At 71.6% G+C, this 57,671-nt stretch carries 35 protein-coding genes and 4 pseudogenes (1 of these 39 running past the window's edge); 18 read left to right on the top strand and 21 right to left on the bottom strand.

The window, feature by feature from the left end; all coding sequences use genetic code 11:
* The 6 genes and pseudogenes from ABFX51_RS01710 to ABFX51_RS01685 all read left to right on the top strand — a co-directional run.
* A protein-coding gene (locus ABFX51_RS01710; protein ID WP_017985065.1) for an amidohydrolase family protein crosses the window boundary here: on the top strand, positions 1–618 show its 3' portion. 186 nt of this gene lie to the left of the window's left edge; only the last 618 of its 804 coding nucleotides appear in the window; its start codon lies off the left edge, out of view; the stop codon is at positions 616–618.
* A complete protein-coding gene (locus tag ABFX51_RS01705; protein ID WP_346051609.1) occupies positions 615–1,508 on the top strand; it encodes a fumarylacetoacetate hydrolase family protein in 894 nt (297 codons plus the stop codon). The genes ABFX51_RS01710 and ABFX51_RS01705 overlap by 4 nt, the downstream gene beginning before the upstream one ends.
* A complete protein-coding gene (locus ABFX51_RS01700) occupies positions 1,505–2,773 on the top strand; it encodes a DegT/DnrJ/EryC1/StrS family aminotransferase (RefSeq protein WP_017985067.1) in 1,269 nt (422 codons plus the stop codon). Before ABFX51_RS01705 ends, ABFX51_RS01700 begins: the two co-directional genes overlap by 4 nt.
* Before the next feature lie 102 nt (positions 2,774–2,875).
* Entirely contained in the window at positions 2,876–4,201 is a 1,326-nt protein-coding gene (locus ABFX51_RS01695; RefSeq protein ID WP_346051607.1) for a helix-turn-helix domain-containing protein, read from the top strand.
* 291 nt (positions 4,202–4,492) lie between these two features.
* Positions 4,493–5,261, top strand: a pseudogene (locus ABFX51_RS01690) (NAD(P)/FAD-dependent oxidoreductase); the annotation flags it as partial.
* A gap of 11 nt (positions 5,262–5,272) precedes the next feature.
* Positions 5,273–5,581: a hypothetical protein gene (locus tag ABFX51_RS01685; protein WP_346051605.1), complete on the top strand. Its 309-nt coding sequence runs from the start codon at positions 5,273–5,275 to the stop codon at positions 5,579–5,581.
* On the opposite strand, the pseudogene ABFX51_RS01680 reads toward ABFX51_RS01685, so the two are convergent.
* Together ABFX51_RS01680 and ABFX51_RS01675 are read right to left on the bottom strand one after the other, a co-directional pair.
* A pseudogene (locus tag ABFX51_RS01680) lies at positions 5,571–5,952 on the bottom strand (ionic transporter y4hA); the annotation flags it as partial. The gene ABFX51_RS01685 and the pseudogene ABFX51_RS01680 overlap by 11 nt on opposite strands.
* Positions 5,953–6,569: 617 nt before the next feature.
* Positions 6,570–7,037: a hypothetical protein gene (locus ABFX51_RS01675; protein ID WP_346051604.1), complete on the bottom strand. Its 468-nt coding sequence runs from the start codon at positions 7,035–7,037 to the stop codon at positions 6,570–6,572.
* A 167-nt stretch (positions 7,038–7,204) separates the two neighbouring features.
* Here ABFX51_RS01675 and ABFX51_RS01670 point away from each other — a divergent pair, with 167 nt between their 5' ends.
* The 4 genes from ABFX51_RS01670 (at position 7,205) to ABFX51_RS01655 (ending at position 9,657) form a co-directional block, all read left to right on the top strand.
* On the top strand, positions 7,205–7,603 hold the full coding sequence (locus ABFX51_RS01670) for a hypothetical protein (RefSeq protein ID WP_346051602.1): 399 nt from the start codon (positions 7,205–7,207) through the stop codon (positions 7,601–7,603).
* A 176-nt stretch (positions 7,604–7,779) separates the two neighbouring features.
* Positions 7,780–8,106, top strand: a complete 327-nt coding sequence (locus ABFX51_RS01665) for a hypothetical protein (RefSeq protein WP_346051600.1) — start codon at positions 7,780–7,782, stop codon at positions 8,104–8,106.
* Entirely contained in the window at positions 8,099–9,286 is a 1,188-nt protein-coding gene (locus ABFX51_RS01660) for a putative T7SS-secreted protein (protein ID WP_346051598.1), read from the top strand. Before ABFX51_RS01665 ends, ABFX51_RS01660 begins: the two co-directional genes overlap by 8 nt.
* On the top strand, positions 9,283–9,657 hold the full coding sequence (locus ABFX51_RS01655) for a hypothetical protein (RefSeq protein WP_346051596.1): 375 nt from the start codon (positions 9,283–9,285) through the stop codon (positions 9,655–9,657). The genes ABFX51_RS01660 and ABFX51_RS01655 overlap by 4 nt, the downstream gene beginning before the upstream one ends.
* A gap of 38 nt (positions 9,658–9,695) precedes the next feature.
* On the opposite strand, the gene ABFX51_RS01650 is transcribed toward ABFX51_RS01655, so the two are convergent.
* Genes ABFX51_RS01650 through ABFX51_RS01640 form a run of 3 tightly spaced genes read right to left on the bottom strand, consistent with a single transcriptional unit; the run spans position 9,696 to position 15,230 of the window.
* On the bottom strand, positions 9,696–10,172 hold the full coding sequence (locus ABFX51_RS01650) for a hypothetical protein (RefSeq protein ID WP_346051594.1): 477 nt from the start codon (positions 10,170–10,172) through the stop codon (positions 9,696–9,698).
* A gap of 38 nt (positions 10,173–10,210) precedes the next feature.
* A complete protein-coding gene (locus ABFX51_RS01645) occupies positions 10,211–12,595 on the bottom strand; it encodes a right-handed parallel beta-helix repeat-containing protein (RefSeq protein ID WP_346051592.1) in 2,385 nt (794 codons plus the stop codon).
* A 13-nt stretch (positions 12,596–12,608) separates the two neighbouring features.
* Positions 12,609–15,230: a helix-turn-helix transcriptional regulator gene (locus ABFX51_RS01640; protein ID WP_346051590.1), complete on the bottom strand. Its 2,622-nt coding sequence runs from the start codon at positions 15,228–15,230 to the stop codon at positions 12,609–12,611.
* A gap of 337 nt (positions 15,231–15,567) precedes the next feature.
* Here ABFX51_RS01640 and ABFX51_RS01635 point away from each other — a divergent pair, with 337 nt between their 5' ends.
* Positions 15,568–18,318 (top strand): AAA family ATPase, encoded by a 2,751-nt coding sequence (locus tag ABFX51_RS01635; RefSeq protein WP_346051588.1) that lies wholly within the window; start codon positions 15,568–15,570, stop codon positions 18,316–18,318.
* 64 nt (positions 18,319–18,382) lie between these two features.
* On the opposite strand, the gene ABFX51_RS01630 is transcribed toward ABFX51_RS01635, so the two are convergent.
* Entirely contained in the window at positions 18,383–18,658 is a 276-nt protein-coding gene (locus tag ABFX51_RS01630) for a hypothetical protein (RefSeq protein WP_346051586.1), read from the bottom strand.
* 368 nt (positions 18,659–19,026) lie between these two features.
* On the opposite strand from ABFX51_RS01630, the gene ABFX51_RS01625 reads away from it, so the two are divergent.
* Together ABFX51_RS01625 and ABFX51_RS01620 are read left to right on the top strand one after the other, a co-directional pair.
* Entirely contained in the window at positions 19,027–19,323 is a 297-nt protein-coding gene (locus tag ABFX51_RS01625; protein ID WP_091510905.1) for a hypothetical protein, read from the top strand.
* A gap of 25 nt (positions 19,324–19,348) precedes the next feature.
* Positions 19,349–19,847, top strand: a pseudogene (locus ABFX51_RS01620) (helix-turn-helix domain-containing protein); the annotation flags it as partial.
* 51 nt (positions 19,848–19,898) lie between these two features.
* Here the strand turns inward: ABFX51_RS01620 and ABFX51_RS01615 are convergent.
* From ABFX51_RS01615 to eccD, 11 genes are all read right to left on the bottom strand, one after another.
* Positions 19,899–20,273 (bottom strand): type VII secretion system-associated protein, encoded by a 375-nt coding sequence (locus tag ABFX51_RS01615; RefSeq protein WP_091510899.1) that lies wholly within the window; start codon positions 20,271–20,273, stop codon positions 19,899–19,901.
* Between the two features lie 8 nt (positions 20,274–20,281).
* Positions 20,282–34,408, bottom strand: coding sequence for a DUF6531 domain-containing protein (locus ABFX51_RS01610; RefSeq protein WP_346051584.1), 14,127 nt, complete (start codon positions 34,406–34,408; stop codon positions 20,282–20,284).
* A 19-nt stretch (positions 34,409–34,427) separates the two neighbouring features.
* The gene (locus tag ABFX51_RS01605; RefSeq protein WP_091510894.1) at positions 34,428–34,745 is read right to left on the bottom strand and encodes a hypothetical protein; all 318 of its coding nucleotides are present in this window, start codon (positions 34,743–34,745) and stop codon (positions 34,428–34,430) included.
* Positions 34,738–35,190 carry a YbaB/EbfC family nucleoid-associated protein gene (locus ABFX51_RS01600; protein WP_091510893.1) on the bottom strand — a complete coding sequence of 151 codons (453 nt, stop codon included), beginning with the start codon at positions 35,188–35,190 and terminating at the stop codon, positions 34,738–34,740. Before ABFX51_RS01600 ends, ABFX51_RS01605 begins: the two co-directional genes overlap by 8 nt.
* 18 nt (positions 35,191–35,208) lie before the next feature.
* Entirely contained in the window at positions 35,209–36,963 is a 1,755-nt protein-coding gene (locus ABFX51_RS01595; RefSeq protein WP_091510890.1) for a WXG100 family type VII secretion target, read from the bottom strand.
* Positions 36,964–36,966: 3 nt separating this feature from the next.
* On the bottom strand, positions 36,967–40,044 hold the full coding sequence (locus ABFX51_RS01590) for a hypothetical protein (protein WP_346051582.1): 3,078 nt from the start codon (positions 40,042–40,044) through the stop codon (positions 36,967–36,969).
* A gap of 24 nt (positions 40,045–40,068) precedes the next feature.
* A complete protein-coding gene (locus tag ABFX51_RS01585) occupies positions 40,069–40,515 on the bottom strand; it encodes a hypothetical protein (protein ID WP_091510886.1) in 447 nt (148 codons plus the stop codon).
* Between the two features lie 69 nt (positions 40,516–40,584).
* A complete protein-coding gene (locus tag ABFX51_RS01580) occupies positions 40,585–40,881 on the bottom strand; it encodes a WXG100 family type VII secretion target (RefSeq protein ID WP_091510884.1) in 297 nt (98 codons plus the stop codon).
* A gap of 45 nt (positions 40,882–40,926) precedes the next feature.
* Positions 40,927–41,259, bottom strand: a complete 333-nt coding sequence (locus ABFX51_RS01575; protein WP_091510881.1) for a hypothetical protein — start codon at positions 41,257–41,259, stop codon at positions 40,927–40,929.
* 112 nt (positions 41,260–41,371) lie between these two features.
* Entirely contained in the window at positions 41,372–42,778 is a 1,407-nt protein-coding gene (eccB, locus tag ABFX51_RS01570; RefSeq protein WP_091510878.1) for a type VII secretion protein EccB, read from the bottom strand.
* Positions 42,778–44,202: a type VII secretion integral membrane protein EccD gene (gene eccD / locus ABFX51_RS01565; RefSeq protein WP_346051579.1), complete on the bottom strand. Its 1,425-nt coding sequence runs from the start codon at positions 44,200–44,202 to the stop codon at positions 42,778–42,780. The genes eccB and eccD overlap by 1 nt, the downstream gene beginning before the upstream one ends.
* 136 nt (positions 44,203–44,338) lie before the next feature.
* Between eccD and eccCa the strand changes: the two genes are divergently transcribed.
* Positions 44,339–48,301, top strand: coding sequence for a type VII secretion protein EccCa (gene eccCa, locus ABFX51_RS01560; RefSeq protein WP_091510874.1), 3,963 nt, complete (start codon positions 44,339–44,341; stop codon positions 48,299–48,301).
* Here eccCa and mycP read toward each other — a convergent pair whose 3' ends face one another.
* Together mycP and ABFX51_RS01550 are read right to left on the bottom strand one after the other, a co-directional pair.
* Positions 48,302–49,483 (bottom strand): type VII secretion-associated serine protease mycosin, encoded by a 1,182-nt coding sequence (mycP, locus tag ABFX51_RS01555; protein WP_091510871.1) that lies wholly within the window; start codon positions 49,481–49,483, stop codon positions 48,302–48,304.
* 575 nt (positions 49,484–50,058) lie between these two features.
* Positions 50,059–52,977, bottom strand: a complete 2,919-nt coding sequence (locus ABFX51_RS01550) for a hypothetical protein (protein ID WP_143249921.1) — start codon at positions 52,975–52,977, stop codon at positions 50,059–50,061.
* 250 nt (positions 52,978–53,227) lie between these two features.
* On the opposite strand from ABFX51_RS01550, the gene ABFX51_RS01545 reads away from it, so the two are divergent.
* Both ABFX51_RS01545 and ABFX51_RS01540 read left to right on the top strand, forming a co-directional pair.
* Positions 53,228–54,175: an ATP-binding cassette domain-containing protein gene (locus ABFX51_RS01545; protein ID WP_091510866.1), complete on the top strand. Its 948-nt coding sequence runs from the start codon at positions 53,228–53,230 to the stop codon at positions 54,173–54,175.
* Positions 54,172–54,951, top strand: coding sequence for an ABC transporter permease (locus ABFX51_RS01540; protein WP_091510863.1), 780 nt, complete (start codon positions 54,172–54,174; stop codon positions 54,949–54,951). Before ABFX51_RS01545 ends, ABFX51_RS01540 begins: the two co-directional genes overlap by 4 nt.
* Here the strand turns inward: ABFX51_RS01540 and ABFX51_RS01535 are convergent.
* Complete coding sequence (locus ABFX51_RS01535) at positions 54,948–55,178, bottom strand: hypothetical protein (RefSeq protein WP_091510860.1); 231 nt, start codon at positions 55,176–55,178, stop codon at positions 54,948–54,950. The two genes, ABFX51_RS01540 and ABFX51_RS01535, sit on opposite strands and share 4 nt — an antisense overlap.
* Before the next feature lie 31 nt (positions 55,179–55,209).
* Here ABFX51_RS01535 and ABFX51_RS01530 point away from each other — a divergent pair, with 31 nt between their 5' ends.
* Both ABFX51_RS01530 and ABFX51_RS01525 read left to right on the top strand, forming a co-directional pair.
* Positions 55,210–55,866: a hypothetical protein gene (locus tag ABFX51_RS01530; RefSeq protein ID WP_091510859.1), complete on the top strand. Its 657-nt coding sequence runs from the start codon at positions 55,210–55,212 to the stop codon at positions 55,864–55,866.
* 1 nt (position 55,867) lies between these two features.
* The gene (locus ABFX51_RS01525) at positions 55,868–56,065 is read left to right on the top strand and encodes a hypothetical protein (RefSeq protein ID WP_143249919.1); all 198 of its coding nucleotides are present in this window, start codon (positions 55,868–55,870) and stop codon (positions 56,063–56,065) included.
* Between the two features lie 350 nt (positions 56,066–56,415).
* On the opposite strand, the pseudogene ABFX51_RS39795 reads toward ABFX51_RS01525, so the two are convergent.
* A pseudogene (locus ABFX51_RS39795) lies at positions 56,416–57,504 on the bottom strand (ATP-binding protein); the annotation flags it as partial.
* Between the last annotated feature and the right edge of the window lie 167 nt (positions 57,505–57,671).

The following is a 57,671-nucleotide window of genomic DNA, read 5'->3' as shown; positions in this document are numbered from 1 at the left end:
GCCATCGAGCTGGACGCCAGGCGGGGCAACGAGCAAACCGCCGAGGCGACCGAACGCCACCCGGGCCGGCTCTGCGGCTACGTGGTGGTCAACCCGCACCAGGACCCGGCGGCCGAGTTGTCGCGCTGGGCCACGCATCCGGGCATGGTCGGGCTCAAGCTGCACCCGAGCCTGCACCACTACCCGGTGACCGGCCCCCGCTACGCCGACGCCTGGGCCTACGCCGAGGAAACCGGGCGCCCGGTGCTCGTGCACACCTGGACGGGGTCCGATGTGGACGATCCGGAGCAGGTGGCCGAGGTGGCGCGGCGATACCCGAAGGCCAAGGTGCTGCTGGGACACAGCGGTGCCCGCCCGGACGGCTTCGCGCGCGCGATCGAGCTCGCCGCCACGCACCCGAACCTCTACCTGGAGATCTGCGGCTCGCATTTCACCGGGCGGTGGCTGACCAGGATGGTCGCCGCGCTCGGCGCGCACCGCGTGATCTATGGATCCGACTTCCCGTTCATCGACCTGCGTTACTCGATCGGTCGGGTGGTGTTCGCCGAACTGGACCTGGCCGACCGGGCCACCGTGCTCGGTGGCGCCATTCGCACGCTGTTGGAGGAGAAATCATGAGACTGGCCAGTATCCGTACCGAGGCGGGGCCGGCGCTCGGCGTCGGCTCCCGTGCCGGCGACACGGTCGTGCGGGTGGACGTCATCGACCCGGACGCGCCGACGGACATCCTCGAACTGCTCGCGCTACCGCCGGACCGGCTGCGCCGGCTCAGCGATCGGGCGGACGAGCTCGCCGGGCGCGGCGGGCCAGGGGTGCTCTCGGTGGACGAGGCCCCGCTCAGCCCGCCGGTGCCACGACCGTCCAAAGTGGTCTGCCTTGCGCTGAACTACCGTGCGCACGCCGAGGAGGGCGGCTTCACCCCGCCGGAACGTCCGGTGCTGTTCCTCAAGGGCCCCCACACGCTGACCGGGCACGGCGCGGACATCGTGGTGCCCCCGCTCAGCCGCAGGATCGACCACGAGGGCGAGCTGGCCGTGGTGATCGGCCGCCGCTGCAAAGACTTCGACGGCGAGGACTGGCAGGGTGCCGTCGCCGGCTACACGATGATGAACGACCTGACCGCGCGCGACCTTCAGCTGGCCGACATCGCCGCACAGCACCCGTGGGACCTCAGCAAGAACTTCGACGGGTTCGGCCCGGTCGGCCCGTGGCTGGTCACCCCGGACGAGGTGCCCGATCCGCAGGCGCTGGACCTGGAAGTGCGGGTGGACGGCCTGCTCCGGCAGCGCGGCAGCACCGCGCAGATGATCTTCGGCGTGCGCGAGCTGCTGGTCAGGCTGTCCGCGGTGATGACCCTGGAACCGGGCGACCTGATCGCCACCGGCACCCCGGACGGCATCGGCGAGGTACCGGACGGCTCGGTGGTCGAAGTCCGCATCGGTGATCTCGGCGTGCTGCGCAACCGCGTGACGCACACCCCCATCCTGGAAAGGAAGCAGAACCAGTGAACCAGCTCGCGATGCACGGCGGCACTCCCGTGCGCAGCACCCCGTTCCTCTCCGCCATGGACCCGGCGGGCCGCACCCTCGGCGAGGCAGAGGCGGCCGCGCTCGCGGAGGTGATCGCCTCCGGGCGGCTCGGCGCGACCGGCGGCACCCAGGTGCCCGCGTTCGAGCGGGAGTTCGCCGACTACTACGCGGTGCCGCACGCGGTGGCCTGCACCTCCGGCACCGCCGCACTGCACCTGGCGGTCGGCGCGCTCGACCCGGCGCCGGGCGACGAGATCATCACCACCCCGATCACCGACTTCGGCACGGTGATCCCGATCCTGGCGCACAACGCCGTCCCGGTCTTCGCCGACGTCGACCCGCGCACCGGCCTGCTCGACCCGGCCGCGGTGGCGGCGCTGGTGACCGAGCGCACCAAGGCGATCATCGCGGTGCACCTCGCCGGTGCGCCGGCGCCGATCGCGGAGCTGGCCGAGATCGCGCGCAAGCACGACCTGATGCTCATCGAGGACTGCGCGCAGGCCTACCTCACCGAGTTGCCGGACGGGCGGCTCGCCGGAACCGCCGGCCACGTCGGCTGCTTCAGCCTCCAGCAGTACAAGCACATCACCTGCGGGGACGGCGGCATGGCGATCACCTCCGACCAGGAACTGGCGACCAGGATGCGGCTGTTCGCGGACAAGGGCTGGCCACGGCACACCGGCGAGCGCACCCACCTCTCGCTCGGCATGAACTACCGGATGACCGAGCTGCAGGCGGCGGTCGCCAGGGTGCAGCTCGGCAAGCTCGCCGGCGTGGTGGCCAGCAGGCGGGAGAACGCGAGGCGGCTCGCGGACGCGCTGACCGGGCTGCCCGGCGTGCACCCGCCGACCGGGATCGACCGGCACGCGGTGTGGCTGTTCCCGGTGGTGCTCGACCCGGCCATCGCCGGCGGTACGAACGCGGAATGGGCGGGCGCGCTGGAAGCGGAAGGGATCCCGGTCTCGGCCGGGTACCTGAGCCGGCCGGTGTACGGCTACCCGGTGCTGGCCGAGCGGAACCTCTACGGCGGCTCGGGTTTCCCGCTCACCAGCCCGCCGGCGAGCCGCGACCGGCACTACCCCGATGGCCTGTGCCCGAACGCCGAGGAGCTGATCCGGCGCACCCTGCTGGTGGTGCACTGGAACGAGGCGTACACCGAATCGGACGTGGACGACATCGCAGCGGCCTTCCGCAAGGTGCATGCGGCGCTCACGGCGACCGTGGGGACACCGTCTGGTGTGTAAGATCGCGTGCCGGGGCAAGCGCAGGCCAGGCCGGGCGGATCGCGCACGTCCCGCCCGTAAGCCGGCGATGCCCGGACGGCCAGCCGAGTCGGGGAGTGCAGGGTGACACAGTCACGCGAGGCACCGATCCCGCACCAACCGGTGATCGGGGTCGCCGGGCCGTCCGATCTGGTGGCACAGATCATCGAGCTCGGCGCCGGCCTGGCCGGCGATCAGGCCGACTGGCGGCTGGTCGGCATCGCCTACCACGACGAGGGCGAGGTGGCCAAGGAGCTGGCCAGGGTGCAGTCCGGCCTGGACGCCTGCCTGTTCGCCGGCCCGCTCCCGTACGACCTGGCGCATGCGGCCGGCGGGCTCGCGGTGCCGGCCACCTATATCCCGCTGTCCGGCTCGGCACTGTACGGCGCGCTGCTGCGGGCGGTACTCGAGCAACACGCCGACATCCGGCGGGTGAGCATCGACTCGGTGCCCCGTAACGAGATCCACGAGGCCTACGCGGACCTGCACATCCCGGTTACCGACGTGCGCGTGGTGGAGTACCGCGACCCGGAGTCGCCGGCCGAGTTCTTCGAGTTCCACCGTGACGCCTACCGGCGTGGAGCCACCGAGCTCGCGCTGACCAGCGTGCGCTCGGTGGCCCAGCGGCTGGCCGATGCGGAGGTGCCGGTGTTGCTGATGCGGCCGACCACGGCGACCATCCGTTCCGCGCTGCGCACGACCGCGTTGCTGGGCATCGGCAGCAGGCTGGAGGACTCGCAGATCGCGATCGGCATCGTCGAACTGCCGTCCGGGCCGACCGGGGAGTACGGCCGCGACCAGCTTCGCCTTGCGGTGCACCACATCCTGCTCGATGAGGCGCGGCGGATGGACGCCACCGTGCTGTCCCGCGACGAACGCAGCTACTACATCGTGGCCACCTTCGGCTCGCTGACCGCGGCCACCGACGACCTGAGCGCGCCACCGTTCGTGGAACGGATCCGCCAGGAGGTCGACCTGGACGTCGAGCTCGGTATCGGCCTCGGCCTGACCGCGAGGGCCGCCGAGGCCAACGCCAGAACCGCGCTGGCAAGGGCGAGCACCGCGGCCGGGGAAAGCAGTTATGTGGTCGGCGCGGACGGCACGGTGCTGACCGCGCCCATACGGCAGAGCGCCCGCCAGCTCAGCCACGACGACGCGCACAGCAAGGCACGCACCACGCTGGACCGGCTCGCCAGGGCCTTGGGCTCCGGCGCCGAAGTGCCGACCGATCGCCTTGTCGTCGACGCCAGCGCGGTCGCCGAGCTGCTGGACATCACCCCGCGTGCGGCCCGCCGGGTACTGCACACCCTGACCGAGACGGGGCTCGCCTGGCAGATGCCCCCGCTGCGGTCGGCCGGCCCCGGCAGGCCGAGGCAGCTCTACCGGCTGCTGCCGGAGAAGCTTTCCTGACCGGAGCCGTGGCGGCGGTGCCGCGGTGACCGGAGCCATGGTCAGCCGTACACGGTCTCCGGCGCGGCGGTCCGCCGCGCCCCGCGCTGGCCGCACCGACCCGCGCCACCGCACGTCCGCCCCCGGCGGTCCGGGGCCCACGGTCTCGGCGAAACCCGGGGTCGTGCTGCGGTGCGCCGGCGGGTACCCCAGGATCTCGGTATGACCGGGCAGCCATCCGCGCGGCACGCCTCCGTCGGATGGCTGCCCGGTCACCTCGGGCGCCACCGGGACGCGGAGACGAGCGGGTTCATCGGTACCGACCGCAAACTGGTCTGCTACCCGGCCCCTCCTGGCCGCTCCGCTGCCTCGGCGCTGGCACCCAGGCCACGCGCCGTCGTCGTCGGCGGCGGCATCGCCGGGCTCACCGCGGTGACCATGAGCCGCGGCTTCCACGCCTTCTTCCGCCAGTACTACAACCTGCGTCAGCTCCTGCGCCGCACCGACCCCCACCTCGATCGGCTGACCGCGCTCACCGACTACCCGCTGCTGGATGCCGCCGGGCGCATCGACAGCTTCCGCGGGCTGCCGAGGACGCCACCGTTGAACGCGCTGGTTTTCGCCCCTGCGCAGCCCCACCTTTCGCTGGCACGACCTGCTGCGGCTGAAACCGCGGCCGGCGCTGCCCCTGATCACCGTCGGCGTGCCAGGGATCTACGAACAGCTCGACGACGTCGACGCCGCGTCGTTCCTGGAGCGGATCACTTCCCGCCCTCCGCACGGCATCTCGCGTTCGAGGTGTTCTCCCGCAGCTTCTTCGCCCCGCCAGCGGAGATGTCCGCCGCGGAGCTGGCCACGATGTTCCATCTGTACTTCCTCGGCTCGTCCGAGGGGCTCGTCTTCGACGTCAGACACCTATCCCGCCGCGCTCTGGACGCCACTCGGGCACTACCTGGCCGGGCTCGGGGTCCGGCCGCACACCGGCCGCGGCGTCGACCCCGTCGGCCCGCGCCGGTTCCGGGTGCGCACCGCCGCCGGGGCGGAATCCGAGGTGCACGGCGTGGTACTGGCCGCGGACGTCCCCGTGCCGTGGTGACCGGCGCGGTCGCTCGCTGGCGGACGACCGCGGGACGGGTGGACGAGGACCTGCTGGCCGACTTCTGCCACCACATCGGCACGACGCCGGACGAGCTGCTGGCGTTCTGTTTCCTGCGCAGGCAGGACACGGGCGAGCGGTTCCTGAACGTGCGGCGGCGGGCGGTGGTCAACTCGTGGCTCGACGAGTTGGTCGCGGCGCGCGGCTGGACCGGGAAGGAGGCCGTGGTGCGGGCCAATGTGGTGCGCGGGTTCCTGATCCACAACGGCGTCCCGATCCAGGGCGCGGTGTGGCTCAGGGGTTGACGGCCAGGAAGATGAAGCTCGCGAGCAGGGCGAGGTGGACGCCGCCCTGCAGGGGTGTGGCGCGGCCGGGCACGACGGTCAGCACACCGGTCACCACGGTGAGCGCGAGCAGCACCAGGTGGGTGCTGCCGAGGCCGAGCACCAGCGTGCCGGGCAGCCAGATCGAGGCGAGCGCGATCGCCGGGATGGTGAGGCCGATGCTCGCCATCGCCGAGCCGAGCGCCAGGTTGAGGCTGGTCTGGATGCGGTCGCGCAGGGCGGCCCGCACCGCGGCGAGGGTCTCGGGGGAGCAGGACCAGCAGGGCGATCACCACGCCGACCACCGCGTGCGGGAGGCCGGCGTTGTCCACCCCGGCCTCGATCGCCGGGGACACCGTCTGCGGCACGGACGTGTCGTCGTGAGTGCCCATCAGGCATCACCACCAGGGTGGTCGACCTGGAAGCTGCCTTCGATGACCAGCATCCCGCTGGAAAACCGCTGGTCAGGCGCGGGACCGTCTGCATGTAGCCCTGCCGGGGGCACACAGGTCCAGGTCAGGACAGGTTTCGAGCCGTCTGAAGGCCCGCGATTTCGAACCTGCTTCCAAAAACTCGCCGGATCGCACAAGCCGCCGGGGCGCACCCGGGTGTGTACTCGGTCGCGGTCGGCGCGCCGGTCCGCGCCGCGGGCACCGCTGCGGTCTACCTCGCGGTGAGGATCCGGTGGCGCGCGAGTCGTCTTCCACACGGTGTGCGCGGAGTCGACGGCGTCGACCGACCCTTCGGCCGTGCCGTGACGAACAGGAGCCGCACGGCAACGGGACCGGTGAACGGCTAGCGTTCGCCACGGACCGGTCAAGGCATCCCGGATGGCCCGCGCCAGGTCTTCACGTGCGGAGAGTCCTCCATCTGCACGATGCCCGCTCTATGACAGGCCGGACTGGCGCCGTTCGGGCGAGAAGGCCCAGACGGACACCCACCGGACCAGGGCACCGGTCAGAGCAGGGCATCACTTGACGTCGTCTACGGCATTGGCACGACGGGACGGTTGCGATGAAGAACCATCGGTGCGGATCAGTTCCTTCCGGGCACTGTCGCGGAAACCGTCGAGCTTCCGAATGAAACCATCGGCATCGAACGTACGAGTCTCTATACTCTTGTCAACGAAGAACAGAATTTGCGCCGTGGCGTCAAGAACCTCCTGCGAGCCAATCAGGCGAATAAGCGTGTAATCTGCCCAAAGATCGTGTCGTGCGGCCTTGGCACCCATCCTGCTTTCCCGATCTTCCTCATTGGCTCTGGCCAGCCGGGTAAGAGCTTGGCGCGCGCTTCCAATGTGCAGGTACAAGGCTGCGTACGCTTCCATGCGTTTGTCGAACAAGCGGTACGCGTCTTCCCGCGCGTACTGCTCAAGCCGCATGGCGCGCGCCTCCTTGGCCTGAAAGTGCAGAGTCAGGGACGCGACGACGCTGGGCAACGGACCTCCAGTGTGGTGAACCGGCGCTTTCTGGGACGGATGAACACGGATTCCCTGGTGTCTTTCAGCTGTCGTTCGGTCTGGTCGCCAGGACTGGGTCAGTTGACCGCGCCGGACACGGAGCCGTCAAGGAGATGACCGGCGAAGGTTGCCGCTAGCCTGGCTCCATGCGGGAGGGCGAGTGGCGGCCGGTACTGGCGATTGGCCGGCACGGGCTCGCGCTCGGACTCGACGACGACGGCCAGTGGAGCCTCTGCGAAACCCCGGCGGCTATCCACCCGGTGTCGGACAAGCTCGTGGCGATGCTCCCGGTGCTCGAGCAGTCGTACACCGAGGTCATGCGCCTCACAAACACTCCTGGCACCAGATCCGCCCCGCCTTGGGACGAGGTGCTGCGACTCGCATTGGAATGGCCGACGGACTACTGGCCGGATCGAGCGCTCGATTGGCTGGAGGCGGGATACTCCGTCCACAAGCTCGCCGGTGCTCTCAAACGGATCAGCGAGTCGTCGGCCCGTTCTCAGCAAACCCGTCACCGAGCACGTCGCCTGCTGAGGCGCTGCTGACAACCGCGGGGATCGGGGATCAACAAGGGTTCGGCATCCCACCTGCCGCACGAGAAACACCAGGAACAACGCCGCCTTCGGCCGTTCACCCAGCGGCGCGCCAACCCTTGCCTGATCGACAGCAGAACAACAAGATGGTTCCCGGAGTGCCCGCGTGTGATCAAGGGGGAATTGCTTTGGCGTTGGACGGCCCAGGATTTCACGTCGATATCGATGCTGTCGGCCAGGCCGCACGTGGCATCACAGGAAGTGTGCAGGACCAGGACAACTTCGAACTCCGGAGGCTTTGCGGGGAACCCGAGTTGTACGGTCACCAGGCGTTGCACGACGCCTTGATGGACTTCTGCGTCAAGTGGAGTGACGGCCTCGATGTCCTCACTGACGACGCGGGGGCGATCGGCGAGACGCTGACCAAGGCCGTGCAGGCATATCAAGCCATCGACGAGGCCACTGCCCGAACACTCGCGGGTGATCCTGCCACGGGGGCAGTGGAGGATGGCTGAACTCGGTGACACCCAGGACCCGGCCGCTCTGATCCCGGGCAAGCCCGAGGCGATCGAGGAAAACGCCCGGGTCTTGCGAGCGCGCGCGGACGAGGCGGACAACGCGGCGCAAGGGCTGCTGGCCGTGGATACCGGTTCCTGGGAGGGGCCCGCTTCCCGCGCCTTCCACGACAAGTTCAGCTATGAGCCACGCAAGTGGTTCGCCGCCGCGGATGCCCTTGGCTCGGCTGCCGACGCGCTCGAAAACTATGCCGCGACGTTGCGATGGGCCCAGACGCAGGCTGGGGAAGCCATCGCGCGCTGGAACCAGGGGCAAGCCGCGACCGCGAGAGCGACGGCTGAGCACAACCAGGCCGTGGCGAACAACCAACCCACACCGCCGTTCACGGACCCCGGCGCGGGTGACCGCGACGCGGCACGCGCGCTGCTCGCCCGCGCCCGAAGCCAACTCGCGGAAGCCGGAGACACAGCTGCCGACGCGTTGCGGGACGGCACAGCCGCCGCTCCGGAGAAGTCGAGCTGGCTGGACGACGTCGGCAACTTCGTCGCCGACGTCGGGGCCCATCTGGTGAACGGGTTGGCGTCGTTCGGCAACGCCATGCTCAACCATCCCGGCGACGTGCTGGCCGCCGCGGCCGGTGCCGGGCTCACGGTCGTCAGCGCCGCTGGAGAAGGAATCGGCATCGTCCTGGACGCCACGGGCGTAGGTGCGGTCGCAGGCGTTCCCCTCAACGCCGTGTCCGCGGCGGGCATGGCCACCGGGGCCACGATCACGGCGGGCGCGGTCGCACACATGGCGGTGAACGCTGCCGGTGACGACCACGTCGAGGTCGTCCAGCGGGGAGGTGGTGACGCGGAGCCGACTGCTTCCCCCACCCCCGCCAAGGGCTTGGCCGAGCAGTTCAAGGAGGGGACACCGCCGAAAGCGTCCGACCTCGAGCGCTATGCGGAATCCCAGGGCTGGACCCGCACCCAGACGCCCAACGGGCCACCCAAGTACGTTGACGAGAACGGCATCCCGCGGATGACGATCAAGCAGGGCAGCTCGCGCACGCCTGGCAGCGAGAACCCGCACGTCGAGCTGAGGAACGAACATGGGCAGCGAATCGACCCGCAGGGCAACCCGGTGAACCGGCGCAGCCCAGGCAACCACACCCCGATCGAGTGGGACCTGTCATGACCAAGAACTACCCCGAATTCCCGGACCTGACCGACGTTTACCTGGAGGACAGCTACGTCCTCGGAATCTCCGAAACCCCGGGCACCGTGGTGTTCTCACTCGACCTCGTCCTGACTCCCGGGCACCCCCGGTACCAAGCGCCGCCCCCCGACGAGCAGTACTGCTACGCCAAGGCCGAACTCGTCTTCGCCGAGGTGACCGGCGTCCGCTGGCCTCGCCGCAGCGACCTCACGTTCACCGATGCCGCGGGTGAGGTCGACCTCGGGAACATCGACACCATGGTGTACCGGAACGACCACTACGAACTGACCGGCGACTGGGGCGAAGTCCACATCTACACGACGCAGCCACCTCGCCTGACTTTTGGTTGACGTGCGGCGATCCTCGGCAGGCAGAGTCCGTCGCGGCGCTATCCGCGAGGCAGGATCCGCCTCATGGAGACGGAAGTCGTGGTGGCGGTGGCCATGGTCACGATCGCCACGGCAAAGGTGGCGGCCAGCCGCGGCGCCGGGAGTGGGGCATCACCACCGGCGCCGTCCGCGATCGAGAGCATGATGAGGATGCCCAGGGCGTTCGTCACCAGCGCGCACCACCACATCGCGAGCACCAGACGGCGGACTCCGGCGAAGAAGTCGGCGTCCAGCGGCGGGATGGTCGGAGTGCGGTCTCGCGCGACCACCACGCCGACCCCGCCGAAGAGGAGACTGGCGGCGCCTCCGCTCAGGAAGGCCAGCCTCAGGTAGAAGAACGGGTGCGTGCCCGTCGGAGCCGTCAAACCCAGCGTGACCAGGACGACCACGACGGCCGCGCTCACGCTCAGCGAAAGCGCGGCGATCCGTCCGGCACCGGGTAGGCGCCACGACGGGAGCCCTCTCCGATCGTCCACAGTGGCGGAGCCTAGCCATCACACGGCCGGCCCGCCCGTCAAACCCCCAGGTCTTCCGGGGTGAGGAGCATCAGGTCCGCCGCCTCTACTGCGGTCGCGGTCGCCAGCCTTGACGCCTGCCTGTCCGCCATCTGCTCGAACACCCGCCGCGCCGTACGGCCGTTGCCGAAGGTGCCGTCCTTCGGGATCTCCTCGAAATACCGCAGCAGGGCCTCTTCCGTCCCCGGAGCCAACTGGTAATCGTGCTTCTCGCACTGGAAGCGCACGATCGTGACGAGTTCTTCCGGCGTGTAGTTCACGAACTCGATCGTGCGGCTGAAGCGGCTTTCCATACCCGGGTTGGCTTCCAGGAACTCCCGCATCTCCTTCGAATACCCCGCCGCGATCACCACGATGTCGTCGCGGTGGTCTTCCATCAGCTTGACCAGCGTGTCGATCGCCTCGCGGCCGAAGTCCGGACCGCTGCCGCCGCGGCCCGACGACAACGTGTACGCCTCGTCGATGAACAGGACACCGCCCAGCGCCGACGTGAACGCCTCCGTCGTCTTGATCGCCGTGCCACCGATGATCTGCGCGACCAGGTCCGCCCGCGAAACCTCCACCAGGTGCCCCGAGCGCAGCACCTTCAGCTGCGCCAGGATCTCCCCGTACAACCGCGCGACCGTCGTCTTGCCCGTGCCCGGCGGGCCCGCGAACACCAGGTGCCGCGCCATCGGCGGCGCCGACAGCCCCGCGTCCAGCCGCCGCTGCGCCATCTTGTTCAGGTTGACCAGCGACGTGACCTCACGCTTCACCTCCGCGAGACCCACCAGCCGCTGCAACTCCACCAGCGGGTCCGACGCCGCCTCCGCCTTCTGCCGCCGCGGCTGCGCGACCGGCTCCGCCACCGCCGCGGCCGCCGCCGTGCCGACCGCGTCCGGCATGCCGTTGCCCGTGCTCGTCAGACCCGCCACCACGATCGCCTCGGTCGGCTGGAGGCTGCGCACACCGCAACCCCGGTTGTCCCGCACCGTGCAACCCGTGACGCGCACCGCCTCCGCCGTCTCCAGCAACAGCCCGTCCGCCGCGCCGCCCACGAACTCCGAGTCCGCCACCGTGCCCGTCGAGCCCTCCGCGAACCGCGCGCCCGCGCCGCCGCTGCCGTGCACCCGGCACCGCTCCAGCGTGACCTCCGCGCCCTGCTCAGCCCGCACACCTTCGGCCCCGCACCCGCCGAGGTCACCTTCGGACAACGTCAGCGCGGCACCCGTCACCACGACCCCGGCGTCGCTCACGCCGCGCATGCTCAGGCCACCCACCGACGGCCGCGCGCCGCCCGTCACGACCACACCCGCGCCGCCGTCGATCTCCACGTTCTCCAGCCGGCCCCGCGAACCACCCGCGACCTCGATCGACGCCCCGTCACACCCCCGCACCCGCAGGCCGCGGAAGAACGGGTCCGACGAGTCGTCGATCCGCACACCCGAACGGCAACCGCTCACCACGACGCTCGCGAACTCCGTGCCGCTGCGATCGGCCAGCGCGATACCCGGACCCTCCACATCGGACACTTCACAACCCGTCACCGTGCCCGCCGCGCGCCCGGTGAACCGCAGACCGCTCCCCGCGGCGCCCTGGACCCGGCAACCCCGCAACGAGGGCGCACACGCCTCCGCGACGAACACCGCCTCCGCACCGGCGCGCTCGACGACGCAGTCCTCCAGCACCACGCTGCCCGAGGTCGCCAGGTAGAAGCCGATCCCGCCGCTGTCCGAGACCGTGAGCCTCGTCGCGGTCATCCCCGCGTCCTGCTCCACCGCGACCGCGGGCTTGCCGGTGCGGCTCACCGCGGTGTCCTCCACCGTGAGCTGGCCACGGCCGTTGAGGCAGATCCCGTTGCCGGACGCCGTGTCCACGGTGCACGCCCGCACCCGGAACCCGCCGTCGTCCGCCACCACCACCGCCGACGTGCCCAGCTCACCGAGCCGGCAGCCGTCCAGCACCCCGCCGTCCGGCGACGTGACGACGACCCCGGCGCCCTGGTCGTTGCGGATTTCGCACTCACGCATCAGCACCGCGCCGCTGTCCCGCGCGTACACCGCCGCCCAGCTGCCCGCCCGCACCTCGCACTCGGTCAGGCTGAGCTGCCCGCCGGTGACGAGCACCGCGGGGTTCTCCGGGTCCGTGGATTCGACCACCAGCCCGGACAACGCGGCGGACTCGGCCGTCAGCACGACGGTCACCCCCTCGTCGGCGACGAGCCGCACCGTGCCGGGACCGTGCTCCGCCGTGATGGTGACCGCCTTGTCCAGCACCAGGTTCTCGGTGTACCGCCCCGGCCCCACCACGATCACCGCGCCCTCCGCCGCGCGCGCGACCGCGTCGGCGATCCGGCTGTGCCCGGTGCCCGCGCTCTGGGTGACCGGGATGACGTGCTGACTCACCTGCGTTCCTCCCTCACGCACCGACCGCTTCGAGCCGCCCCTGCAGGCTGGCCGCCGCGAGCCCGTGCCGCGTCCGGCAGCCCGCCTTGAGGAACAGCCGCGTGAGGTGGTTCTCCACCGTCTTCTCGCTCATCCGCAGCTTCAGCGCGATCTGCCGGTTCGTGCGGCCCTGCCGGATCAGCTCGACGATCGCCAGCTCCACTTCGGACAGTTCCGCGCGCCGCGACCGGGCGACCGGGGCGAGCACGCCGCGCCCTTCCATGTGCTGCTTGACCTTCGCGCGCAGCCGCGTCGCACCCAGTTCGCGGGCCAGCCGGTACGCCTCGTGCAGCCACGGGTCCGGTTCCTCCGCGACCTGGCCCGCCACGAGGCAAGCCCACGCGAGGTCCGGCAGGTGACCGCGCGCCCGCACGAGCCGCTCGCCCGCCTCCGCCGCGGCGCCGTCCCGCTCGACCAGCCCGCGCACCAGCGAAACCGTCACCTGCGACACGGCGCTGTCCTCCCGGGTGTGCCGGGCCTCCGCCTCGCGCAGCGCCTGGTGCGCCCATCGCGTCCGGCCCGCCTCGACGGCGATGATCGCCAGCCGCACCAGCAGCCGGTGCTGGCCGGGTTCACCACTTTCCCTTTGCGTGTAGGCATTCCAGCCCACGCGCAGCGCCTCGTCGAGCTCGCCCGCCTCGTGGTGCAGCCCGCACTCCACCCAGCCCCGCAGCACGCCGAACCGGCCGGTCCGCTCCACCGACTCCAGCCAGGCCACGGCCCGCCGCTCCCTGCCGTGCCACACGCACATCTCGGCGGCGAGCAGCCGTGCGATCGCGAGCATCGCGGGGTCAGCGTGCTCGCACGTCTCCAGCTCGCGCGCGGCGCTGACGGCGTCCGGCCACCTCGCCTCGCGGAAACCGGTCACCACGCGGTGGAACGCCGCCAGTGGCCCCGAATCCGGCAGCCGGTAGGCGGGGCCGAACATCGACCGGAAGACCGTGGCGAGGTCGCGGATCGCACACGGCCCCCCGAACTCGGCCATCGTCCGGCGCCGCAACTCCACGGCCGGGGTGGGCCAGCTCGCCGCGAGCCCCGCGAAGGCCGACACCAGCTCCGGCGCTGCCACCGGGTCCCCGGCGAACCAGCGGTCGCAGAAGCGGAAGGCCTCGTGTTCTCCCAGAGCCGCACGCACGCGCGCGGCGACCGGCTGTCCCAAGTGGACGGATGCCAGCGCCGCCGCCGCGGCGAGTTCGGCTCGGGCAACTGTGCTCGCGGGCAGCCCGTCGGTGGCGGCGAGTTCGTCCACCAGCTCGGCCATGCGGTCGTACTTGCCCGCCTGGAACAACAACCGGACCAGCTCGGTCTGCACCGAGTCGCGATCGGCGTGGCGGAGGGCGGCGTACTGCCGCTCGGCCGCACGCGCCGGGTCACGGGTGGCGACCCGCTTCGCCTCCTCCTGCAGGAGGGCGGCCAGTTCCGGGCTGGGCGGCAGCGCGCGCCCCGCGGCCGCGACGTGGTCGGCGAGCACGCCGGGGTCCGGCGCCATGCGGTCGCCCATCGCCAGCAACTGCCCGGCGACCGCCGCGTGCAGGGCGGCCACCGCGTCCGGCCCCATCCGTTCCCGCACCGCGGCGGCCAGCGCCGGGCACGGACAGCTCAGCTTTCCCTGTGGATCGCTCAAAAGAGCGCCTGCGCGCACCAGCCGGTCCACCGCCGCGCCGCACTCACTCGCGGGCCTGCCGGTCGCCGCGGCGAGCACGGGGGTCTCGTCCACCGCGAAACCGGCGGCGCTCGAAGCCAGGACGACCAGGTGCCGCCCGGTTTCGCCCAGCGCGTCGACCTCGGTGAGCAGCGGGTGACCGGCGGGGAGCGCCACCGGCTCGGCCGGGTCGCGCAGGCACAGGTGGGTCTTCACGAACACGAGCCGGTCGCGCTCGCGGAGGTCGGCCACAGCGGACCGGACGGTGCCGGGGTTGCCGTACAGCGAGCCGAGACTCGCTCGCAGGGCCCGGCTCAACCCCGCGTCGACCGGGGTGTTGGCCAGCTGGCGCACCAGTGCGTCAACGTCCTCATCGGACAGTGGCGCGAGGTCGACGGTCCGGTCCGCGAGCGCCCACAGCTGCGCCGTTTCGTCCGGCTCACGCGTCTCGTCGAGGCACGTGGCGACGACGTGGTGACCGGCGCGGTGGGCCGGGGCGACGGCCAGCACCGCCATCGGCACGACGTCGATGTCGTCGGCCAGCACGGTGACGGGCCCTTCGGCGGCGATGCGGGCGAACATCCTGCTCAGCTCGGTGAGCAGGGCGGACTGGCCCCAGGCCGACGCGTAGGTCTCCGCCGTGCACAACCGGCTCACCGCGGTGATCGACTCGGCGAGCCGGGGGTTCGCACCGAGGCTCTCGAACTGCTCGCGGATCGCCGTCAGCACCGCGTGCGCGCCGAAGAGGTCCCAGTCCGGACGGTCGATCCGCGCGAACGGGATGGCCAGTACCGTGCCGGAGAGCTCGCGGCCCAGCTGGGTCAGCAGCGCCGTCCGGCCGCTGCCACGGGCGCCCCTGACGACGACGAGCGCCGGGTCCTGCCCGCGGCACGCCTCGGTGAGGGCTGCCAGCTCGGCCTGCCTCCCGACCAGTTCACCACGCTGGCGGGCCATCCGACGCTCCTTCCCGCTGCACCTCGTCCCACGGTTCGCCGCTGTTCGACGAGCACCCGGCTCCGGCCGTTCCGCGACCGGATAACCCGTCCGGTCCGGCGCGCGGCTGAGCCAGTGGTAATCGATCGGGCACGTGAGAGGACCGTTCGGACCGGCGCGAAAGCCGACACTGGGGAACTTCCCCCATGGAACACCTCCGTGCGGGCAACTCCTGCCGGAACCAGGTTCTGACCTGCGGCGTCCAAGTAAAGGCCAGTCGCCCCTTCGATCACGACGGTGTGTTCGTTCGGGAACACCGGAGCAGCCGGAACGCGCGAGTCTGGAGATGATCGTGGCCGTGGACGAGATACTCGACATCGTCGGCTCGCCGGGGAAACCGCCGCTCGTCACGATCACCGGGCCCGCCGGGGTGGGGCGCACCACACTCCTGGCGCGGCTGCGCGAAGCGCTGGCGCAGCGCCGGATCCGCACGGTCACCACCCAGTTCGCCCCGACCGCCGCGGGCGTGCCCGCGGGGCTCGCCCTGCGTCCCGGCGGGAGCCAGGAGCGCAGGCCTCGCCCGCCCGCCGAACCCCTGCCGTCCCCGGACAGCCCCGCGCCGTCGTGGTCGCCGCTCGGCCCGGTCGCCGGCGCCGCGACCGACCCCGGCGCGGCCCGCTGGGGTGCCGCCGCGGCCGCCGCGCCACTGCTGGTCACCGGGAACGCCGTGCTGCTGCTGGACGACGTCCAATGGATTGACGCGGACACCCTCGCCGTGCTGGAAGCCCTGGTGCGCCGCATCACCGGCACGACGGTCACGTGCGTCTGCGCCGTCCGCACGCCGACCTCCGGGATCCTGCGCACGGAAGGGCTCGCCGCGCTGCGCCGGTTGCGCGCGGACGGCCTGGTGCACGAGGTGCGGCTGAACCCGTTGGGGCGCACGGAGATCGCCCGCACCGTGCGGGAAACGACGCAGGCCGCGCCGGAGGACGCGCTCGTCGACCGGCTCGCCGCGCTGACCCGCGGGCTGCCCGCCGCACTCCACGACGTCATCGACGTGATGCGGCGGGACGGCGTCCTGCGCGTCGTCTCGAGGAACGCGTACTTCGTGCCCGGCGCGGATCCCGTGGCACTGCCCCCGGACCACCAGCTCCTGCGCGTGATCCGCGTGCTGGGCGCGGAAACCTGGGCCGTGGCCAGGGCGATGGCGGTGCTGCACCCGCTCGGCGAGGTCGCGGCCGGCCTCGTCGCCGACGCGCTGGAGGTGCCCGCGGAGGACGTCCGGGAGCGCCTGGCGGCCCTGTGCGCGGAGGGGGTTCTGCACCACAACCGGCGTGACGGCGGCTGGCGGTTCACCGTCCCCGTCGTCGCGGCCACGCTCACTGCGACCCTGGGCCCGTTCGAACGGCGGACGCTGGCGGAGAAAGCCGTGACAGCGCTGTGGTCGGATGAGGCGCGGAGCGCGGATCCGGACTACCGGACCGACCAGCTGGCGGTCGCGGGCCGGCTCGTCGATCCCGCACGGGCGTACAGCGAGCTGCTCGCCCGTGCGGCGGCGGTACTGCCCGACAACCCTGAGCTGTCCCACCGTGTTTCGCGGTGGTTGCGTGCGGCGGGGGAACTCGCGGGTGACCGTGCGCAACGCGTGATCACGCAGTTGATGTACGCCTCGAGCTGCTACGTGCGGGGGGACTACGCGAGCAGCCTGGAGGGGGCCCAGCCGCTGCTGCGTGACCTGCGTGACCAGCTCCCGCCGGAGGTCGCGCAGGAGGTCCAGGTGATGGCCGTGTGCGCGCTGCACAGCGTGGGCCGGACAGCAGAACTGGAGGAGCTCGCGGCGGGCCGGCTGTCCTGGTCGGACGATCCCGCGCCGCGCACGGTCACCAGGGCCGTCGCGCTGTGCATGCTCGACCGCTGGAACGAGGCGGGCGCGTTGCTCGGCGGCACGCGGAACCTGTGGCGGGCCAACGAGGCCTCGGCGTGCCTCGGCGGGTTGTTCGAGGTGCTTTCGCGGCTGTGGGCCGGAGATCCCGAACCGTTGCGGGACGCGCTCGCGAACCGCGAACGGTGGCCGATGCGGCACGTGGAGCGGCACCGGCTGCAGCAGGTCAACGCGTACGTGACGACTTTGTTGCTGCTGGGCGAACTCCGGCAGGCCGAACAGCTGCTCGCCGACGAAGGTGTCGACACGGCGTTGCTGCACCTGTCCGACCAGTCGCTGCTGGCCTGCCTGCGGGGTGATGCCGAGGCGGCGCTCGACTTCGCGCGGCGCAGCTACGCGGTCAGCACCGCGCGAGGCTACGACGCCGGCCGCGCCGGGACGCAGCAGGCGGCCGCGGAGCTGCTGTTGTCACGGGGCAGGCTCACCGGGGCGCAGGAACTGCTCGCGGTGGCGCGGAACCAGCGCCCGGTGCTCGGCCACCTCCTCGACGGCGCCGAGGCGCGCATCCTGCGGGTGCTCGGCAGGACCGAGGAGGCTGCCGCGAAACTCACCGCCGCCCGCACGGCCGCCGCGGGCCGCGGCCTGCTCATCGGAGCCGACGAGATCACCCTGCAGCTGGGCGAACTCGCGCTGGAACGCGGGGACACGGCGGACGCGCTGCAGCAGCTCACCGAGCTGGAACGGATCGCGGAGGCGCTGCGGACGGGGCGGGCGGAGCTGCACGTGCTGCTGCTGCGGGCGATGATCAAGCAGGACCCGTCGGCGGGCGCGGCGTGCCTCGCGCTGGCCAGGGATCGCGGGCAGCCCGCCGAGCTGTCGTTCGTGATTGACCGGCTCGTCCGGCACGGCGCGGCGAGCCCGAAGCTGCTGCCGGAGGCGTACCGGCTGCTCGGTGACCTGGACGCGCTGCTGTACCGGGCGTGGCTGCGGAACGTGATGCGGGAGCACGACGTCGCGGTGCCGGGGCGGCAGGTGACGGTGGCGGAGAACGAGCGGCTGCTGGCGGTGCTGGTCGCGGAGGGGCTGGGCAACAAGCAGCTGGCGCTCGTGCTGCGGACCAGCGACAAGAGCGTGGAGGGCCGGCTCAGCAGGCTGTTCGCGCGGACGGGGCTGCGCTCGCGGATCGAGCTGGCGGCGGCGTTGTTGAGCGGGGAGTACCCGGGGTGAAGCGGGGGCGTGTACAAAAAACCCGAGCCACGGGTGGCTCGGCGACGACGAGGGCTTGCGGTTCTCAGTGACGTCGTATGCGACGACGCGCTGCGCCGAAGATCTTCTTCGCGACGGCGGGCGACTTGTACGCGAGGGGAACGGTCAGCGCGACGAGCGCGGCCGACACCGGGGACACGCCGAGGAACACGAGCAACAGCGTCGCCCCAGCCCACATGATCAAGTACTCGAGTCCGCCCCCGACCGACACCGAGACGGAGACTCGCCCGCGTTCGCGGACGAAGTGCGGGCCCTCGTCCGGAGGTTGCTCGTTCGTGAGGTCGGTCTGCTTGATCGCCATCGCGTCCCCCTGAGTGATAGGGCCGTTTCACTCCATAATATCAGCGATGCACGTGATTACCAGACGCTTGCCTTACGATGAGCAGTTGATCAACATACGTTAGTTTGCTACTCCGAAAGGGGCGCTAGCCACACCGCACTTGATCGCCCACTGCTACGAGACCTGCGACTTCCACCCACAGAGAGCAATGAAACCGGAGGCCGGTAGGCCAAACGGGTGGCACTTGACAGAGTGTCGACTTCCGTCGCTCCACCATCTTGTTGCTGCAAAACGTATGGCTTGGTATAGTCATTTAAACAGACATCTAGCATACGTCAGACTTGAAATGCGCTGCATGGGCAGACGCGGGGGGTTGGAAGGTTAGCGACATGGGCACAGTGGAGAAGGACCGTGAGACCGCGGACGAGACCGCCACTCAGCCTCCCCGGTCCCACAAGGGGCATTCCGGCCGCGGAGAACCTGTCGAACGGGTGACCGTCAACTTGAACAAGACGGCAGCGGCGGATTTGGAACGCACTTCGCTGACGACCGCCGAGACCAAGACCGAGGTCATAAACAAGGCGCTTCAGCTGTACGCGTTCCTGCGGAAGCTCCAGTTGGACGGTGGCGACATCTTCATCCGGGAAGCCGACAGCAAGGAACGGGAACGGCTTCGCCTGCTCTAGCTGTATCGAGCGGGTCGCGACGGGCAGACCGGTGGCGCATGTCGCGAAGGAGTTGGGGGTGTCGCGGCAGTGTGCGCACCGCTGGGTACGCCGCTACCGCGAGGAAGGACCGGCAGGCCTGGTCGACCTGGTCGCTCAAGCCGTCCACACCACTCGCCGACCCGGGTCAGCGCGGAGACCGAAACTCAGGTGGTCACCGCCCGGCAACAGATGCGGTGCGGGCCCGCCCGCATCAGCCAGGCCACGGGTGTGCCGGTCCGCACGGTCTCACGCGTGCTGGCCCGCTGCGGGATTCCCCGGCTGGCTGAGTGCGACCCGTTAACCGGGCAGCGCATCCGCGCTACCCGCCCCACCACGATCCGCTACGAACACTCCGCACCTGGCGGCCTTCCTGCTTCACGCCGCCGCCTGGTTCGCCGACCACGGCATCCCCCGCGTCCAGCGAATCCTGACCGGCAACGCCAAGAACTACGTCATCTCCCGCGACTTGCCCCTGGCAGAACGGGAAAGCAGAGCGCTTCAACGCAGTCACACCGCACTCAACGGCCAAGTGCATCTAGCCCGCCCCGCCGAACTCACTCCGTCCCGGCGTCGAGCCAGGCCTGGCGTACCGACTGCGCGCTCACGCGCCGCGAGGTCGAGCCGCCGGGGTTGAGGAGGACGTCCACGCCGTCGGAGGGCAGTGCGGCCGCGAGGTCCGCCAGGCGCGCGTCCAGCCAGCCGGGGACGTCCACCCGCTCGCGGTGCCCCGGCGCGGTGGTGACCAGCACCGTCGGCAGCCCGTCCGGCGAGGGCTCGACGATCGCCGTGCCGGAGGCGTCCACCGCGATGCCGAAGACCACCCCCGGCAGCACTTCGAGCAGGTCCCGCGGCTCCGCCCTGCCGTCGGCCAGCAGCCGCAGCACGGCGTCCACCGGATCGGTCGGGACGGCGCCCGGCACCTCGGACACGCACTCACTCAAAACTGGGACCTCTTCTTGCCGTGCCTGCCGCTCCCGCCGCTGCGGGACTCGCGGACCTCGTAGTTCGGTTGCGGACTGGGGCTGGGGCGGAACGGCAACGACGCGTCCCGCTCGTACAGCTCCCTCGGCGTACCCGCCCGGCTGCTCCGCTGCAGGCGCCGGCCGCCGTCGGACGGTTCTCCCTCCTCGTAGTACGAAGGATCGTACGACGACCTGTACGTCGCCTTCGTGCGGATCACCGGCGGGTCCCCCACGGGCAGCCCGCGATCCTTGTCCAGGTAGTAGTCGTAGATCTCCATCGACCGCCCCGGCGACGGGTGCCGCCCGGTCCGCATCGCCTCCCGCGCCAGGAACTGCTCGGCCTTCCCCTTCGGGCCGGGCGGCGGCACGAACGCGAGCCTGCCCGAGTCGTCGATCCATTCGATCGGGTTCGGGTTGTCCAGCGAGCGCACGAACGACTCGTCCGCCGCGATCCCCTCCGGCGTCAGGCCACGCGACCGCTGGTACGTCGGCGTGTACGCGTAGCCGAGGCTGGTGACCTGGGACGCGGTCGAGAAGTCGTTGCGCCGCAGGAACTCCTGCTGGTGCGCTCGGTAGTCCTTCCCGGACGCCCCGTAGATCGGCTTGCCCTTGGCCTCCCCCTTCGTCCCGGTGCCGATGTGCGCGGCGTGTGCCGACGTGCGTTCAAAGTACGCCCGACCGCGGTTTTCGATGCGGGACGCGTCCCCCGCGGCGCCGCGTTTGTCCCCGCCGTGCCCGATCAGTGCCTGGTTGGTCACGATGTGCTCGGACTGGAAGTGCTTGCCGCCCTTGAACGCGTCGGCGCCCCCGCTGAGCTGCCCGCCGTACTTCTGCGACAGGTACTCGGCTTCGCGGTCCTTCGCGCCGTACGTGCCGATCGGGTACGACGTGCGCGGCGGTGGAGCGGGCGGCAGCGGGTCGGGCGCCGGGCTGACGCGCCAGTTGTCGACGCGCAGCGGGGTGCGTTCGCGGTAGCTGCCGCTCCGCGTCAGCGAAGGCGGGCTCGACGAGCGGCCGCGGTCGACGCTCACGCTGCGCGTGCGGTGCCGTGACCCGCTGTTGATCATGTTGAACGCGGCCTGCGACGACAGCGGCGGAGCCTGCCGCCGCGACCGGCGACCGCGGTCACCACACGGTGCCGAAAGGCCCAGCGGGTCCAGTTCGTGCAGCGGGTTCGCCACGTACGCCACCGGGTTGGGCGCCGGGTCGAGCCCGAGCGGGTCGGGGCTGAGGTACCGGGCCGTCGACGGGTCGTAGTAGCGGAAGACGTTGTAGCGCAGGCCGCTCTCGGGGTCGTGGTACTGCCCGGGGAACCGCAGCGGGATGTCCTCCGCTCCCGGCGCGGCGACCGGCACGCCCCACAGCGTCTCGCGGCTGCGCCATGTGATCCGGCCCGCCTCGTCGGTGAGCAGCACCGGCGTGCCGACCAGGTCCGTGACGACGACGCGGAACCGCTCCTCGTCCGCGGACTCTCGTTGCGCCACCGGCTTCCCGGTGTCGGGGTGGTAGTCCCACGTCCGCACACGCCGGGTGCCATCGGGCAGCCGCAGCTCCGCCTCGACGAGCGTCGGCCCGTCCCAGGTGAACAGGATCTGCTCGGCGATCCGGCCGTCGACGATGCGCTGCTTGGCGATGCGGCGGCCGAGCGGGTCGTAACGGTAGTGCCACCGCTGCCCATCGGGAGTGTCCACAGTGGTCAGCTGGTCGAGCGAGTTCCAGGTGTAGCGCCAACGCTGTCCGCCCTCGACGCGCTCGACTACGCGCCCGCACGCGTCGTAGGTGAACTTCCCGAGCAGCGCCGTGCCCGCGAACCTCCGCTGGTCGGCGAAGTTCTGGTAGCCGGCGAACGTGACGTTGCCGAGGTCGTCGTAGCGGTAGCTCTCCGCGCCGCCGGGGCCGCGGACCTCCGCGACCCGTCCCGTGCGGTCGAGCTGGAACTCCGTGGGACCGAGTTCGTCGTCGCGCACGGCGGCGAGGCGTCCGTCGGCGAAGTACTCGAACTCCCGGCGGGTGAAGGTTTCCGGGCCGTAGACGTCCTGCACGGTCATCGCGCCCGCCGCGTCGTGCGCCTGCCCCAGCACGGCGACGCCGTCGACGCGGCGCTCGGTCTCCATGCCGCGTTCGTCGTGGCTGAAGCCCAGCACGTGGCTGCCGGTGGCGAGCATCGCGGGTTCGCCGTCGGGCCCGAAGTGCCACAACGACACTGCTCCCGAGGGTGTGCGCCGCTCGACGCTCCGCTGCTCGTCGTGGTAGGCGAAGGTGACGGTGCGGTCGTCGACGATCTGCTCAAGGACGTCGCCACGCTCGTCGCGCACGATCCGCAGCGCACAGTCCGGTGCGTTCGCGGTGAGCAGCCGGCCGAGCGGATCGTAGGTGTAGCGGGTGGTGCCCTCGGGCGTGTGCCTCGCGACGACGTTGCCCAGCAGGTCGTACTCGTACCGGATCGTCTGGCCCGCCGGGGTCAGCACCTGCACCAGCTGGCCCGCGGCGTCGTAGGCGTACCGCGTGGTGCGGCCGTCGTAGTCGGTCTGGGCGACCATCCGGCCTGCGGCGTCGTAGTCGTAACGCCACTGCAGCCCGCCCGCGGTCGTGACCGAGACGAGCCGGAGTTCACGGTCATAGGCGTACGTGGTGACGGAACCGTCCGGAGCGGTGGTGGTGAGCGGCAGGCCGAACATGCCGTACGTGGTGCGGCTGACCCGGCCCATCGGGTCGACGTACTCGACCTCGTTGCCATCGGCGTCGTAGCGCCAGCGTTCGCGTCCACCGCCAGGCCGCCCGCGTGACAACAGGTTGCCCTCGACGGTCCACTCCCACGTGACCTCGCCGTACGCGTCGGTGCGCGACCTCGGGCGGCCGAACTGGTCGTGTTCGGTGCGGCCGAGGACGTCCGGCGCGTGCTCCGGGAGACCGGTGAGATCGGCGTCGGCGGGTGCCTCGGCGACGCCGACCGGCTGGCGCAGCGGATCGCCTTCGTAACGGCCCCGCCAGACACGCTGCCCGTCGTCGGCGGTCAGCTCCAGCGCCCCGTCCTCGCCTTCCGTCACGGCGACGCGGCTGCCGTCCGGGCGCACGATTCCGGTCAGCTCGCCGGCGTCGTCGTACTCGAAGGCTGTCGTGCGGCCCAGCGGATCCGTGCGGGACAACAGCCGGTCGTAGCGGTCCCAGCGGAACACCGTCTGGCCGCCGAGCGGGTCGATCTCCCGCACGACCTGGTTGGCGTCGTTGCGCTCGGTGTAGCTGACGTTGCCGAGCGCGTCGGTGTACGCGGTGAGGTTGCGGTCGTAGGCGAACGCACCGTCGGAGTAGCCGCCGTCACCGAGGGTCCGCACGCACCGGCCGTCCTCGTCGTACACGTACCGGTACCAGCGGCCGGCGCGGTCCTGCCAGCCGGTGATCCGGTCGGCGTCGTCGTAGTCGAACACCACGGGCAGGCCGGAGGAGTTGACGACGTGGATCAGCCGCCCCCGCATGTCGTAGCCGTACCGCAGCACGACGACGTCGCCCATCTTCAGCTCCACGATCCGGTCGCCTTCGCGGTGCAGCGTCACCGTGGTGCCCGCGGAATGCGTCAACGACGCGGGCGCGCCTGCCTGGTCGTACTCGACGCGCAGCACTCCGGAGGCGTCGCGTCGTTCCACCCATGTGCCGAGGTAGGTGAACACCAGCGCCTGCGTTTCGCGGTCGAGCAGGTATCCGCCGTCCGGCAGCAGGTGCAGCGGCCAGCGCGGTCCCTCGACCGGCAGTGCGGGCTCGTCACCCGTCGGCAGCGGGTAGACCAGGACCCGGCCGTCTTCGGCGACGTACACCGCTTCGCCGTCGCCGATCTCCAGCCGTTGGTCCACTGTGGACGACCACGACGGACCGAACCACCGTCCCGCGCGGTAGGACGACACGTGCGTGCGGTCCAGCACCAGCCCGTGCGGCAGCGTGAGATCGGTCTGCTGCAACACCATCTCACCGGTGGCCACGTCCACCGGGTCGGACTTGCACACCCGGTCGTCGCGCCCCACCGCCTGCTCGCGGGGTTCTTCGGGACGGCTGAGCGGCCCGTGGTGCTCCGCCGGGACGTGCAGGCCGAGGTCCTCCAGGCCCTGGCGGTCCACCTCCAGCAGCACCGGCTCGTCGGGCCCCGTGCGCAGCAACGTGTTCCACTCCTCCGGCACGTGCTTGCCGCGGTACGTGGGCGTGACGTGCCAGCGCGGGACCGCCCGCACCAGGTAGGTTTCGCCCTTGCTCTCCGGGACCTCCTGCTTGCTCTCGATCTTGTTCGTCAGCTTGCTCCCCGCGTTCCACGGGGTGCGGGTCGCCTCGACGACACCCGCCGTCGGTCGTGGGCTCGTCTGGTCGATGTTCGGGGCGCGGAAGTCCACGCTGCCCGTGAACCCGGCGGTCAGCTTCCGCTCGCTGGTCGACTTCGTCGTGCGGGTCGTGTCGCCCTTGGTCTCCAGCGCACCGTCCTTGACCGGGCCCAGCAGTTCGCGCCGCGTGAGGTCCGCGGTGACCTTGACCTTGCTCAGCGGACCGCGGTCGAAGGTGATCTCGTGCCCGCCCGCGACCGCGTCCTTCAGGTGGGTGCGCCGTTGCTGCAGGCTCTGCGCGTTGCGCAGCCGGTGCCCTTCCTGCGGGTGCAGGCCGGGGCGCGGTTTTTCGCCGTCACCGCCCCGGATCAGCCGGTCCAGCGCCTGGTGCAGCTTCGGCGCCGCGAACGGCCGCACGTGCACCTTCGCGTCCGGCGAGAAGCCGAGCTGGCCGCCCTTCGCGCGCTGGTCGGTGTGCCACGAGCCGGGTGCGGTCTCGACCGGCGGCGTGACCTGCTCGTGCGCGGGGACGGTCTCACTGAGCGGCACCGTGGACCGCACCGCGCCGGGGAGGTCGAAGCTCGCCGTCCAGGGCTCGCTGACCTTCGGGCCCGCCCAGCCGTCCGCACCAGGCAACAGTTTCGTGTACGTGCCGGGGCGCGCGTACGGGTAGACGTCCATGTGCACGGTGAGGCCGTGCAGGTACTGCACCTGCGGGCCCTTGCCGCTGCTCGTGGTCTTGGTGGTCTCGACCACGCCGGACTCGGTGCCACGCTCGGACTTGTACGTCGCGGTGGGCCCGAGTATCTGCATGCCGCCGGGGTTTCCGCGCGTACCCATCGCCGAGCCGAACGTCACCGACGCACCGGCCTGCTTGCTCGACGTGGCCTTGCTGACCGTCGAACCGGTGCCCTCCAACGCATCCTTCGTGTCCGCTGTGGACAGATGCCGGTGGAACTGCCCTTCGTCCAGCGACGCGCGCAGCACGACCATCTGCTCGACCTTGCCGAACGGCGTGTCCCCGTGCAGGAACACCGGACGGCCGCCGTTGAGCATTTCCCGCACCAGGCCCTTGAACGACTGCCGGTCGGCGGACGCGCCGAGCACGTGGTGCACGAACGTGTCGTTCAGCTCGGTGAACTTGCTCCGCCCGCGTTCGGTGACGTTGTGCGCGGAGCCGTGTTCGCCCACCCAGTCCTGGAAGTGGTGCTCGACCTGGTCGAGGAACTCCTTGACCGCCTCCGGCCGGTACAGGTCGACGGTGCCGCTGCCACGGCCGACGTTCTCCGGTGCGCGTGGCGGCGGGGTGCGCTCGGGTTCGGGTTGTGGTTCCGGCTGTGGTTCCTGGTGCTTCCGGTAGTGCTCGGCGTCGGCCGGGTCCAGTTTGGACAGATCTTCGTCGGCGAGCTTGCCGATGTGGTGGATCTCGCTCGCCGGCACCCACACGCGGGCACCGTCGGGAACGGTGACCCAGCCGTTGCGCTGCCCGCTACCGTCGTGGTGCCGCAGGCCGAGCACGTCCTGCCAGGTGTGTTTGACCGAACCCCGCAGCTCGTGCGTGGTGTCGAAGCTGACGAGGTAGCCACGTTCGACGTGGCTGCCACCCTGGGTCCCCTTGGCGCCGGCGGCGGTGTCGGCGCCGCTGCCCTTCCCCTTGCCCGCGGAGACCTGCGCCTGCGGACCGACGGAGAGCCAAGGCTGGGCGGGCCGGAACGTGCCACCGCCCACGCTGACCTTGCCGGTGGTCGAGGACTGCTGCCCCTGGCCGTGTTCGCTGGACGTGTACCCCTCGTCCTTGAACGTGTGCTGGTCGTCCCGTCCGACGATCCGCGGTTCGCCGAGTGTGGTGGACAGGTCCAGCCGCGCGGAGATGTCCCGCGAGCCGAAAAGCCCACCGGTGTTGTCCGTCTGCAGGCGAACGCTGTCGTGGTAGAGGGCGGCGCGCTCGAACCGGGCCATGCGGGCGTCGATCCCGGTGAAGGTCTCGAGAGCGTCGAGCGCGGCCGTCCGCTCGTCGGGTTTGCCCGGCTCGCGGACGTTCTGCGACCCGCGGTGTTCATCCACATTGGCCGGACGCGACCCGGTGAAGGGACGGCTCAGCACCTCGCGCCACCGTGACCAGCGCGGCGAGTCGAGCAGCTTCGCGGCCGTCTCCGGCAGCTTGGGCACGGGACGGAGCGATTCGAGCTCCGAGCCGGCCGGCAGGTTCCCGGCGCGCTTCGGTTTCGGCGGGGTGCTGCCCTCGTGCCATTTCGGCTCCGGGGTGGCCCCGGTGGTGTGCTCGAAGCTCGTCGCCGGCGGGCGTCCCGTCGTGACGTCGACGTGCCCGTCGATCGTGGTGACGTGTTCGGTGCCGTCGCCGTGCCAGCTCTGCGGTTCGCTCGGCGAGGACCAGCGGCCACCGATCCGCACCTCGAACTTGCCGGGGTAGCGGTAGCTCGCGCGTTCCCCGTCGGGGAAGGCCTGCTCGTGGCCGCTGCCGTGCTTTTCGGTCTCGCTGCGGCCACGGCTCCATTCGCCCGTGACACCGCTGTAGCCGTAATTCCCGTGGCCGTAACCGCTTCCCGTGATCCCGGCCGAGGTTTCGGTGGTCCTGGTGGTGGTCGTGGTGTCCTCGTGGGACAACGACAGCTTCCCGCCGCCGCCCTTCTCCCCGTGCAGCGCGACGCCGTTGCCGGTGTTCAGGTCGCCGTGCACGAACACGTCCGGCGCGCCGGGGTGCAGGCTGCTGAGCGGGAACCGGGCGCCGCCGCGGGCGATGTCGCGGGCGTGGTCCTGCAGGAAGGTGCGCAGCCGCTCGGTCAGGCGCGGCAGTTCCTTGCCCGGCACGTGACCCAGCAGCGACAACCTGCTCATGGTGCGCCCGGCGATGTCGTCGGCGGTGAGCTTCGGCAGGGAGTACTCGGCGTCGACGCGGTCGGCCGCGTGCCGCACCTCGGGGCTCGCCGTGCCGCTGTCAGGGGTGTCCGGGCGGGTCCAGACGGTCGCGGTGCCGGGCACCTCGTCGGCGGGACCGGTCTTGGCCTTGTTGGTGCGCACGAGGTAGGTGAGCTCGACGTGGTGCTTGTCGAGCGGGCCCTCGTAGGAGCGTTCGGTGGTGCGGCCGTGCTCGTCGACGGTGGTGGCCTCGGTCTTGGTCGCGGCGGTGCGGCTGCCCGTCGGGCCGGCGGAACCCCCGGTGGGCCCGATGATGTCCCCGGCGACGATCTGGCCACCGCCACCGCGTTTGCGGGTCTGGGACTGGGTGACGGTGATCTTGCCGGTGGCTTCGTGGCTGCGTTCGACGGACCCCTCGGTGCGGCCGTCCGTGAAGGACTTGGCGGCGTGCCCGATGCCGACGGAGACGGTGGTGGGGCGCGAGTGCCCGGCGAAGCGGAAGGTGCGTTGCTCGACCTTGCCGAACAGGTTGTGGTCCAGGGAATCCAGCCACGTGCGGAACTCGCCTGTCTCGGGGTCGTTGGCCTTGAAGCCGACCTGGCGTTCCACGTGCCGGTAGACGTCGCCGAGGCCGGTGAACCGCGCGTGCTCGATGCGGTCGTTCCCGTGCCAGGGCAGGGTTTCCTCAGGTAGTTTGTCCGCTTTGGACTCGGGCCAGGCGAGCTTGAGCGGGACGTCGACGTAGGCGAAGCGCGGCGTGCTCCCGCTCCACGGCCAGCGGCCGGGGCTGTGCACGGTGATCTTGTAGGTGGCGCTGTGGTCGCCGGTGCGCGAGTCGACGTTCGTCTCGGTGAGCTTGGTCTTGCGGCCGTGGGACGTCTCGGCGGACAGGCTGGAACCGCGGGCGTTGACGAGCCCGGACAGCTTGGCCTGGATGTTGACGAACAGGGCCGGGATCCGGATCGACGGACCTTCCGTCGTCAGCGGCGAACGTTCCGTCGAGACGGTGCGTTTCTCGGGGACGCGGGAGGTTTCGGTGGTGAAGTCGGTCTTGCCGGGGGTTTCGTCGCCGGTCTTCCGCAACCCGACGAGCTCCACGGTGACGTGCGGCCCGCCGCGGACGCCGAGGTGCTCGCGCTGGCCGCCGTCGAGGGCGGTGTGGAAGTTCTTCTTGAGGTTGGGGTCGGAGTAGGCGCGGTCGACGAGGTCGGTGAGGGCGGTCTCGTCCTTGCGCAGGCGGGGGTCGTCGTGGATCAACTCGGCGGCGGCCTCGCGGATGCGCGTGCCGTCGATGTCGCCCTCCACCTTGGGCCGCGCAAGCCGCGCCTCCCGGGCGAGCTGGGCGGGGTCGGGTTTCGGTGGGGTGGGGTTGGGGGTGTGGGGTGCGCTGGGGCCGTCGTGTTCGGGGGTGCCGTGTGGCTCCCGGGTGCCGTCGTGGTGCGGGTTCTCGCCGTCGCGGGAAGGCTGGTGCTGCGCCCCGTCGTGATGCGAATCCCCACTGTCGCGGGAGTGCTGCTCCTCCGCGCCGACGCGGCTCGGGTCGCCGCCGTCCCGGGGTGCCTGCTCCTGGGCACCGTCGCGGTGGGCGGAGCCGTGGGATTCCCGGCTGCCTCCGTGCTCGGGTGCGTCGTGTGGCTCCCGGGCGTCGTCGTGGTGCGGGGCACCGCCGTCGCGGGACGGCTGGTGCTGGGCATCGCCGCCGCGGTGTGCCTGCTCCTGGGCATCGCCGCGCTCGGGTGCGTCGTGTGGCTCCCGGGCGTCGTCGCGGTGCCGATCCCCGCCGTCGCGGGAGGGCTGCTCCTCCGCGCCAAAGCGGCCCGGGTCACCGCCGTCTCGAGGTGCCTGCCCCCGGGCGCTGCCTCGACCGGGGGCGCCGTGCGGCTCCCGGCCCTCGTCGTGGTGCGAATTCCCGCTGTCACCGGAATGCTCGCGGCCGCCGTGGTCCGGGGCACCGCCGCCGCGGGAAGGCTGGTCCTGAACCTCACCCCGGCTCGGCTCACCGCTGTCCCACGATGCGTCCTCCCGAGCCTCGCCGTGGTCGATGCCGTGCAGGTCCCGGCTCTCGCCGTGGTCGCGAGTTCGCCGTTCCTGCGCGGAATCGCCGTGCAGGTCCCGGCTGTGGTCCGAAGCTCCGCTATCGCGCCCTGTTCCCTCCTGCCTGGGCTCGCCGCCGTCCCCGTCCGGTCGGCCCGAGCCGTCGTCCTCGAAGGTCGAGCGGGCGTCGTGGAACTCGTCCTCGCTGAAGGTCGAGCGGGCGTCGTAGAAGGTGTCGTCGTCCCGGGCTCCGATGCTCTCCTTCAGCGCGTCGTAGGCAGTCGGGTCGCCGGCCGGGTGCTCGCGGCGCGGCCGCACGTCCGGGAACTGCTCTGGCGTCGTCTCCTGGAGCTTGAACGAGCCGTACTCGGCGAAGTCGTCGAACCGCTGGCCCTTCACCAGCTCGCTGAACGCCTTGCCGTTCTCGCCCAGCGGGCCGTCCTCGTCGAGCGAGACCAGCCGGAACCGGTCGCGGAACTGCTCCCGCTGCGCGGCGCGGCTGCCGTCGAACATCCACTCGTACCAACGCCGCGGCGCCGAGTGCGAGTCGCCCGTGATGGAGTCAACCGTCCTTTTGAGACGGTCGCCCTCCAGTTGCTGGTGCAGCGCCAGTCCGTGCACCTCGACCTTCGGGCCGGGCAGGCCGTCGAGCTGGTGCTGCAGGTAGTCCTGCGCGGCCAGCAGCGATTTCCCGCTCTCGGTGTAGTCGATCACCAGCAGGTTCCGGTCCCTGGGCAGCCCGCTGAGGAACTCCGCGAAGTGCGCGCCGAGCATCTCCCGCTGCTCCGGGGTCAGGCTCGGGTCACCGTCGAAAACCGGCTTGAGGATCGAGTTTTCATCCGCCGGGCCGGGCCGGAACTTGGACAGCGGCACGGAAACAGCGTGGTGCCCCTGCGCCTGCAACGCCGCCATGACCGGTGCGGGACTGCGGCCGAGGCCGACGTAGCTGAAGCGGTCCGGCGGGTAGTGCTCGGTGATCCAGTCGGCGAGGTCGTGGACGGCCGAGGTCCACTGCTCGTGGTGCTCGATGTGACGCTTGCCCGCTTCACTCGCGACGTCTCGGCGGAACTGCCCGACGTCGTCGATGTCGTAGATGCGGCGTGGCGCGTCGTTCGAGGGGTAGAGGAACTTGTGGACGTTCTCGGTCTGGTCGGGCTTCGCCGCGTCGGCCAGGCCGTGGTCCTTCTGCCACTTCATGGCCATGAACGGCGTGAGGCCGACGAGCGTGTGTTCGTCCTGCCGGATGAGGACGTGGTCCGACGGGGCGTACTCGCGTCGCGGCGGGGCTGTGTCGCTGGCTCCGCCGCTGGTGTCCCAGTACCAGTTCAGGCGCGAGTGGAGCTGACGCTCGGCCGCGTCCGCCGGGTGCCGGTAGCTGTCGATGCGCTCGGCGGCCGAGCGGGGCGGGGGCGGGCCGCTCGGGTCGCGGTCGTTGTTCGGGGGGTTGCGGCGGTTGGGGTCGTCGTCGCCGGAGCGCCTGCCGGTACGGCTCTCGGTCTCCGGCACCTGCGACAGCGGCACGACGCCGGAACTCGTTTGCTGGCTTGACTTCCCGGCGCGCTCGGGCGCGGCCGCCGTGGTGTGCGTCGTCGTCCCGTTCGCGAGCGAATTCGGCGGCACGACGGGAAGTCCGTTGCGGCTGGGGCGGGTGTCGGAGGTGCGCTCGGGCTGCTGGGTGGAGGTTTGCGGGCGGGACGGTGACTCGGTGGGCTTGCTCCCGTCCAGGCTTGTGCCGGTCTGGCTTCCCTGAGCAGGGCGGGTGTCGGTTGTGGGCTGGTTGCCTGCGGTGGAAGGCGTGCTCGAGCGCTCGGTGCTCCCGACGGGGCGGGTCGGCTCCGGCGCCGGGCGCGGAGACTCTGGGGAACTCGCGGCTGGGCGGGTGGAGTCCGTCGGAGGTGGTGTGCTCGGACGCGAGGATCCTCCGGCACTCGTGGCGGGGCGGGTGGAGTCCGCGGGAGGCGGTGTACTCGGGCGTGCTTCCCCGGTACTCGTAGCCGGACGCGTGGGCTCCGCGGAGTTCGCGGCGGGGCGGCTCGACTCCACCGGGGGCGGCGTGCTCGGACGCGTGGATCCTGCGGCGCTCGCGGCGGGGCGGGCGGGGTCTGTGGGAGGCGGTGTGGCCGCACGGGCATCCTCAGTGCTCGTAGCCGGACGCGTGGGCTCTGACGAAGGCGCCGGGCGTGCGGACTCTCCGGCGCTTGCGGCCGGGCGGCTCGACTCCACCGGCGGCGGCGCACTCGGGCGCGAGGAATCCCCAGTGATCGCTGATGAGGGGACGCTAGAGCGGGTGTCCAAAGTAGCCGGACGAGAGGAGTCGACCGGCGGCGTGCTGGGCTGGCCGCCGGATTGTGTGATCGGGCGGGTGGCCGTGGGCTGAGCGACCGGACGCGTGGTGGTATCCGTCGGCGCTGAGCGGGTGGTGCTCTGACCGTCGCCGCGGGATGCGCCCTGGTCGCCGGGTGTGGAGTTGGTGTGCGCGGTCGTCGGGGTGTGGCCGCTCGACGAGCCGTTGGTGCTTGTGGCGTCGGGAGTCTGGGTGACGTGCGTGTTTGCGGGAGAGGTGTTGGCGTGGGGCGTCTCGCCGGACTCCGCGCTGTGGGACGGCGGGGGGCTGCTGTGCTGTTCGGCGTGGGGAGTCGGGCCCGACTCCGCGTGCGTAGACGACGGCGTGTCCGTCTGCGCGTCGGGTGAAGACGAGACGCTGTGCTGCGCAGGCGGCGAGGCGTGGGATGTCGAGCTGGTCTCCGCGCCGGGCGACGTGTTGGTGTGCTGCGAAGCCGCCGAGCTGGAGCCACCGTGCTGCGCAGGGGGCGAGGCGTGAGACGCCGGGCTTGTCTCCGCGTCAGGTGACGTGGCCGCGTGCTGCAGAGCCGCCGAGCTGGAATCTCCGTGCTGGGCAGACGGGGAGGCGTGGGACGTCGGGCTTGTCTCCGCGTTAGGTGACGTGTCGACGTGCCGCGAAACCGCCGAGCTGGAATCTCCGTGCTGCGCAGGCGGCGAAGCGTGAGACGCCCGGCTCGTCTCCGCGTCAGGTGACGTGTCGACGTGCCGCGAAACCGCCGAGCTGGAGTCTCCGTGCCGGGCAGACGGGGAGGTGTGGGTCGCCGGGCCGGAAGGAGCGTGCGTAGTCGGCCAGTTGGTGCCGTGCTGTGCGCCTGGCTCTGCTGGATTCGTGTTGGTGTGGGTGGACGAACCGTCTCTGCCGCGAGTGTTGTTGTCGACGATGGTGCTGCCGTTGTCGCCCGTGGTCCTTTGTGGAGCGGTCGTTTCCGGCGAGTGCTGAGTGTTCGTGTGGCCGGGGTGCTGGTCCAGGTGGGCGTTGCTGGCGTCGCCCCGATCGTGGGACACCTCAGGGCGGCCGGTGTCGTTCCGGTGACTGCCCGAACGACCTGGGCGGTGGTCCTCCTGGCTGGTGACCTGCGGACGGCTGTCGGTACGGCCAGGGCCGGTGCTGTGGGTCGTCGGGCGGGTATCGGTTTGGCCGCCGGAACGGGTCGTCGGGCGGGTTTCGCTGTGACTGCTGTTGCCCTGCCCGTACGCCGTGTGGCCGTTCGGGGTGGGGATGAAGCTTGCCGGGGTTTGGCCGGTGCTGGGTTCGCCGGTACCTGACTGCTCGCCGTCGAAGCCGTGACCTGCACCGCGCTCGCCGTCGAAGCCACGCTGATCACCGAAGCCACGGTCGCCACCGGCGCCGTCGAAGGTGCCGTCGCCACCGAAGCCGCGGTCGCCGCCGGTGCCACGCTGATCACCGAAGCCGCCTTCGCCACCGGTGCCGTCGAAGGTGCTGTTGCCACCGAAGCCACGGTCGCCATCGGTGCCACGCTGATCACCGGTGGCGTGGCCATCGAAGTCATGCCCGCCATCGAAGCCACCCGACCGATCACCGCCCTCGCCGGGGCCGAAGTCCGGGTGCAGGTCCGGCGCGTGCACGCCACCACCGGACGGTCCGCCCGCGTGCTCGCCGCCGAAGTGGCCGCCGCGACCACCGCCGCCGTGCGGCCCCATCGCGCCGAGGATGCCGTCGAAAGCACCGCCGTGACCACCGAGCGCCTTGTTGATCGCCGGGTTGCTCGCCGCCACGGCACCGCCCTGCGCGCCCGCGTAACCGAGGTGCCCGAGCGCCCGCATCCCCGGCCCGAGGTGGTCCTTCGTCTCCTTGCCGATCAGGTTCCCGACCCCGCGCCCGGCCGACCGCACGCCACCGAACGCCGCCCCGCCGATGGCTCCGCCCGCGGCACTGCCGCCGACCGACTGCCAGTCGATACCGTCACGGTCACCGGTCCAGTCCTGGATCCCCTGGATCCCGAGGTCCAGACCACCCATCGTGCCGGCGCCGAGCGCCGCGTACTTCGCCAGGTCCTTCGCCAGCTGGACGGCCGCCTGCCCGATCTCCCGCGCCGTCAGCCGCGCGATGTTGGCCAGCAGCTCCTTCAGCAACGCCCCCAGTCCGACACGGGCCGCGGCGATCACGCTCGGCACCAGGAACGCGCCGAACAACGAGGCGAGCAGCGAAATCACCGTCGCGAGCGCCATCGCGGCCATCGCGATCAGCATGATCTTCGTCTTCTGGATGTCCGCCGCGGCGTTCTTCGCCATCTTGGCGAACTCGTGCGCCTGGTCCTGCAGCTGCGTCAACGCGTCGTGCAGGTCCTTGCGCAGGAAGTCGACCGCCTTCGTCGCGGTGACACCGTCCATCGCCTGGTCGATGCCCTGCGCCGACACCAGCACCTCGGCGGCGGCGGTTTCCAGTTCCTTCGCGAATTCCGACCACGCGCCGCTCATCGCCCGCAGGCCGCCTTCGCTGCCCTCGGGCCACTCCATCCCCAGCGTGACCTTGAAGAACTTCTGCAGGGAGGCAGGGAGCTGTGTGGTCTCGTCCTCACCGCTCATCGCTGTCCCCCTCCCGATCTCACTGCTGCGAACGGTCGATCCGCTCGGCGTTGTCCTCGTCGACGCTCTGGAAGAGCTCCGAATCCTTGTCCAGGTCGTCGCTCACCTGGACGATCCCGTCCGCCGCGTCCTTGTTGTAGCCACGGGTTTCCCTCGCCGACGCGGCGTAGTTCTTCTCGAACGCCTCGCCGATGTCGTCCTTGCCCCAGCAGCCGTCGTGCCGGTCCAGCACCGCGTTCAGCTTTTCGACCGCCACGCTCAGGCGCCGTCCCGTGCCGCGCAGCGCCTGCGTTTCCCTGGCGAGCGCGGCGGGATCGAGGAAGAACTTCTCAGCCACCGTAGGTCTCCCCCGTGCGGCGGGCGGGTTTGCCGAGCACCCCGTCGTCGGCGACCCCGTTCAGCATCGGCGCCACCAGCGACTCGAGCACCTCGTTCACGTCCACCTTCCCGGTAGCCAGCCCCGCGATGTCGACGCCGGGCAGCGCGTCCGAGCCCATCAGCCTGCTCATCTTCTCGACCGACTGCGCGCGCCCCTGCCGCAGCGTTTCGACGATCAGGTGCGCGAGCTCCGCCGGTGCGATCGTGCGGTACTTCGACCCGTTGAACGCCATGTCGACCAGCTCGCCACGCCCGTCGAACGTCATCGACAGCGAACGGTCCTTCGCGTGGACCGTCGTGCGTTCCTCCTGCCACATCCGGCTCAACTCCTTGAGCCTGCGCTGTTCCTTCTCCAGCAGCGACATCGCGGCGTCCAGCTCGCCCTGCCCTGTCCAGTCGGCCATCGTCGTCTCCTTGCTGTCTCACTCGGGCTTGCCGAGCACGGGTGGTGCGCCGTCGTCGAAGTCCCACGCGCCGCGGTCGGCGCCGAGCGCGACGTCGTACTGCCGTTCGCCGTGGTGGTTCACCCCCGGCAGGTACGACAGCGGGGCCATCGGGTGCGCCCCCGCCGACGTGCCGGTCGCGCCGAACTGCTGTGCCGCGCCGAGGGGGTACGCCGGGGGCGGCTCGGCGAACGCGGGACGGATGGTGACCGGCGGGGCCCCGGGCCGCGCGGCCTCGACGGCGGCGACCGGGCGGACCTCCGCGGGGCGGTCGACCGGGGTGGCCGTGGCCCGGGCGGCTTCGGCTGCCGCGGGGCTCGACGGCACGGATGCGTGGACGGGCGTTGCCGCGGGGGTGTGGCCCGGGGTTGCGGCCAGGCTTTGGGTCGCGGTGCTTGGTGAGAAAGCGCTTGCTGGGGTTGGGGTGGGGTTCGGTGGCGTGGGGCCAGTGGTCGCGCCGGGAGTCGGCAGCGTGGAGCCGGGGGTCTGTGGCGTGGTTCCGGGAGTCGGCAGCGTGGAGCCGGGGGTCGGTGGTGTAGTGCCGGGGGTCGGTGGCGTGGCGCCGGTGGTCGCGCTGGCGCTGGGGGCCGGCGGCGGCGTGGGGGACGAAGCGGAAACGTAGGCCTTCGCCGACAGCGTCGAGGGTGGGTTCGGCGTCGGGGTGGACGAGCTGGTCGTAGTCGCCGACAGGGTCGTGACGTCATCGGCGGTCGCGGACAGGGTCGCCGCAGCGAACATCCGCAACTTGGGCTCAGCCGACACGGTCTCGGGCCGCTGGGCGTCCGAAGTGGACACTGTCGTGGGGCGCTCGCGGCGCTCCTCCCGTTCCTGTTTCCTGCCGAGGACCGGGGTGCTGCCCACGGCCTCCTCCGTGACGGTCGCCTTCAAGGGCGTGCGGCGCGGGCCGCCGACAGCGCCTGTCGCCACCGACAGTCCCCAGCCACCGCCCGTTGGTGAGAACACCGCCGGGGAGGCGCCAGCGGTCGACGCGCCACCGCCCGCTTCGGGCACACCGACGACGCCGGACTGCAGCACCTCGCCGGTCCCGTCCTGCGACGACGACCAAAAACCGTCGGAAGAATCCCACCGCTGCCAGAAACCGCCGGGGGTGAACGCCGTCGTCCCACCTGCGCCTGCGAACTGTTCAGGCAGCGGCCGGTGCAGCACCGGCGAAGCCACCAGCGTGTTGCCCTCACTGGTCTGCGTCGGGAGGTTCACGTCCTCCGGAGGGGCGGAGTGCGGCTGTCCACCGGGCAGCTCCGTGAGCGAAAGCCCGAGGTCCCGGTACGCCACGGCGAGGTCGTGCAGAATCCGCCGCGCGTCGGCGGTGAACTGCTGTTCCGACTCCGGGGTCGGCGGCGTGGCGGCACGGTGGTTCTGCAGGTCGCGCAACCGCTGCTGGGCGTTCGCGAGCGCGTCGCCGACCAGGCGCAACTGGTTGCCGTAGCCGGGTTCCCGCATGGACTGCAGCAGCAGCGTCACGTCGCCGGAGACCTCGTCGAGCACCTCGACGAACCGGTCCGAGCTGGTGCCCGTCCAGTTCTCCTGCACGGCGCGTGCCTGCGCGCGGAACTGGTCCAGCACCTCGCGCAACCGGTCCGCGGCGCGGTCGAACGCCGCGGCCTCCCGGTAGAACACGTCGGGCTGGACCTCGGTGAGCAACTGCACCAGCTGGTCGAACGTGAGCCGGTCCAGTGCGGGGTCGTCGATCGGGACGGTCGTGGGGTCGATCATCGATCAGCTCCGTCCGAGCACGGGCGGTGGCGGGGAATCGGAGTCCTCCTCCCACGTGTCCTTGTCGGCCTGCAGCCAGATCTGCGGTTCCCGCTCCCGGTTCTGCTGACCGCCCATCCCGGCGCCCATGCCCATCGGGGACATCGGCATCCCGGACGTCGCGGGCGTCATCGCGGACAGCGGGGAACTCGGAATCGCGGGCGTCGCCGCCTGGGCGAAGCTCGAGGTGCCTGGCACGGTGAGGCCCTGCTGTCGCGCCACGTCGGTGTCGAGGGTCGCCCCCAGGTGGCCGCCACCACCGACCCCGCCACCGCCGCCGGGTACGTCCGGAACACCACCGCCGCCGCCTGGCGCTCCGTCGAAGCCGGGCAGCCCGGAAATGGCCTGGTTGACGGTGTCCTCGGCGTCGTGCAGGGCGTCGGCGGTCGCGCCGGTGCCGTCGAAGCCGGGGATGTCCTCGATGGCCTTGTCGATGGCGTCCTGTGCCTGGTGCAAGGCGTCGGAAGTCGGGTTGCCCTGGCCTGACAGGAAGTCCTCGAGTTCGGAGGAGCCGCCGGTGAGGGAGTCGATCGCCTTGTCGGCGGCCTCCTTGGCCTGCTGCAACGCGTGGTCGCGCTGGTCGGCCGCCGTGCCGGGGTCGGCCAGGGAGCCGATGGCCTTGTCCGCCGCGTCCTTCGCCGCGTCCAGCGACTGCGGACCGTCCGAAGTGGACAGGCTGTCGAGCGCCTTGTCGGCTGCCGCCTTGGCGTCCTCGATGGCTTGGCGGCGGGTGGGGTCGTCGCCCGCTTGGCTGCCGAGGCTGTCGAGCGCCTTGTCGACGGCGTGCTTCGCGTCGGCGATGCTCGGGTGGCCGCCGTTCGCCGGGTTGGTGAGGCTGTCGATGGCTCGCTCGGCGGCCTTCTTGGCGTCGTCGAGGGCTTGTTGCCGGGCGGGATCGTCGGTGGCGCCGCCGGAGCCCGCGCCGCCGCCGTGGCCGGTGTCGCCGGTGCCGCTGCCGTGGCCGGTGTCGCCGGAGCCGGTGCCTGGGTCGGAGCCATTGCCCGCGCCGGTGCCGGGGTCGCCTGTGCCGGAACCGGTGCCGCTGCCGTCGGAGCCGGTGCCGTCGGTCGGGTTGCCGAGGCTGTCGATGGCCTGATCGGCGGCCTTCTTCGCGTCCTCGAGCGCCTTTTGCGCCTCGGGGCTCGTGCCGCCGGGACCGCCGGACTCGGTGGACGGGTTGCCGAGGCTGTCGATCGCCTGGTCAGCGGCCTTTTTCGCGTCGTCGTACGCCTTTTGCGCCTCCGGGCTCACGCCGCTCGACTCGGTCGCCGGGAGGCTCCCTCCGCCGCCGGAACCGGACGTCCCGCTCCCGGAGCCGGGCGTCCCGCCGCCAGTGCCGGATGTCCCGCCGCCGGTACCGGACGTGTCGCCACCGCCGGACGTGCCGCCGCCGGTGAGGCTGTCGATCGCCTTGTCGGCGGCGTTCTTCGCGTCCTGCAGGGCCTTCTGACGCTCCTTGTCGGCGTTGCTCGCGCCGTTGGAGCTGTTCGGGATCGACGGGACCGCGCCCGCACCGCCCGTGCCACCGCTACCCGTGTCGCTGCCCGTGTCACCGGCGCCGCCGCTGCCCGCACCGGTGTCGCCCGAGCCGGACGTGCCGCCGACGCCGGAATCTCCCGCGCCGCCGGTCAGTCCGTCGATGGCCTCGTCGGCCGCGTTCTTCGCGTCCTGCAGGGCCTTCTCACGTGCGGCATCGCCGGAGTCGCCGCCCGCACCCGAGCCCGTGCCTGAGCCGGAGCCGGTGCCCGCGCCGCCGCCCGCGGTCCCGTCCGCGCCCGCGGTGTCCCCGGCGCCACCGGCGAGGCCGTCGATCGCCTTGTCAGCGGCGTTCTTCGCGTCTTCGAGCGCCTTCTTGCGATCGGGGTCGTCGGTCTGGTTCGCCAGGTCGTCGATGGCCTTGTCCGCGGCGTTCTTCGCGTCGTTCAGCGCCTTGCCCCGGGCGCTGTCGTCACCGGAACCACCCGAGGCACCGCTCGAGCCGCCGGACTCCCCTGGGCCGCCGGACTCCGTCGCCGGGTTCCCGCTGCCGCCCTTCAGATCGTCGATGGCCTTGTTCGCCGCGTTCTTCGCGTCGTCGAGGGCCTTGTTGCGGGCGCTGTCGGATTTATCTTTCGAGGAAGAGTCTTTGCCTGAAGAATCGTCTGCGGAGCCATCTTGACCGGAAGAACCCGCGCCGGAAGAACCCGCGCCGGCAGAGTCCGAGTCGGAAGAATCCCCATCCGAAGAATCCGTGTCCGAAGAATCCGAGTCGGAAGAATCGTCGTCGCCGCCCTTCGAACCGTCGCCCTTCGAGTCGCCGGAGCTGTCGCCGGAACCGTCACCCTTCGAGCCGCCGGAACCGGCGCCGCCGGCCGGCGAGGACAGCGCGATGTGCAGCGCGCCGAGGTCCTGCCCGCGTTCGGAGTACTGCGTGCACAGGCTCTTCAGCAGCTCACGCAGCTTCTGCAGCAACGCCTTCTCGGACTCGTCGTGCGCGCGCTGTTGTGCGCCCGCGAGCCACACCAGCGCCTCGCCCGCGTGCGACGGGGCCGCGTAGATCATCACGATCGCGGCGGCCACGTTCGCCTTCTTGACCTCCTGCTCCTTGCGGTGCGCCTCGTCGACCGCGGCCCACCACTTCGCCGAGAAGTCCTGGATGGCGTGCCCGATGTTGCCGATCGTGGTGCCGTACTTCGTGTCGTTCAGCGTGTGCCAGAGCTGTTCGCTCTCGTTGAGGACCTTCGTGGCGTAGGTGTTGAAGGCGTCACCCGCTTCGCCCTGGAACGAGTCCTTGAGGCTCTTGATCTCCTTGCCGATCGCCTCGTTGATCTCGCCGAGCCGCTGCGTGGCCTTGTTCATGCTGGCTTCCAGCTTGTACCACGCCTCGGCGGTCTTGTTGCTGGACAGCCCGGCATGCTCCCCGTCCGCCGCGCCGTTGTGCGTGAGGTCCGCGGTCGCCGCGTCGATCTGCTTCCAGTCGGTGTACTGGTCGACGTCGAGCATCGGCGCGGACGAAACGTACGAGCCGACCGCGAGGTCGGCCGTGCTGGGGGTGTCAGCCATGGGGAAGTGTCCTCACCGAGGGGATCAGGCGGGCTTGAGCACGTCGTCGTACCCGTCGCCGTCCGAGTTGTTCTCCTCCGGCTTTTCCGGGCCACCGCTGAAGTTGTGCTGCTCGTTCTCCGTGTTCTGCGACAGCGAGGTGACGTCGCTGGAGATCGTGCTCTCCATCGTGTCGACGCGGGACTTGATCTTCCCCGCGTTGTCGCCGTCCGTGCTGGTGAAGTCCTCCGCGATCGCGGTGAGGTTGGTCTTGAGGTCGTTGAGCACGATCTTGAGCCGCTCGGCGTGGGCGACCACGCCGTTGCGCCGGTCGTCGACGACCCGTTCGAGCCACTGCGCCGTGTCGAAGTGCCCCGCGTTGGGCCACTGCGGTTTCAGCTCGTCGAACGCCGACATGTCGTCCATGATGGAGCCGAGCCGGTTCGCCGACTCCTTGATCGCGTCGCTGTTGAAAGCCGTCTTGTCGGACATGCTCGCTCCCGGATGCGTTGGTGGACGGGGAGAACCGTGCCGGGCCGGGGTGGCCGGCCCGGCACGCGGTCACAGCGCGAGGCTCTTGCTGCCGCGGCTGTCGGTCGACTTCATCCCGTCCGAGCCGTTCTGCAGCGCGGTCTTGGTGAGGTCGAGGTTCTGGTTGCTGCGCTCGAGTTCGGCCCGCAGGTCGTTGGCCGTGTTGTTGTAGGTGCTGGCCGTGCTGCCCTCCCAGGTGCCCATCAGCGTCTGCACCTGGTGCTGCAGGTCCTGCGTCTGCTGCTCGATCTCCTGCACCTTGCGCTTCATGACGCCGATGCAGTTCTCGATGACCGTGTAGTCGTAGGTGATCAGGCCGTCCGCCACGATGAAGTCCTTTCTGTACCGTCTGGATAAGCGCTTTCAGCGGGCTCAGCCGCCGAGGAACGACCCCACCGGCGAAACGGTGTTCATGATCGCCCTGGTGTTGTCGGTGTCCTGCATCTCCTGGTTGTTCGCCTCGGCCTTCATCGCCTCGGCCATCAGGTTCATGTTGTCGAGAACGACCTTCTTCACGTTCTCCTTCCAGGAGGTGTAGACCTGCTCGAGCGCCTTGGTCATCTGGCTGCTGCTGCCCTGCAGGGTGTTCTGCACCTCGACGTGCAGGTTCTCCAGCTGCTGCGCGATGTCCTGCGCCATGTCCACGTGGCGCTGCGCCTGCGCGTCGATCTGCGCCTTGTCGAATGCAGTGTTGCTGTGTGACACCGGTCTTTACCTCCCGGAAATTCGCGTCGTGCCCTACGTGGACCAAGTTATTGCGGACGGTCCGCGCGGCGACGGGAAATTCCCGCCGGAACGCGGACCTGAGGAAATCCCCTCAGGAAGCCGGTCCCTGGTTCTGCAACGCGGCCTGCATGCTCAGCACCGGGCCCGTGGGCAGCAGCGCGAGCAGCTCCGCGGGCAGCCGAACCACGTCGGAATCGCTGTACCCCAACGCCGCCATGGCGTTCGCGTCCGCGACCGGGAACCGCACGCCCGTGTCCGTCAGCAGGTACGCCGCTCCCGGCGTCGCGCCGGGAGCAGGCAGTTCCCTTGCCAGCACACCGGTTCCGCCCGGAATCACCACGCGGTCCGCCATCGTGCCCGCGACGTGCCGGGCGACCGGCATCGCATCGGAGTCCACTTGCGACTGTGCGAGCAGCTCGACGGTGGTGGCGTTCGCCTTCGGGTCGTACCGGAGGCAGGGCACCGTTCCGTTCGGCGGGGTCAGCAACTCCGGCGGCACCGGTGGCAGTCCGTCGCCGATGGTTCCCGTCGCGGGCACGCCGGTCAGCGCACCCGGGCCGACCTGGATCGGCGCCACCGGCCCGTCGTGGTACGCCTGCCTGGTCACGGGTGCGGCGAGGACGAGGGCCGCCGCGGTCCGGCTCAGCGGCACGAACCCGTCGCCGCGGACCAGGTACAGCTGGTCGGCGTCGATCGCCGGGTTGCGCACCTCGTACACCTGGCCGATCACGCTCGGCCGCCCGTCGACGACCGGCCCTGGCTGGCCCACCCGGCCGAGCTGGGGGACCGCGAGGTCCGGTCCGGCCGGGATCGGGTTGAGCCAGCTGGTCGTCACCGGCGTCGCGGGCACCCCGCCGTAGCCGAGCGCGTCCAGCGCCCACCGCTCCGGCACGCGGTGCCGCCTTCCCTGCCACAGCAGCCACGTCGCACCGTCTGGTGTGGACACGAGCAGTGCTTGCCCGGTCCCGAGCGGTGCGCTTTCCCGCTGCGCCAGCAGGACGGTCACGACGGGGGTGCCGCTGGGCGTGAGTGGTTGCTGGACGCAGACCGTCCACGCTCCGCTGGTGAGATTTCCCGCCGTCGGCACCGAATCGGGCGCGCCCGCGATGCCGATCGGTTGCCCCACCGGTGTTCCGGCCAGCGAGTTGCGCGAGACCGACACGACCGCGCCGCCGGAATTGGCGGCCACGAGCCGGGCCGAGGCGTAGTTGAGCACCGGGCGCAGCTGTCCGTCGAGGTAGACGTACCGCGCGCCGGTGCTCTTGTCCATCACGATGGTGCCGGCCTGCCGCCAGGACGTGTCGCCGCCGGGCACGAACAACCCGTAGATGCCGAACACCGCGACCAGCAACGCCGCGAGCAGGAACCCCATCACGACACCGGTGTTGAGCCTGCGGTTCGGGCTCTCCAGCCGGTCCGGGCTGCCGTGCGTCACGGCCGCCACGAGCCGGCCCACCACGAAGAAGTAGGCCTGTACCTGGTCCTTGCGCGACTGCATCAGCCGCTCAATCCCCGCACGAAGGCGTAGACGTGCAGCACCTGCAACAACACCGGCAGCACCGCCACCGCCGTCACCGACTCCAGGATGTCCACCGCGCGGCCCCAGTACGGCCGCAACCGCCGCCCCGGCAGGTAGTTGCCCAGCACGAGGAGCAGCACGCCGACGACCACAGCGGGGAACCACAGCGCGAGCAGCCGTTCAAGCAGGTCCTGCCCGACAGCGAGACGCAGCAGGTTCGCGACCACGGTCACGCCAGCGGGGACCAGGACCGCCCACCGCTGCACGATCCCGTCCGGGTGCCGGGACCGCAGGAACAGCAGGAACGCGATCACCAGGGACAACGCCATCAACCAGCCGTCACCGTCGACGACCAGCATCGGCAGCAACAGGGTCTGCGCGAGCCCCAGACCGACGTGCAGCGCCCGCGAGTAGCCCACCGTCGCGGCGCCGCGGTCGATGACGACCTGGTACGGCACGGGATCGATGTCCTCAGTGAGTTCGGCCGCGCTCGTCGGCAGCATCGGCAGCGTCAGCCCGGACAGCCGGAACGCCGTGGCGGGTACGAAGATCCCGGCCAGCAGCGTGACGACGAGGCCGATCGCGGCGGCCTGCTGCGGAGACGCGGGGCTGACCGAGCCGACCAGTCCCGGCACGACCAGTGCCGCGGTCGTGGTGATCCCGGCCGCGAACAACGCCGCCGAGTCGGCGACCGCGAGCAGGCCCAGTACCAGTGCCAGCAACGCACCCGCGGCACCGCACGTCAACGCCATCATGCCGGTCGCGACGGGGTCCATCATGAACACCAGCAGCACGCCGGACAGCGCGCCGTAACAGGCTGCGACTCCGGCGAGGATCGTCGCGACGACCGGTTCCGCCGCGCCCCTCGCCACCAGCGCACTGCCCGCGAGCAGCGCGAACGTCACGAACCCGCCGAGCGACGCGGTCAGCGCGTCCGCGCCCGCCCCCGCCAGTAGCGGGATCCCGAGCAGCAGCAACACCGCCGCCCCGATGCGCAGCATCACGCGCGTGCGCGCGGGCGTCCACGCGCCGGGGTGCTCCCTGACCTGCTCGCCCACGCCGTCGACCAGGTCGTCGTAGTCGATCGGCGCCAGCTGGTCGGCCCTCGGTCGCAAGTAGACGGTCTCACCGTCGAGCAGCCCGAGCTCGGCCGGGGTGCGGTCCTCGTCGAGCGGGGCTTCGCCGAGCCGTTGCACGACCCAGCCTTCGTGGTCGGCGCCCTGTTCCACCCATTCGGCGCCGAACTGCGGCAGTACCGCGGGCAGCAGTTCGGCCAGCGGTACCTCGACCGGGAGCGCCACGTCGATCGCGCGGCCGCCGAGGACGAACCGTAGCCTTCCCGACGCGGTTGTGCGATGCTGTGGACGTTCTCCGGTGGTGGGCAACTCCTTCGATACGGACATCCGGCGTCAGTGGTCCTTCCTGCCAGGGCTTGAGACCGCGACCCGTCCGGAAGCTAGCCACGCGGTCCCCTTCATCCGGGGTCCGGCGGGCGTGGTGACCGGGATCAGGGGAAGTCCACTCACCAAGGGAGAGCGCGTGAGCACGGTGCTGTTCACCCGGCGCGCCCGGCGCCCGAAGCCGCCTGCGCCCGCCGACGAGGTCGTGATCCAGGAGCCGCCCGTCGTCCCCGAGGACATCGGCGGCGGGATCAGCTCGGTGCTGATGTACGCGCCGATGGGGCTGGGCTCGCTGGCGATGGTGCTGATGTTCGTGCGCCCCGGCTCGGGCGTGCTCGCCTACATCGGCGGCGGGCTCATGGTGCTCTCCGTGATCGGCATGCTCGTCGTGCAGCTGCTGCGCAGTTCCGTGACCCACAAGCAGAAGCTGCACGGGCACCGGCGTGACTACCTGCGGTACCTGGCACAGCTGCGCGGCCGGGTGCGGCGTTCCCTGACCCAGCAACAACAGGCGGCGCGCTGGATCCACCCGGACCCGCGGTCGCTGTGGTCGCTCGCGCTCGGTTACCGGCTGTGGGAGCGGCGGCCCACCCACGACGACTTCGGCGAGGTCCGCATCGGTCTCGGCACGCAGCGCTCCGCCCTGCGGCTCGTGCCGCCGGACACCAAACCCGTCGAGGACCTGGAACCGTTGTCGGCACACGCCTTGCGCCGGTTCCTGCGCGCGTACTCGACGCTGCCGAACTCGCCGATCGCGGTCTACCTGCGGGGTTTCGCGCAGATCCAGTTCAACGGGGACGACGACGCCGTGCTCGGTCTGGTGCGGGCGGTGCTCGGGCAGCTCGCCACCGCACACGCGCCGGGCGACGTGCGGATCGTCGTGTGCGCGAGCGAGGACCGGCGTGACCGCTGGGACTGGCTGAAGTGGTTGCCGCACAACCAGGATCCGGAGAACCGGGACGCGGCGGGCCCGCGGCGGCTGGTCGCGGGGAGCGTCGCCGAGGCGGAGTCGATGCTCGGTGGGCGCGCCTTCACCTCCCGGCCGCGGTTCGAGGCGGGCAGCCCGGTCACCGCATCCGAGCCGTTCGTCGTGCTGTTGCTGGACGGCATCGCCGTCGCCGACGACCACCGCGCCGCCGACGAGGGCTACCGCAACGCGGTCGTGCTCGACGTCTCCGGCTGCCTGCCGTGGCAGTCCCGCCCCGGGGCGCTGTTCCTGGAGGTGGACGCCGAGCAGGTGAGCACGGTGTCGTTCGACCGCCTCGGCAAGCCCCACAGCCGTCCGCTGTGCCGCCCGGACAGCCTCAGCACCACCGCCGCGGCCGCGCTCGCGAGGACGATGGCGCGCTTCCGCATCGGCGAGGCGGCCGAGGCCGAGGAACCGCTGGCCGTGGACTACGACCTCGCCGGCCTGCTCGGGCTCGGTGACCTGCGCACGTTCGACCCGGTGAAGTACCGGCGCGAGCGGATGAACAGCAAACGGCGGCTGCGGGTGCCGATCGGCATCAGCGCGAGCGGTAAACCGCTGGAGCTGGACATCAAGGAGGCCGCCGAGGACGGCATGGGGCCGCACGGGATGTGCATCGGCGCAACGGGTTCCGGCAAGAGCGAGCTGTTGCGCACGCTCGTGCTGGCGATGGCGACCACGCACTCGTCGGAGGACCTGAACTTCATCCTCGTCGACTTCAAGGGTGGCGCCGCCTTCCTCGGGTTCGACCAGCTGCCGCACACCTCGGCGGTGATCACCAACCTCGCCGAGGAGCTGGAGCTGGTGGACCGCATGCAGGACGCGCTCACCGGCGAGCTGAACCGGCGCCAGGAACACCTGCGCGCGGCGGGGAACTACGCGTCCCGTCGCGACTACGAGGCCGCGCGGGCGCAGGGCGCGCAGCTGGAGCCGATGCCGGCGTTGTTCATCGTGATCGACGAGTTCAGCGAGATGTTGTCCAGCAAACCGGAGTTCATCGACGTGTTCGCGATGATCGGGCGGCTGGGCCGGAGCCTCGGCGTGCACCTGCTGCTCGCGTCGCAGCGGCTCGACGAGGGGCGCATCCACAAGGTGGAAACCCATCTGTCGTACCGGATCGGGCTGCGCACGTTCTCCGCGATGGAAAGCCGCAGCGTGATCGGGGTTCCGGACGCGTACGAACTGCCCAACAGCCCCGGGAACGGCTACCTGCGCCCCGACACGCAGACGCTGATCCGGTTCAAGGGCGCGTACTCGTCCGGGCCGTACCGCAGCAAGCGGCGGGTGCAGCACCGGGAATCGGTGGACCAGCACGTGGTCGCGTTCGGCACCGACTACGTGCCCCTGCCCGCGCAACCGGAGCCCGAGCCGGAACCCGTGGCGGAGCAGGAGGAAACCGAGGCGATGCTGGACGTGCTGATCGAGCGCCTGCGGGGCGTCGGTCCGCGCGCGCACCAGGTGTGGCTGCCGCCGTTGAAGCAGGCGCCAACGCTGGACCAGCTGTTGCCGCCGTTGGTCGACGATCCGGAGCTGGGCCCGCGTCCGGCGGGTGAGCTGCAGACGTCCACTTTGTCCGTCCCGGTTGGACTGGTCGATCTGCCCGCGCAGCAGCGGCGTGAGCTGTTGACTGCGGATCTTGCGGGCAGCAAGGGGAACGTGGCCGTCGTCGGTGGTCCGCAGAGCGGCAAGAGCACGTTGCTGCGTACGCTGATCAGCTCGCTGGCGCTCACCCACACCGCCGCCGAGGTGCAGTTCTACTGCCTGGACTTCGGCGGCACCCTCACGGCGTTGTCGAAGCTTCCGCACGTCGGCAGCGTGGCGAACCGCCTCGACCGCGACCGCGTGACGCGCACCGTGCTGGAGATGGTGAACCTGTTGGCGCGTCGCGAGGCGTTGTTCGCCAAGCACACCATCGACTCCATGGCCAGCTACCGCCGGGCTCGACGCGAGGGCCGGTTCCTCGACGAGGACCCGTACGGCGACGTGTTCCTCGTGGTGGACGGCTGGTACTCGATCCGGCAGGACTTCGAGGAGATCGAGGACCGGTTCAGCGAACTCGCCGCGCGGGGGCTGAGCTTCGGCATCCACCTGGTGATCGCGGCGAACCGGTGGTCGGAGATGCGGCCGTGGCTGCGGGACGTGCTGGGCACGCGGTTCGAGCTGCGGCTCGGCGATCCGGTGGACTCGGAGGTCAACAGCCGCGTCGCCGCGACCGTGCCCGCCATCCCCGGGCGCGGGATCACGACGGACAAGCTGCACTTCCTGACCGCGCTGCCCCGCATCGACGGCCACCAGGACAACGCGGATCTCGCCGACGCGACGATGGACCTCGCGGACGCGCTCGCCGTGCCGGGTGCGCCGAGGGCGCCGCAGGTGCGGCTGCTGCCGCACTCGCTCACCGTGTCCGAGCTGCCCGCGCCGACCGCGCCCGCGCCCGAGGCGGAGATGCGGATGCCGCTGGGCATCGAGGACGTCGCGCTTTCCGTGCAGTGGCACGACTTCGACGCGTCGCCGCACCTGCTCGTCTACGGGGACGCCGAGACGGGGAAGACGAACCTGTTGCGCCACATCGCCCGCAGCGTCGCGGCGCACCACGGCCCCGACGAGGCCCGCGTCATGTTCGGCGACTTCCGGCGCGAACTGCACGACTCGATCCCGCAGGAGCACCAGATCGAGTACGCCGTGAGCGCCGACGCGCTCGCCCAGTCGGTCACGAACGCCGCCGCCGCGTTGAAGAAACGCGTGCCGGGGCCGGAAATCCCGCCGAGCCGCCTGCACCGCCGCGACTGGTGGACGGGCGGGCGGCTGTACATCATCGTGGACGACTTCGAGCTGGCGGAGTCCGGGATGGGCGGCGGGCCGCTGGACCCGTTGCTGCCGCTGCTGCCGCAGGGTGCGGACATCGGCGTGCACCTGATCATCGCGCGCAGCACGTCGGGGGCGAGCCGGTCGATGATGAACCCGGTGATCCGGCGGCTGTGGGAGCTGGGAACGCCCGCGCTGCTCCTGTCCTGTCCCAAGGAAGAAGGCGCTTTCCTGGGTAACCTCCGACCGCGGACGCTGCCGCCGGGGCGGGCGCAGTTCGTCAACCGACGGCGGAACGTGCGATTGGTCCAGACCCCGCTGGCGGACTGATCACGGGCGGCGCTCGGCCGTCCTGGCCGGGCGCCAGCCCCGTCGCCGTCCTGCGGCCGACAGGCGGGAAACCATGACGGCGCCGGGGATCAGCACCACCAGCGCGAGGACACCGAGGATCGCCAGCACCGGCCCGACCTCGTCACGCACGGGCGCGGCGGCCGCGCGGGCCGGGGGCGGGGCGACGACCGTCGCACCCGCGGCGCCTTCCTCCGGCAGCACGGCGGTCACGGCGGCCTGGGGGTTCACCGTTCCCCAGCCCAGCGCCGGATCGGGCAGGGCGGCCGCCGGGTGGTTGGCCGTGACCTCCAGCCGGTGCCGCACCTGGGCCGCGCTCAGCTGCGGGTGGTAGGACCGCACGAGCGCGGCGGTGCCCGCCACGAACGGTGCGGCGTAACTGGTTCCGCTGCCCTGCCACTGGCCGGCACCGCGCGGCCCGACGCTCACCACGTCGACACCCGGCGCCACGAGCGCGAGGTACGGCCCGGTCTGGGAGAAATCCGCGTGCTGCCCGGTGGAGTCCACCGCGCCGACCGCGAGGACCGTGGGGTACGACGCCGGGTATGTGACGGGGTCGCCCTCCTGCGCCCCGTTCGCGGCGGACGCGACCACGACGACGTCGTGCGCCTCGGCGTACTGCACGGCCGCGGCGAGACCGGCGTCGGGCACGCTGGTGCTGGCGGACACGTTGATCACGCGGGCGCCGGCGTCCACCGCGCGCCGGATGCCGTTGGCGAGCGCGGTGGAGGTCAGGGTGCTGTCGGCGGGCGAGGTGACGCGGATGGGGAGGATCGTCGCTTCCGGTGCCACGCCGGTGAATCCCGTGCCGGGGGCGGGCGCGGCGGCGATGATCCCGGCGACGAACGTGCCGTGGCCGTAGCAGTCGTCGTCCGCCGTACCGCTGCCCGCGACGTCCGCACCGGGGAGGACGCGACCCGCCAACTGCGGCGTGTGGGCGTCGACGCCGGTGTCCACGACGGCGACGGTGATGCCCTGGCCCTTGGTGAGGTCCCAAACCCGCTGCGGCGCGAGTTGCCGCTGTGGCCAGGGGATGTCGGGGGCGGTGCCCTGGGGTGCGGGGAGGCAGCCGCCGCCCGGGGGCAGTGGCGTGGCGGCGTGCGCGGGCAGGGTGGGGCCGAGGGTGAGGGCGGCGGCGAGCAGCGCCGCGGGCAGGCGGCGCATGGCGCTGCCGGGGCGGCGGGGTGGGGTGTGTCGCGGGTGGGGGGTGGGGTCGTTGGTCCCGGTGTGCCCCGGGTTTCGCTGCGGGCGGCCGGTCGCGATGTGCGCTGGGTGCAGGGCGGGGTCGTCGGTTGCGGTGTGCCGCGGGTTCCGCTGCGGGCCTCCGCTTGCGATGTGCCGCAGGCGCCAGTCGGCGCGGTCGGCTGCAGCGCGCCCCAAGCGCCGATTGCGGCGACCAGTTGCGGCGCTCCCCGTGCCCCAGTCGAGACGGTCGGCTGCGGTATGCCTCAGCCCCCGGTCGCGATGGCCAATCGCGATGTGGCCTGGATGCCCGTCGAGGCGGCCAGTCGCGGTCTGCCCCAAGCGCCGCCCGGAGGGGTCGGTTGCGGTCTGCCCCACGTGCCGGGCGGGGCCCCCGTTTGCGGTGTGGCCTGGATGCCGGTCGAGACGGCCAGTCGCGGTCTGCCCCGGGCGCCGCTCGGAGCGGTCGGTTGCGGTCAACTCCAGTCCCCGGTCGGAGCGGTCGGCTGCGGTGTGCCCCAGCCCCCAGTCGGGACGGCCCCTTGCGGGCAGCCACCTCATGGCGCCACCGCGACGGCCGGTTGCGGCGCACCCCAGTCGCCGGTCGGGGCGGTGAGGCGCTCGGCGGCCGCGGGGTCGTCGACGGTGCGGAGCGTGGCCTGCCTGCGCCGGGCGAGTGCGGCGTCGAGGCGGGCGAGGGCGGCGAGGTCGCGCTCGTCGAGCCCGGTGTCCGCCGCTTCGCCGGGAGCCAGCTCGCGGACGAGGACCGCAGTGCGGGGTGCGTTGTCCACTTCGGACTCGCGGACGGCCAGTGCCTTGAACCGCGCGCCGGCGAGGAACACCACTTCGTCGAGCGGCCCGGGCAGCAGTTCGGACGTGCGGCGGGCGGTGCTGGGCCAGATCAACACGTCGAACTCGGCGCCGGGGACGGTGACGTCGAGGTTGGCGGTTGCGTTGAGGAAGCCGGGTTCGAGCAGGAACTCACCCTCGGCGGCGACGCGACCCTTGGCCTGCCGGAGCACCGGGCGGCGGTGGGTGGGCAGGCGGCGCAGACCGGAAACGAGGCACGGCAGGTGCGCGTCGAGGACCGGTGCCCGGTTGGCGCGGATGGCGTCGTTGACCTTCGTGGCGCTGTGGAGGTACAGGCAGACGGCGACGTAGTCGGCCTTGGCGTCGGTCTGGCGGAGGGCGGGCCAGGTGGCGAGGGCGGCGTTGACGGTGGCGAGGGCCTCGGTGAAGGCCTCACCTGCGGCGGCTGCGAAGCGGGCCTGCTCGGCCGCGGTGCTGGCCCGGTCGGGGATGGCGAGGGCGGAGGGTGTGGTGGGCGCGGCAGGTGGGGTGGCGGCCGCGGGTGCTGTGGACGGTGCGGCGTCGTCCGATGCAGCGGGCGCGGTTGCGTTGGGCTGCGCTGCGGGTACGGCGGGCGTGGCTGGTGGTTCCGGTTGGTGGGATTCGGGTCTGCGGGCGGCGGGGATCTCGGGCTCCGCACGCTTCACCCCGCCGGAGACGGTGGGCACGGGAGGCCCGGAAACCGTGACGACCGGCGGCGCGGCGGGTTTGCGGGGCCCGGTGGGCCGGGGTTCCGGCTCCCGGTCGGGATCCGGCGCCTCCGCGGCGGAGCGGGGTTCCGGCTTCGGACGGGGCTGGGCCTCCACCGCCTCCGCGGCTGCGCGAAGCTCCAGTTCCGGGTGGGACTCCCGCTGCCGGTGGAGTTCCGGCTCCGGGTGAGGCTGCGACTCCGGCGCCTCCGCGGCGGAGCGAAGCTCCGGCTTCGGACGGGACTGGGCCTCCGCCACTTCCGCGGCTGCGCGAAGCACCGGTTCCGGGTGGGACTCCCACTGCCGGTGGAGTTCCGGCTCCGGGTGAGGCTGCGACTCCCGCGCTTCCCCTGCGGAACCGGCTTCCGGCTTCGGGCGGGACTCCGGCTCCCTGCGGACTGCGGGCTTCGAGCGAGGCTGGGCTTCCGGTGCTTCCCCGGCCGGGCGGGATTCCGACCCCCGGTGGAGTTCCGCCTTCGCGCGGGGCCGAGCCTCCGACACCTCCCCTGCGGCGCGCGGGTCCGGCTCGCGGGGGAACTCGGCCTTCGGCCGGGACTGAGCCTCCGACACCTCCCCCGCAGGGCGAGGTTCGGGATCTCGGGCAGGGTCCACCGCCGCTTCCCCAGCGCTGGATTCCTGCTTCGAGCGATCCTCGGTCTCCGGCGCTTCCCCGGCAGGGATGCGCTCCGACATCGGGTGGTGCTCGAACTCCGCCGCTTCCGCAGCAAGCCGAGACTCGGCCCCAGCCTCCCGGCGACCCCGCTCCGCGACCCCCGCAGCCGAACCCGACCGCACCTCCCCCTCCAACGGCTCACCGCCGGAGGGCCGGATCCGCAGGGTGGCCTTCCGGTCCTCGTCAAGCCCGGCGATCAGCTGCTTGGCCGCCGCCAGGAGGGGTTCCGGGTCCGGGCCGTCGATGCGCAGGGTCCAGCCCGCCGGGTCGAAGGGCGCGACGCCCCGCGCGGGTGGCGCCGTCCGCGGGCGCAGCACCAGGCCCGACGGCACGACATCCGCCACCACCTCCGCGATCCCCGGCTCCAGCGGCCGGTAGCTCCGCGGACCACACCGCACCCACCCGGCCGGCGCCCCGGCGACGTCCAGCACCTCCTGGTCCCCCGCCCCCGCCGGCTGCCGCAGCACCGTCGCGAAAGGACGGAACAGCGGCCTGCCCCCGTCGTCCACCACGACGGGTTCCGCGCCCAGCTGCACGCCCGTGCTCACGACCACCGGCCGTCCCAGCCGCACCGCCAGCTCGGCCAGCCAGTCGTGCCGCACGACGTCCGCCGTACCGGGCACGAGCACCAGCCTGCTGTGCGCGCCGGGCGGCAACCGGTCCAGCACCGCCGCCACCGCGCCCGGCTTCTCCGCACTGAGGAACACCTTGGGAAACCTCGGATCCACGACGACCGAGTACGCGAGGTCCCCCGGCTTCGCGGGCGGGTCGTCCGCGCCGCGGATGGCGAGGCCCGCCGGGACGGGTTCGGCCACCGCGCCGCCGACCTCCATCGGCTCGCTCGGCAACGCCGCTTCCCAGGCGGGCACGGGAAAACGAGCCCCGAACCGCCAGGGCGGACTCGACGCCCGGAACCGGTACCAGCCGCCGTCGAAGACGTACACCCCGGCGCCACCGACCGGCACCGGCGTCCCCCGCGGCACGAGCACGTCCGCGTTCAGCCGCCCCGAAAGCTGCTGCACGACGTCGTCCGGCAGATCGGCCGCGAGCCAGACCGCCTGGATGCCGCGTGCGTGCTCACCCATCGAGCCCGGCAACGCGAGCACCGCGTCGACGAGCGCGGACCGTTCCACCGTCGGCGACGCCACGACCAGCAGGTTCCCCGGCATCCCCGGCACGCTGGACAGCAGTTCGCGCTCCCCGCGACCACCCTCCCGGATGAGCACGTGCGGCCCGCACCACTCGGTGTCCAGCGCTGCGCGCATCTTCACCCCCACCGGGTCGAGGCGTCCGTCGTGCCACGGGCACGCCGCGACGCCCGGGGCCGCGCCGAGTCTGCCGCCACCCCGCGCCGGACGGCCGGAAAGCCACAGGCGGACCGGCGATCAGGGGAACTTCCCTCACCCGGACCGCGATACCGGCCCGGTGCCCGCACTTTTGAGCACCGCTGCGCCGAGCGACCTGCTGAAACCGCGCTGAAACCGTCCTGAAGGCGGTGCCCGGCACGGTGGGAGCATGTCATCCACAGGCAACGAACCAGCCATCTCGGCGGTCGGGCTCCGGAAGGCGTTCGGGGATCACGTCGTGCTCGACGGCATCGACCTGCGGGTCGAGCGGGGGACGATCTTCGCGCTGCTCGGACCCAACGGCGCGGGCAAGACGACGACCGTGCAGATCCTCACGACGCTCATCCCCGGCGACGGCGGGCAGGTCCGCGTCGCGGGGCACGACCGCGTCACCGAACCGGACGCGGTGCGCGCCGCCATCGGCGTCACCGGGCAGTTCTCCGCCGTCGACAACCTGCTCACCGGCGAGGAGAACCTGCTGCTCATGGCCGATCTGCACCACCTCGGCCGCCGCGACCGACGCCGCCGCGTCGCCGAACTGCTCGACCAGTTCGACCTCACCGACGCCGCCCGCAAACCCGCGGCGACCTACTCCGGCGGCATGCGACGCCGCCTCGATCTCGCGATGAGCCTGGTCGGCACGCCACGCCTCCTCTTCCTCGACGAGCCGACGACGGGCCTCGACCCCCGCAGCCGCCGCACGATGTGGCAGGTCATCCGCGAACTCGTCGCAGACGGCGTGACCGTCTTCCTCACCACGCAGTACCTCGAGGAGGCCGACCAGCTCGCCGACCGGATCGCGGTGCTGGACCAGGGAAAGCTCGTCGCCGAGGGCACGGCGGCGGAACTGAAACGGCTCGTGCCGGGCGGGCACGTCAGCCTCCGCCTGCCCGACGCGGACGCACTCGACCGCGCCGCCCGCGCGCTCGGCGGCACCCCGGATCCCGACGCGCTGACCCTCCAGGTGCCCAACGACGGTGACGTCAAGTCCCTGCGCTTCGTGCTCGACCAGCTCGACGCCGCCGCGGTCGAGGTCACCGAGTTCTCGGTGCACACCCCCGACCTCGACGACGTTTTCCTCGCTCTCACCGGAAAACCGAAGGTGGCCACGTCATGACCCACGCACTGACCGACTCCGCGACGATGGTCCGGCGCAACCTCAGGCACATGGTGCGCTACCCCAGCGTTTCGCTGATGCTCGCCGGGTTGCCCGTCATCTTCCTGCTGCTGTTCGTCTACGTCTTCGGCGGCACGCTCGGCAACGGGCTGGCCGGCGCGGGCGGCCGCACCGCGTACGCGAACTACGTCGCGCCCGGCATCCTCCTGATGACCGTCGCGGCGGTCGCCCAGGGCACGGCCATCTCCGTGGCGATGGACATGACCGAGGGAATCATCGCCCGCTTCCGCACCATGGCGATCGCCCGCGTGTCGGTGCTGACCGGGCACGTCGTGGGCGCCGTGCTGCAGACGCTGCTGAGCCTCACGATCGTCGTCTCGGTCGCCCTGCTCGTCGGTTTCCGGCCCGCGGCGGGGATCGGCGGCTGGCTCGCCGCGATCGGCGTGCTCGCGGCGATCACGTTCGCGCTCACGTGGTCGTGCGTCGCGCTGGGCCTGGTGAGCAAGACCGTCGAGGCCGCGAGCAACCTGCCGATGCCGCTGATCCTGTTGCCGTTCCTCGGCAGCGGGTTCGTCCCGACCGACTCCATGCCCACGTGGCTGCGGGTGTTCGCCGAACACCAGCCGTTCACGCCGTTCATCGAATCCGTGCGGGCGCTGCTGATGGGCAGCCGGGCCGGCGGCAGCGTCGCCATCACGCTCGCGTGGTGCGCGGGCATCGCGTTGCTGAGCTACCTGTGGGCGCGCAAGCTCTTCAACCGCACACCGTCCCGTTAGGACACCGCGGCCAGCACCGCCGCCCGCAGCTCCTCCGCGCTCAGGCCGGCGTACTCCGAGACAGCCTCGGAGTACGCCGCCTGTGGCACCACATCGCGAATCCGCGCCGGGTCCATCGTCGGCTGGAACTGGCGCAGGTACCGGCACTGCTCGGCGAGCGCGATCAGCCGCGCGCCGTCGCGGTCCGGCTCGGCCATGCCGAGCGCGAGCAACAGCGCGCCGCACAACGGAAGTCCGGTGAGGTAGGTGGGTTGCGCGGTGGCGGTGAGCAGGGCGGAAACCGCTTTCCGCAGTCCGGGGGAGCAGGTGCCGGACCAGGTCCAGCCGTCCGTGGCGGGCGTGCGCGACCACCGCGACGCTCTTGACCTCCAGCGTCCACGGTTCCAGGGCGGGCTCGCCGTTCGCCCCGGGCGGCCGGACGTCGTCCAGCAGTTCGACCGCGTGCCGCCACGCCCGCAGCCCGTCTTTCACCTCGCCGTGGCACAGCAGCAGTTCCGCTTGGACACCCAGGTCGAACGAGCGGTAGGTGAACCGGTCGTCGTCCGCACCCGTCCTGGCGTCCTCGGCCCAGCGTTCGGCTGCCTCGACCTCCCCGACCTGCAGCGACGCCAGTGCCAGCGCCCAGCGAAGCCCGATTTCGTCGGTCCAGACGCCGAGTTCCTCCTGCAGCCGCCACGCCTTGCCGAGGTACTGGCGCGCTTGCTCGCCGTTGCCGAGGTGGAGGTGCAGTTCGCCGAACCGGGACAACGCGAGTATGCGCATGCACGGCTGCCCCTCCCGCTCGAACACCGCCAGCATCCGTTCCGCGTCACGCCGCGCGCCGTCGATGTCGCCGTCGCCCTCACGCACGTAACTGGCGACGGCGCTGGCACCCCCGGACAACCACGGCCACGGGCTCGCGCAGTATTCGTCTAAAGTGGACATATCGAGTTCGGGCACGGCCGCGACGAGCACCGCCAGCGCGCGGATGAGCGTGTCCGGCGGCGCGGGCGGCAGGCGGCGCAGGACGTACAGCGTGCGCGTGGCGCGGGGGAACTGCACGGCGAAGGCGTACGCGGTGCACACCGCGGCCGCAGCGCGGGTGACCTCGACGAACTCGGGGTCCGGGCGGTAGTGGGACAGCAGCCGGCCCGCGTCCTCGATCAACACCGCCATGCGTCCGTAGGTTGAGGTGAAGGTCCAGAACGCCGCCAATCCGGCCACGATCGCGGCGGCCGTCGGGCCGTCCTGACGTTCGATGGCGTAGCGGAGGGCCTGGACGAGGTTGTCCTGTTCGGTGCGCAGCCGGCTCATCGCGTACGCGGGGTCGGCGCCGAAGGGCCCCTCGTAGTGTTCGAGGGCGTATTCCCGTGCCCAGGCGCAGAAATCCTCGATGACGCGGGTGTCCGTCCGTTTCGCCGCACCGAATTCGCGGACGGTCTCCAGCATGCGGAAGCGGGTGCCCGACGGGGTGTCGGTCACCTTCAGCAACGACTGGTCGACGAGTTCCTCCAGCGCGTCCGCGGCGCCGAGGCGTTGCGCGGCTTCGGCGGTGAAACCGCTGGGGAACACCGAGAGCGTGCACAACGCCTGCTGCGCCTCCGGGGCGAGGAGCTGCCAGCTCCACTCGACGACGGCGTGCAGTGCGCGATGCCGTGCCGGTGCGTCGCGGGAAGTGCCGCGCAGCGTGGAAAACCGGTCGCCGAGGCGGTGTGCGAGGTCGGCGACGGACATGACGCGCACGCGGGCGGCGGCCAGTTCGACGGCCAGCGGCAGCCCGTCGAGGTGGCGGCACAGCTCGGCCACGGTGTCGGCGGGCAGCTCGGCGCTGGGGCGGGCGGCTCGCGCGCGCTGGGTGAACAGCTCGATGGACGTGGACAGGTCGAGTTCGGGCAGCAGGTACACCGACTCGGACGACAGGCCCAGCGGCGCGCGGCTGGTCGTGAGGACGCGTGCGTCGCGGGTCAGGGACACGAGCGCGTGCACGAGATCGGCGACGCCGCCGACGAGGTGCTCGCAGTTGTCGAGCACCAGCAGTGCGGACCCGAGCGCCTGCGCGATCCCGGCGACGACGTTCGCACCAGGGCGCCGGGCTTCGACGACCCCGAGCGCGGAGGCGACTTCGGTGGCGATGTCCTCCTCACGCGTCACACCCGCGAGACCGACGAAGTGGACGACGCGCTGATCAGCCTCTCGGGCCACAGCGTGCGCGAGACGCGTCTTGCCCAACCCGCCGGGCCCGACGATCGAGACGACGCGAGCCGTGCGAAGGAGGCTCACGACGGCGGCGAGGTCGTCGTCGCGGCCGAGGAGTGGGTTGGGTTCGTGCTGGACGCCGTGGCGCACCGGGGGTTGGAGGAGGTCGCGGTGGAGTGCCTGGAGGGCGGGGCCGGGGTCGGTGCCGAGCTCGTCGCGGAGGGTTCGGCGGTAGGCCTCGTACCGGGCGAGGGCGGCGGAGGCCCCGGCCGTAGCGGCTTCGCAGCGGAGCAGCTCCAGCAGGAGCTCCTCGTCGTGCCCACCGGCGGCGGCGAGCAGGGCCGGGAGGGCCTCGGCGTGCCGGTTGAGGCGGGCCAGGGACAGGGCGCGGAGGCGGTGGAGTTCGCGGAAGGTGACGGCGCTGGCGGCGCGCAGTTCGGCGAGGGGGGTGGAGGTGGTGGGTGGGCTGGCGGCGGCCGGCCCGGTGCCGGGTGGGCTGGCGGCGGGGGTTCGCGGCGCCGCGGGGGGGCTGGCGGCCGGGCCGA

The organism is Amycolatopsis dongchuanensis (genome assembly GCF_039542405.1).
Taxonomy (GTDB): Bacteria; Actinomycetota; Actinomycetes; order Mycobacteriales; family Pseudonocardiaceae; genus Amycolatopsis_E; species Amycolatopsis_E sacchari.
Note: the sequence above shows the minus strand (reverse complement) of the source record. Positions and strands in the feature narration are given on the sequence as shown.

Excerpts from the sequence above, each read along its gene's own strand:
- ABFX51_RS01585 (WP_091510886.1), bottom strand. The coding sequence starts at position 40,515 with ATGTCCGACAAGACGGCTTTCAACAGCGACGCGATCAAGGAGTCGGCG.
- eccB (WP_091510878.1), bottom strand. The coding sequence starts at position 42,778 with ATGCAGTCGCGCAAGGACCAGGTACAGGCCTACTTCTTCGTGGTGGGC.
- ABFX51_RS01705 (WP_346051609.1), top strand. The coding sequence starts at position 615 with ATGAGACTGGCCAGTATCCGTACCGAGGCGGGGCCGGCGCTCGGCGTC.
- ABFX51_RS01670 (WP_346051602.1), top strand. The coding sequence starts at position 7,205 with ATGCGGGAGGGCGAGTGGCGGCCGGTACTGGCGATTGGCCGGCACGGG.
- eccD (WP_346051579.1), bottom strand. The coding sequence starts at position 44,202 with ATGTCCGTATCGAAGGAGTTGCCCACCACCGGAGAACGTCCACAGCAT.
- ABFX51_RS01600 (WP_091510893.1), bottom strand. The coding sequence starts at position 35,190 with ATGGCCGACTGGACAGGGCAGGGCGAGCTGGACGCCGCGATGTCGCTG.
- ABFX51_RS01590 (WP_346051582.1), bottom strand. The coding sequence starts at position 40,044 with ATGGCTGACACCCCCAGCACGGCCGACCTCGCGGTCGGCTCGTACGTT.
- ABFX51_RS01595 (WP_091510890.1), bottom strand. The coding sequence starts at position 36,963 with ATGATCGACCCCACGACCGTCCCGATCGACGACCCCGCACTGGACCGG.
- ABFX51_RS01625 (WP_091510905.1), top strand. The coding sequence starts at position 19,027 with ATGGGCACAGTGGAGAAGGACCGTGAGACCGCGGACGAGACCGCCACT.
- ABFX51_RS01640 (WP_346051590.1), bottom strand. The coding sequence starts at position 15,230 with ATGGCCCGCCAGCGTGGTGAACTGGTCGGGAGGCAGGCCGAGCTGGCA.
- ABFX51_RS01540 (WP_091510863.1), top strand. The coding sequence starts at position 54,172 with ATGACCCACGCACTGACCGACTCCGCGACGATGGTCCGGCGCAACCTC.
- mycP (WP_091510871.1), bottom strand. The coding sequence starts at position 49,483 with ATGCGCCGCCTGCCCGCGGCGCTGCTCGCCGCCGCCCTCACCCTCGGC.
- ABFX51_RS01545 (WP_091510866.1), top strand. The coding sequence starts at position 53,228 with ATGTCATCCACAGGCAACGAACCAGCCATCTCGGCGGTCGGGCTCCGG.
- ABFX51_RS01660 (WP_346051598.1), top strand. The coding sequence starts at position 8,099 with ATGGCTGAACTCGGTGACACCCAGGACCCGGCCGCTCTGATCCCGGGC.
- ABFX51_RS01610 (WP_346051584.1), bottom strand. The coding sequence starts at position 34,408 with ATGAGCGGTGAGGACGAGACCACACAGCTCCCTGCCTCCCTGCAGAAG.
- ABFX51_RS01655 (WP_346051596.1), top strand. The coding sequence starts at position 9,283 with ATGACCAAGAACTACCCCGAATTCCCGGACCTGACCGACGTTTACCTG.
- ABFX51_RS01630 (WP_346051586.1), bottom strand. The coding sequence starts at position 18,658 with ATGGCGATCAAGCAGACCGACCTCACGAACGAGCAACCTCCGGACGAG.
- ABFX51_RS01550 (WP_143249921.1), bottom strand. The coding sequence starts at position 52,977 with ATGCGCGCAGCGCTGGACACCGAGTGGTGCGGGCCGCACGTGCTCATC.